Raw genomic sequence first — 57,471 nt, 5'->3', positions numbered from 1 at the left:
TCGAACAGCGGTGGATTCAGTTCGATGCCTTCTTCAATGCCCAGACGCTTCACCAGGGAGCCCGCCGCACGGTTACGAATAACGCACTCAACCGGAACCATATCCAGTTTTTTCACCAGACATTCCGTATCGGACAGCAACGCTTCCATCTGGGTCGGGATACCCGCTTCGGCCAGTTTGGTCATAATGAAGTGGTTGAACTTGTTGTTCACCATGCCTTTACGATCGAACTGCTCAATGCGTGCGCCATCCCCTGCTGACGTATCATTGCGGAACTCGAGCACCAACAGATCCGGGTTTTCCGTGCTGTATACGGTTTTCGCTTTGCCACGATACAACTCAGCTTGCTTCTGCATCTTCATTACTCCTGGTGTGATGATTTGTGTTCAAAACTGGGGATATTATGCCACGCACACGTTTGCGTAGCACGAAAATAAAAAGGGCTGGATTCACCAGCCCTCGTATTTATTTGCTGAATGCTGCCTGGAAGACAGCGACCAGCGCATCGTTCTGCGACTGGGTCAGCGTGTGACCTTTTGGATCGATAAACTGCAGACTGCTGCGGTTATCAAGGTCGCCTACCTGAATCTTGTAGTCACCGGAGGCAAGCTGAGGATCTTTCGCGCCCAGTTCCTGCCATGCGCTGTCGGAGAGCGGCTTATACGTTGCCGTCATGCTGCCGGTCGAACGCGTGCTGTCGGTCACTTTCATGCCCACTTTTTCAAGCGTCGCTGGCAGACGTTGCCAGGTCTGGTTAAACGGTGCACGCACCACCAGCATTGGCAGGCCGGTATCATCCGCGCCGCTCTGGACATCGAAGGTCACACCGTTGCGGCTCTGCGCAGCGTTAGCGGCATCGGTCGCGGTCTTATCCAGACCCGCGGCAATCACGTTCAGCATTTCGGTGCTGTAACGCTGCAGGGACGAGGCATCCGCAACGGGTTTACCCGCCTGCTCCAGGTTCAACAGCTTAACGTTAACCGCCTGCTGGTAACCCTGTGGTTTTACGGAGACTTGATAACGACCGCGGTACTGCTGATCTTCATCCAGACGGTTCCATTCGATCCAGTCGGTGGTTAACGTCTGGCTGGCGTCATCGCGTTTATCGATGGTGTAGTTCTTCGACTGAATGACGCTGACAACCTGCGGCCACAGATTGCTACCGCGCGCGCTCTCAACCATCAGAGACGCGGTATCACCGGTGAACTGGGTACGCGCCCCGTTGACCAGCGCCAGAGGCTGTGCTGGCGGACGAATATCAAGCGCTTTACCGACCAGGCCGCTGCCGTTGGTCACGGGAATATTATAATCGCCGTTCTGAATCGGCAGGATCATACCAGCCGGTGCGTGAAGTTCAGCAAGCGGGGTCGCATCCAGATAGGATTCATCACCGCTCACCTGGCGCTTGTAGCGCGAGTCTGAACTACAGGCAGCGAGCAGCATAACAAGCGAAACACTCGCAACCTTCGCCAGGCGCGACTTCTGTACTGAATAAGCCATCAAATCTCCCTAAACTCTACAGCAAACCGGCATGCTTCAGCGCCGCCCTGACGATGTCACGACCGTGGTCGGTAATCGGTGTCATTGGCAGACGCAGCGTGTCGGTTGCTACAAGCCCCAACTCCTTACATGCCCATTTCACTGGGATCGGATTGGGTTCGACAAATAATTTATTGTGCAGCGGCATCAGACGCTGATTTATGACACGCGCTTCATCAAAGTGACCGGCCGCGGCCAGTTTGCACATTTCAGCCATGTCGCGCGCCGCAACGTTTGCCGTTACGGAGATCACGCCATGACCACCGAGCTGCATAAAGTCCAGCGCGGTCGCATCATCACCGCTCAACAGGATAAAGTCGTCTGAAACCAGCTCTTTGATCTGATGAACGCGGCTTAAGTTCCCTGTCGCCTCTTTAATACCGATAATATTTTTTACTTCCGAGAGACGGCCAACGGTTTCCGGCAGCATATCGCAACCGGTACGGGACGGCACATTATACAGAATTTGTGGCAAGTCAGTATGTTCAGCGATGGCTTTGAAGTGCTGGAACAAACCTTCCTGAGTTGGACGGTTGTAATAAGGGGTCACCGTCAGACAGCCAACGATGCCGCTGTCGTTAAAACGTTTGGTCAGGCTGATCGCTTCTGCGGTGGCATTCGCGCCTGTGCCCGCGATGACCGGAATACGTCCGTCAGCCAGTTCCAGGGTCAGCATCACTACATCGCCGTGCTCGTCGTGGCTCAGCGTTGCGGATTCACCGGTAGTCCCTACCGAAACGATCGCCGAGGTTCCATTGGCGACATGGTAATCAATCAGCTTCTTCATGCTTGACCGGCAGACATTACCTTTTTCATCCATCGGTGTTACAAGCGCGACAATACTTCCCGTGAACATGAGCCATCCTCTGTGCGAACAAGAGTCTCAATGGTACGTTTGGAACTGTAATAAAAGCAAGCGACCTGAGGGCCTCAGGCGGTTGTATGCATGTTTTTTTTATGCTTTCCTTAGGAAGACTTAACCATGCAAAGGAAGAACAGGTTTGACAACCTCATCACAACATTACCTGGTTATCACTGCGCTGGGTGCCGACAGGCCGGGTATCGTGAACACCATCACCCGCCACGTAAGCAGCTGCGGATGTAATATCGAAGACAGCCGTCTGGCCATGCTCGGCGAAGAGTTCACATTTATTATGTTGCTTTCCGGGACATGGAACGCCATCACGTTGATTGAATCGACTCTGCCGCTGAAGGGCGCCGAGCTGGATTTGCTGATCGTCATGAAGCGCACTACTGCGCGTCCGCGTCCGGCATTGCCTTCTACCGTCTGGGTACAGGTTGAAGTGCCTGATTCTCCACATCTGATTGAGCGTTTCACGGCGCTTTTTGACAGTCATCAGATGAATATTGCCGAACTGGTTTCCCGTACGCAGCCGGGGGACGCAAGCACGGTTCCCACGCTTTTTATTCAAATTACCGCGCACAGTCCTGCGTCACAGGATGCGTCAAATATCGAGCAAGCGTTCAAAGCCCTCTGTACAGAATTAAACGCGCAGGGCAGTATAAGCGTCGTCAATTATTCGCAGCACGAACAGGATGGAGTTGAGTAATGAATCCACTGAAAGCCGGTGACATCGCACCGAAATTTAGCTTACCGGATCAAGACGGCGAGCAAGTAAATTTGACCGACTTCCAGGGACAGCGTGTTCTGGTCTATTTCTACCCGAAAGCCATGACCCCCGGCTGCACCGTACAGGCCTGCGGCTTACGCGACAACATGGACGAGTTGAAGAAAGTCGGCGTGGAAGTGCTGGGTATCAGCACTGATAAACCAGAAAAGCTGTCACGATTTGCTGAAAAAGAGCTGCTGAACTTCACGCTGCTTTCTGACGAAGATCATCAGGTATGCGAGCAGTTCGGCGTCTGGGGCGAGAAGACGTTTATGGGTAAAACCTACGACGGCATTCACCGCATCAGCTTCCTCATTGACGCTGACGGTAAAGTTGAACACGTGTTTGACGACTTCAAAACCAGCAACCACCACGACGTGGTGTTGAACTGGCTGAAAGAAAGTGCCTGAAAGTGAGTGTCGGGTGGCGGCTTCGCCTTACCCGACCTACAAGGCAAATGCAAAACGGCAACCCAGGTTGCCGTTTTTAGTGTTTTCCCCCTCTCCCCGTGGGAGAGGGTCGGGGTGAGGGCATCAGGCCGCTCAACATTACTTCTCTTCCACCGCCGGCACATCCGGCCACGCGTGGACGACCGCTTTAATCAGCGTTGCCAGCGGAATGGCGAAGAACACGCCCCAGAATCCCCAAAGCCCGCCGAAAATCACCACCGATAAGATAATCACCAGCGGATGCAGGTTCACCGCTTCGGAGAACAGCACCGGTACCAGCAGGTTACCGTCCAGCCCCTGAATAATCAGGTACACCGCGAAGCAGCTCCAGAACTCGGTACCCAGCCCAAACTGGAACAACGCCACGCCAACCACCGGAATAGTCACCACAAACGCGCCAATGTACGGGATCAGGACCGAAAGCCCTACCAGTACAGCCAGCAGCAGCGAGTAGTTCAGGCCGAAAATCAGGAAGCCAATCCAGGTGGCGACCCCCACGACAATCATCTCCAGCACCTTGCCGCGAATATAGTTGGTGATCTGCTGGTTCATCTCTTCCCAGACCTGCCCCGCCAGCCCGCGGTTGCGCGGCAGAATACGGCGCACGGCGTTGAGCATCTGGTCTTTATCTTTCACCAGGAAGAAGACCATCAGCGGCACCAGCACAAGGTAAACCGCCAGCGTCAGCAGTCCGACCAGAGACGCCAGGGAGTACTTCACCACCGAATCGCCCATCGTCATGATGCGGGCGCGCATGTTTTCGGCCATCGCGTCGATAATCCCGGCATCCATCAGCGCAGGATAACGACGCGGCAGCGTGGCGGCGAAATCAGACAGTTTGTTCAACATGCCGGGCATATCGCGAATCAGGTTGATTCCCTGCTGCCAGGCAACCGGCATCACTACAAAGGCCATCAGCAGCAGGATGCCGACAAACAGCACCAGCACGATGCTGGTCGCCCAGCGGCGGGAACAACCGATATGTTCCAGGCGCGCCGTAGGCCACTCCAGCAGGTACGCCAGCACAATCGCCACCAGCAGAGGGGCAAGCAGACCGCTGAAGAAGAACAGGATACCGAACCCGGCGACCAGAATAACCAACAAAGCAATGGCTTCCGGATCGCTGAAGCGACGCCGGTACCACTGCATTAACATTTCGAGCATACAACCCTTCCCTGAATCGAATGGCGGGAGTGAGACGGTGAATTGTATCTAACTGTCACAAAAAAGACTTTCGCTTTTTGTATCCCAATCGCAATCCGCAAAAGCCTGATGAATGGGATTTTCTTCATGCTATAACATGGCTACACTCGCAGGGCAGCAGAGATGAACGATATGCCGGTTCATCGGTCAAATTAGCACATCCAACATACAGGACAGTGGTTATGTTCAGGCAATTGAGAAAAACACTGGTTGCAACACTGATTGCCGCGGTGACGGTCGGTCAGGTGTTGCCCGCTTTTGCTGACTCGTCCGATACATTGCCGGACATGGGCACCACAGCAGGAAGTACGCTCTCTATTGGGCAAGAGATGCAAATGGGGGATTACTATGTTCGCCAGCTGCGCGGCAGCGCCCCGCTGATTAACGACCCTTTGCTGGTACAGTACATAAACGGGCTGGGGATGCGTCTGGTTTCGCACGCCGACTCGGTAAAAACCCCTTTCCATTTCTATTTAATCAATAATGACGAAATCAACGCCTTCGCCTTCTTTGGCGGCAACGTGGTGCTGCATTCGGCGTTATTCCGCTACTCAGACAACGAAAGCCAGCTGGCCTCGGTGATGGCGCACGAAATTTCGCACGTCACCCAGCGTCACCTGGCGCGAGCGATGGAAGACCAGAAACGTAACGCCCCCCTCACCTGGGTCGGCGCGTTGGGCTCTATTCTGCTGGCGATGGCCAGCCCGCAGGCCGGGATGGCGGCTCTGACCGGTACGCTGGCGGGAACGCGCCAGGGGATGATCAGCTTTACCCAGCAAAACGAACAGGAAGCGGACCGCATCGGGATTCAGGTGCTGCAGCGTTCGGGCTTTGACCCGCAGGCCATGCCGAGCTTCCTGGAAAAACTGCTCGATCAGGCGCGTTACTCTTCCCGTCCGCCGGAAATTTTGCTCACTCACCCGCTGCCGGAAAGCCGCCTGTCGGACGCGCGTAACCGTGCCAACCAGATGCGCCCGGTGGTGGTCCAGTCTTCGCAGGATTTCTACATGGCGAAAGTGAGAACGCTTGGGATGTACAATTCCGGGCGTAACCAGCTCACCAGCGACCTGCTGGATACCCTGGCAAAAGGCAACGTGCGCGAGAAGAACGCCGCGCAGTATGGTCAGGCGCTCCAGGCGATGGAAGCCAGTAAATACGACGAGGCGCGTAAAGCGCTGCAACCGCTCCTGGCTGCCGACCCGAACAACCCGTGGTACCTCGATCTGTCGACGGATATCGATCTGGGTCAGAAGAAAACGGCCGATGCGATTAACCGCCTGAAAGGGGCAAAAGATGTCCGTACCAACCCGGTGCTGCAGCTTAACCTGGCGAACGCTTATTTGCAGGGCGGCCAGCCGGGTGAAGCGGCGACCATTCTGAACCGTTACACCTTTAATAATAAAGACGATCAAAACGGCTGGGATCTGCTCGCTCAGGCGGAAGCCCAGCTCGGCAACCGCGATCAGGAGCTGGCGGCGCGCGCCGAAGGCTTTGCCCTGGTAGGCCGCCTCGATCAGGCCATTTCCGCGCTCAGCAGCGCCAGCTCGCAGGTCAAACTCGGCAGCCTCCAGCAGGCCCGTTACGACGCGCGTATCGATCAGCTGCGCGGCCTGCAGCTGCGCTTTAAGCCGTACGAGAAGATGTAATCAAGGAGAATTCACGTCATGACAGACGCCGTAAAAATTTATCACAACCCTCGCTGCTCCAAGAGCCGCGATACCCTGAGCCTGCTGAAGTCTAACGGCGTTGAGCCGGAAGTGGTGCTGTACCTCGACACCCCACCTGACGCGCAAACCCTTCGCCAGCTGCTGCACATGCTGGGAATGAGCAGTGCAAGAGAGCTGATGCGTCAGAAAGAAGATCTGTATAAGTCGCTTAACCTGGATAACAGCAGTCTCACCGAGGCTGAGCTGGTCCAGGCGATGGTTGAAAATCCAAAGCTGATTGAGCGCCCGATTGTGGTGGCGAACGGCCAGGCACGCATTGGACGCCCGCCGGAAGACGTGCTCGAGATCCTCTAGTCCTTATGCCGCAGCGCTTCCAGAAAGGCCTGCGGCGTACTCTCTCCCAGCTTTTTCTGCGCTTTTCCCCGGTTGTAAAATTCGCACAGCTGGATCAACAGCTCGCCTGCCGGCTCACTGTTCAGGCGCGGAATGATTTCACATAGCGGCAGAGCAACCTGAACGGCGCGGTATTGCCGTGGATGCACTGTCACGGTGGTATTACGCTCCTCTGGCTTCACCTCGAAACCAAAAGTCTCAACAGATTGAATATCTGCCGGACAGGCTTTCAGCGCGTCGTTCGCCCAGTGGGCCAGCAGCTGCGGAGAAATGCCCGCGTACAGCCGGGCGTAGCACCAGCCGCTCACCGGTTCACGCGCCCAGAGCAGATGCTGTTCCCCGCCATCGTCCATATGCAGCGACAAAGGCTGATGATGTAACAGGAGTTTTTGCGGCACGATTCCTGCCTTCAGCGCCTTTTTCCCCTGCAACATTGCGCCCTTCTGCTTTACCGAAGCCGGTTTGAGGTAGCGGTTCAGGGTCGCGCGGGATATGGCAATCCCGAGTCCGTTATTGACCATCTGCAGCAGTTCATCCAGCGGGGCGCCTGTGATATCCCGCAGGGCATTGACCAGCGCAACCTGCTCCTGTCTCAGCGCTTTGTGTATCACCTTTGGCGTCGTGTGGTTATCCGAAACCTGCTCGCGCTTGCGCCAGCGCCTGACGGTAGTGACCGAAATACCCAGCTCGTTTGCCAGCTCTCTGTCGCTTTTATCAGACTGCTGTAGATAGCGACGGATACGCGGCGTCGTGGTGGCATTAGCATGCAGTTTAATTTCCATCGCAGGACCCTCAGAACCAATCTTATGAGATTTATACTACACAAGCGATTGCTTTGTGACCGATTTCACCTTTCGCTCGCCACGCTTCACTGATAATTCCCAGACATAACACAAACAACACCTCTCAATCTTGTACGGAGTTCACAATGAACAATGTTCTGGGATTTCTTGAAGCAAAACTGATGCCGCTGGCGGCCAAAACGGCCCAGCAGCGTCATCTCGGGGCCATTCGCGGCGCCTACGTGTCATTCATGCCGTTTATCATCGTCGGCTCTATTCTGCTGGTGATCTCGTCGTTCCCGAATCAAGCCTATCAGCAGTTTATGTCTCAGGCCTTTGGTGAAAGCTGGAGCGCCATTATAGAAATCCCGTTCAACGCGGTGTTCTCCACCATGTCGCTGTTCATCAGCTTCCTGGTCGCCTTCCGCCTGGCGGAACACTATGGTGAGGATCGTATCTCCTGCGGCATCCTGGCGCTGGTCGCCTTTCTCATCCTGACGCCCTTTATCAAAGTGGCGGAAAACGGCGGTATTACCGTTATTCCGGTGGAGTGGATTGGCAGCAAAGGGCTGTTCGTGGCGATGATCGGTTCCCTGCTTTGGACGGAGCTGTTCTGCTGGCTCAAGCGCAAAAATCTGGTCATTAAAATGCCGGACGGCGTGCCTCCGGCGGTGCAGGAGTCGTTCGCCGCGCTGATCCCTGCCCTGCTGGTGATGATTCTGGTGCTGGGTATCCGCATCGTGTTTGAAAACACCCACTACCACACCATCCACCAGTTTATTTACGAAGTGGTTGCCACGCCGGTGCGCCACTACGGCACCTCTTACTTTGGCGCGCTGATGACGGTGTTCAGCATCACCATTCTGTGGTCAGTGGGCATTAACTCCGGCTCGATGATCAACGGCATCATTCGTCCGCTGTGGATGGAGAACCAGACCGACAACATCGCCGCGATTCAGGCAGGCACGACGCCGCCGCACATTATCACCGAACAGTTTTTTGACATGATCTGGATGGGTGGCGCGGGGGCTACGCTGTCGCTGGTGATTGCGATGCTGATTTTCGCCCGCAGCAAAAACATGCGTGAAGTGGCGCGCCTCGGTGCCGGAGCATCGGTGTTTAACATCAACGAACCGATCCTGTTTGGCCTGCCGGTGATCATGAACCCGATCATGCTCATCCCGTTCAACCTGGTGCCGCTGGTGCTGGTCACCGTGCAATATGCGGCGATGAAGATTGGCGCGGTTGCCGTCACCACCGGGGTGTTTATTCCCTGGACGCTGCCGCCGGTCATCAGCGGCTTTATCGTTACCGGGCACCTGAGCGGCAGCGTGATGCAGCTGATCAACCTGCTGATTGGCGCCATGCTGTATCTGCCTTTTATGCGTATCCTGGACAAACAGTACCGCGCGGCGGAAATGGCCACCGTTACGCAAACCGACACCACCCTTGCAAAACAGGAGTAAAGCATGTGGGGAATTATCGCGACCTGGCGAATGGCGCTTGAAGGCGTCACCGAGTCTGCATCTGCGCTGGCTGCGGGTAAACCGGTCTCCGCTGCGGTGGTGGATGCCGTCGCCGCCGTCGAAGACTTTCCGTTTTATAAATCCGTCGGCTACGGCGGGCTGCCCACCGAAAATGGCGAAGTGGAGCTGGATGCCGCCTACATGGACGGCGACACGCTGGCGTTTGGTGCCGTGGGCAACCTGGTGGATATCGCCAACCCGGTACGCGTGGCGCATGCGTTAAGCCGCCAGCGCTACAACAGCCTGCTGGTCGGCCAGGGCGCACGCGAATGGGCGCTGAGCCAGGGCTTTGCCGACAAAACCATGCTCACTGACCGCGCCATGCAGCACTACCGCAAACGCTGCCGCGAAACGCTGGATAAGGGCTTAAGCCCTTACGACGGACATGACACCGTCGGCATTATCGGCCTCGATAAACAGGGGTCAATGAGCGTCGCTACCTCCACCAGCGGCCTGTTCATGAAAAAGCGTGGACGACTCGGCGATTCGCCGATCATCGGTTCCGGCTTTTACTGCGACAGCGAAACCGGCGCAGCCACCGCCACCGGCGTCGGGGAAGATCTGATGAAAGGTTGCACCAGCTACGAAATTGTCCGCCGCATGGCGCAGGGCATGACGCCCCAGCAGGCGGCGGATTCTGTGGTGTTCGAACTTGAAGACAAGCTGATGTCGCGCTTTGGCCGCGCGGGCGATCTTTCCGTGGTGTGCATGAACAACAGGGGCGAATTCGGGGCCGCTACCAACATCAAAACCTTCTCGTTTGTGGTGGCGACGGCTCGCCAGCCCCTCACCGTTTTTCGTACCGAACGCCTGCGGGAGAGAACGCATTATCACGCGGTAGACGATGAGTGGATGCAGGCCTATGCCGCGCGGATCCGCGCGCCGATTGAGGAGTCATGATGATTACGTATCAGTTTATCACCGCGCTTTCCGACGCGAAGCCGCAGAGCCATTTGATTGCGTCCGCCTCCTGTACGCATTTGCCCGAAACGGCGCTTGTCGCGGAAATGCGCAAGTCTGCCAGCATCGCAGACACCCGCTTTGGCTGCGCCCCGTTTGCCCGGATCACCCTGCTGCCGGATGCCCTGTGGCAGGATAATCTTACCGAAGGATTACTGACGGCGCTTCGCCCGCTTCTGGCCTCGCCCGTCAGCCCCGAGCTGATACTGGACGTTACCGATATCGACGATGTGGTGCTGGCTCAGGTGCTGCGTTTTCTCTTTAATCAGGCGCACAGGCTTAGCGACCTGAAGCTGAAGAAAACGGATGAATCGGCTGTGCGCCTTACGCACATTGCCGCCCTTTGCCTGCCGGAACAGCAGGCAAAACTGGAGGGGATCTTCCGCCAGCAGCAGGCCATCGCCCACGGCATGGTTGCGGCGCGACGTCTGGCGGATATCCCGTCCGACCGATGCACGCCGCAGTTTGTAGTGGAAGAGGCGCAAAGGCTCTGTGCCGCCTTCCCCGCCCTGCGCTGCGAAGTGCTGAACGAAAAGGCTATTGCTGAGCAGGGTCTGGGGCTGCTGCACGCCGTTGGCAAAGGGGCGACCTGTCCTCCGCGCCTGCTGGCGATCCATTATGACGGCGTCAACGACGACCCGGTGCGCTGCTATGTGGGAAAAGGCATTACCTTTGATACCGGTGGCCTGTGGCTGAAGGAAGGCGCGGGCATGTACACCATGAAATACGACATGTGCGGTGCCGCTAACGTGCTGGGCCTGATGCTGACCGTCGCAGAGCTGGCGCTGCCCGTACGCATCATGGGCGTGCTGGCGCTGGCGGAAAACGCTATAGGTCCAAACGCCATGCAGCCCGGCACGGTAGCAACGGCCTGCAACGGCACCACCGTTGAAATCAACAACACCGATGCCGAAGGCCGACTGGTGCTGGCGGACGCCATCGCCTGGGCCAGCCAGCGGCATCCGCAGGCGCGCTATATTATTGATATAGCGACCTTAACCGGTGCGGTCGTGAAGGCGCTGGGGTATGAGTTGAGCGGGCTGATGACGCAGGATGAACCGCTGCGCGCGGCGCTGACGCTGGCGGGCAAGCAGAGCGGCGATGAAGCGTGGTCCCTGCCGCTCGATGCGCGGCTGAAAAAACAGACCGACAGCGCGATTGCCGATCTCTGCAACACCCCGACCAATAATGCTGCAATCAGTGCGTCGGCGGCGTGGCTGCTGCATCACTTTTGCCCGCCGACGATCCCGTGGGCGCATCTGGACATCAGCGGTACGGCGCTGTGGCGCGAAAACGGACGGAGCGTGGCGTCGGGAAGACCGATTCCACTGCTGGTTGAGCATCTAATGGGAGATATTTAGCCGGGTAAGGCGCAGCCGCCACCCGGCAAAAGCTCAAAGCTTGAGAATATCTTTCACAAACGGAATGGTCAGCTTGCGCTGGGCGGTAATGGAGGCGCGATCGAGCTGATCGAGCGTGTCAAACAGGGTGCGCATTTCGCGATCCAGACGCTTGAGCAGGAAGCGCCCCACGTCCTCCGGCAGCTCAAACCCGCGCTGCTTAGCGCGCAGCTGTAACGCCTGAAGCTTATCTTCATCCGATAGCGGCTGAAGCTTGTAGATTTGCCCCCAGTCCAGGCGAGACGCCAGGTCCGGCAGCCCCAGATTCAGCTGGCGAGGCGGACGATCGCCGGTGATCAGCAGCCGGGTTTTACCCGATTCCAGAATGCGGTTGTAGAGATTGAAGATCGCCATTTCCCACGGCTCATCCCCCGCCACGCATTCGATATTATCGATGCAAACCAGCGAGAGATGCTCCATTCCCTCCAGCACCTCAGGCACGAACCAGGTACGTTTATCCAGCGGCACGTAGCCTACCGCATCTCCGCGCGCCGAAAGCTCCGCGCAGGCGGCATGCAGCAGGTGGCTGCGCCCCGCGCCTTCGCGTGACCAGATATAGATGTATCCGCTGTGATCCTGGCGCAGCACGTTTTGCAGTGCAGCCAGTAAAGAGGGGTTATCACCCGGCCAGAAACTCGCAAAAGTTTCGTCGTCAGGGAGATAAAGTGGCAGAGAGAGCTGTGCCGGTCCGTTCAGAAATACCTCAACCAGAGATCCTACGTAAAATCGGAATGGAGTTTAACACGGAACCTGCAAGGAGAGAACCGGGCGATCCCTCGCCCGATTTTTCGATCAATGTGACGCTTTTTCGCTATCGTCCGCGTCCAGAATCTCTTCTTCCGGACGGATTACCGAGATCAGCTTGAAGATCAGGCTCAGACCCACGCCGACGATGGTCGCCAGCGCCATGCCCTTGAGCTCGGCCGCACCAATGTGTACCTTCGCGCCGCTCACGCCGATAATCAGGATCACCGAGGTCAGGATCAGGTTTTGCGCCTTGCTGTAATCCACTTTGGACTCAATCAGGACGCGAATACCGGAGGCACCGATCACGCCGTACAGCAGCAGAGAAACGCCGCCCATCACAGGCACTGGAATGATCTGAATCGCTGCTGCCAGCTTGCCGACGCAGGAGAGCAGAATGGCGATGATCGCCGCGCCGCCGATAACCCAGGTACTGTAGACGCGGGTAATCGCCATCACGCCGATGTTTTCACCGTAGGTGGTGTTTGGCGTGGAGCCAAAGAAACCGGAGATAATGGTGGAGAAACCGTTGGCAAACATGGAGCGGTGCAGGCCCGGGTCGCGGATTAAATCGCGCTTAACGATGTTCGCCGTCACCACCAGGTGACCGACGTGCTCCGCAATCACCACCAGCGCCGCAGGCAGAATGGTGAAAATAGCAAACCATTCAAAGCGAGGGGTGTAGAAGGTTGGCAGCGCGAACCAGTGGGCCTGAGCAATCGGGGTGGTGTCCACCACGCCCATCGCGAAGGAGAGCGCATAGCCCGCCAGCACGCCGATCAGGATCGGGATAATCGCCATGAAGCCGCGGAACAGCACGGAGCCAAACACCGTTACGCCCAGGGTCACCAGCGAGATGATAATGGTTTTGGAATCCGGTGACTGGCCGTCAGCAGGCAGCAGACCGGCCATATTCGCCGCCACGCCCGCCAGTTCAAGACCGATGACGGCCACGATGGCGCCCATCGCCGCAGGGGGGAACATCACGTCCAGCCAGCCGGTACCGGCTTTCTTCACGATGAAGGAGACCGCGCAGAACAGGACGCCACACATGATAAAGCCGCCCAGCGCGACCTCATAACCCAGCGGCAGCAGCAGTAATACTGGAGAGATAAAGGCGAAGCTCGACCCAAGATACGCCGGAATTTTTCCTTTACAGATAAAGAGGTAAAGCAGCGTACCGATGCCGTTGAACAGCAGCACGGTAGCCGGGTTAATGTGGAACAGGATTGGCACCAGCACGGTTGCGCCAAACATGGCGAACAGGTGCTGCAAACTAAGCGGGATAGTCTGTAAAAGCGGCGGTCTTTCACTCACCCCGATAGCACGGCGCGTCATAGTGTTTTCCTCTGAGTAGTATCGTTGTTGGTGTTTTATTCAAAAAAAAGCCGACTATCAAAGTCGGCTTATTTATCGTTATTCGATTATTTTGTACCAAAGATCTTATCGCCGGCATCGCCGAGCCCCGGGATGATGTACCCGTGCTCGTTCAGGCCCTGGTCGATAGAGGCGGTATACAGCTCAACGTCCGGGTGCGCTTTTTCCAGCGCCGCGATCCCTTCCGGAGCCGCAACCAGTACCAGCACCTTAATGCTGTTACAGCCCGCATTTTTCAGCAGGTCGATGGTAGCGATCATAGAACCGCCAGTTGCGAGCATTGGGTCAACTACCAGCGCCATACGCTCGTCGATGTTAGACACCAGCTTCTGGAAGTAAGGAACCGGCTCAAGGGTTTCTTCGTTACGGTAGATCCCGACCACGCTGATACGCGCGCTTGGCACGTGCTCCAGCACGCCTTCCATCATGCCGAGGCCGGCACGCAGGATAGGCACTACGGTAATTTTCTTACCTTTGATCTGCTCAACCTGCACCGGGCCGTTCCAGCCTTCGATGGTGACTTTTTCCGTTTCCAGATCGGAGGTCGCTTCGTAGGTCAGCAGGCTGCCGACTTCAGAGGCCAGTTCGCGAAAACGCTTCGTGCTGATGTCATGCTCACGCATCAGGCCCAACTTGTGTTTAACGAGTGGGTGTTTCACTTCCACAATCTTCATTCTCTTTCTCCTCTGAATGGCATCCGCAAAAAAATCGCGGGATTATACCGCTTTTTTCAGATTAGGCCATACCCATCTTGCTTGACAGGGATCAAGCAAAGACAAAAAAGCCGGAGGCTGAGTTCCGGCTTGGGTGCGGGTTCTGCCCGGTGGCGCTGCGCTTACGCGGGCCTACGTGTAGTGTAGGTCGGGTAAGCGCTAGCGCCACCCGACAATTACAGGTTATCGCCGTTGCTCGCAATCACCTGCTTATACCAGTCGAACGATTTCTTCTTGCTGCGGTTCAGCGTGCCGTTCCCTTCATTGTCTTTATCGACAAAGATAAAGCCGTAGCGTTTTTTCATTTCACCGGTACCGGCAGAAACGAGGTCGATACAGCCCCACGGGGTATAGCCCATCAGGTCTACGCCATCTTCCACCACCGCTTTTTTCATCTCGCTGATGTGGGCGGCCAGGTAGTCAATGCGGTACTGGTCGTTCACCGTGCCGTCGCTCTCCTGCACGTCGATTGCGCCAAAGCCGTTCTCAACGATAAACAGCGGCAGCTGGTAGTGATCCCAGAACCAGTTAAGGGAGTAGCGCAGCCCCACCGGGTCAATCTGCCAGCCCCAGTCGGATTTCTGCACGTACGGGTTAGAGACCAGGCTCTTGCTCTCGTCATAGTCCAGCTGCGGGTTGTCCGCCGTCGCCTTCGTAGCGAAGGACATATAATAGCTAAACCCGATGTAATCCACGCAGCCCTGCATCAGCGCTGCTTTATCTTCTTCGGTGATATCCAGCGCGAAGCCGCGACGTTCAAAGTAGTTGAGCAGATGCTGCGGATACCTGCCGCGCACGTGCACGTCGGTGAACCAGTAGCGGCGGTGCATGGCGTTCATCGCCATCATCATGTCGTCCGGCGCGCAGGTCAGCGGGTAGATTGGGCACATGGCAATCATGCAGCCGATCTGCAGCGACGGGTTAATCTCGCGCCCCGCCTTCACCGCCAGCGCGCTGGCCACCAGCTCATAGTGCGCCGCCTGGAACATCACCGGCTCACGGTCTTCGCCCGGCGCGTACTTCAGCCCGGAGTTGGTGAACGGCGCAAAGTCTTCGTGGAAGTTGGCCTGGTTGTTGATCTCATTAAACGTCATCCAGTACTTCACTTTATGCTGATAGCGCTGGAACACCACTTTTGCAAAACGAACGAAGAAGTCGATCAGCTTACGGTTGCGCCAGCCGCCGTATTCCGTTACCAGGTGGAAAGGCATCTCGAAGTGAGACAGGGTAATAACCGGTTCGATGCCGTATTTCAGGCACTCGTCGAACAGGTCGTCATAGAATTTCAGGCCAGCTTCGTTCGGCTCAAGCTCGTCCCCTTTCGGGAAAATGCGCGTCCAGGCGATAGAGGTGCGGAAGCACTTGAACCCCATCTCGGCAAAGAGTTTGATGTCCTCTTTATAGCGATGGTAGAAATCGATGGCGTCATGGTTAGGGTAATTTTTCCCCGGCAGTACGCCGTTGGTGATTTCACGCGGCACCCCGTGCGCGCCCGCGGTCATGACGTCGGCTACGCTAACGCCTTTACCACCTTCTTTCCAGCCGCCTTCCAGCTGATGCGCCGCAACCGCACCGCCCCACAGAAAATCTGCTTTAAATCCTGACATGCGCTTTCCCTCATTCTGCGTTATTTTCTGCAAAAACAATTACAGAAACCGGTTTCAGTTGAATGATGTGCAAAGCCGTTAATGGTTGCAAGGAGAATGCCGAAACCGGTTTCATTTTCGTGAACAGACGCAAGTTTGGGCGCACTGGCAGGCTGCGCGTAAAAAAAGATCCTCTCGCCGAGAATAGGCTCGCAAACGTTTGCCTGGACTGTTAGAATTGCGCCGATTTTTCTTACTAGCTATGCAATCGCGTGGGGATTTAAGCCGTGACCAACAAAACTTCTCTCAGCTACAAAGATGCCGGTGTTGATATTGACGCAGGTAATGCGCTGGTTGACCGAATCAAAGGTGTGGTGAAAAAAACCCGCCGCCCGGAAGTGATGGGTGGTCTGGGTGGATTCGGCGCACTGTGCGCGCTGCCGCAAAAATATCGTGAACCTGTTCTGGTCTCGGGAACTGACGGTGTAGGCACCAAGCTGCGCCTGGCGATGGATTTAAAACGTCACGACACGATCGGTATCGATCTGGTTGCGATGTGCGTGAATGACCTGGTGGTTCAGGGCGCAGAGCCGCTGTTCTTCCTCGATTACTACGCGACCGGCAAACTGGACGTGGATACCGCGGCAAGCGTGATCAACGGTATCGCTGAAGGGTGCCTGCAGTCTGGCTGTGCGCTGGTCGGCGGTGAAACCGCGGAAATGCCGGGCATGTATCACGGCGAAGATTATGACGTCGCGGGCTTCTGCGTCGGCGTAGTAGAAAAATCAGAAATTATTGACGGCAGCAAAGTGGCGGATGGCGATGTGCTGATCGCGCTGGCCTCCAGCGGCCCGCACTCCAACGGCTACTCCCTGGTGCGTAAAATCCTCGAAGTGAGCGGCTGTGACCCACTGACGACCGAGCTTGACGGTAAACCGCTGGCTGACCACCTGCTGGCCCCAACCCGCATCTACGTGAAGAACGTGCTGGAACTGATCGAGAACGTCGACGTGCACGCCATTGCCCACCTGACCGGCGGCGGCTTCTGGGAAAATATCCCGCGCGTCCTGCCGGACAACACCCAGGCGGTGATCGACGAATCCTCATGGCAGTGGCCGGCTGTCTTTAACTGGCTGCAGACCGCAGGCAACGTGAGCTCTCACGAAATGTACCGCACCTTTAACTGCGGCGTGGGCATGGTTATCGCCCTGCCGGCAAGCGAAGCGGATAAAGCAGTGAAGCTGCTGACGGAGAAAGGTGAAAACGCGTGGAAAATCGGTACGATTAAAGCCTCCGATTCCGAACAGCGTGTGGTCATTGAATGAAAAACATCGTGGTGCTCATTTCCGGCAACGGAAGCAATTTGCAGGCGATAATTGATGCCTGCAAACAGAAGAAAATCAATGGCACCATTCGGGCAGTTTTCAGCAACAAGGCCGACGCGTTCGGCCTTGAGCGCGCGCGGGAAGCGAACATCCCCGCGCACGCGCTGGAAGCCAGCCAGTTCGCCGGGCGTGAAGCCTTTGACCGCGAGCTGGTTCAGGAGATTGATGCCTACGCACCGGACGTGGTCGTACTGGCGGGCTATATGCGTATTCTGAGCCCGGCTTTTGTAGAACACTTCGCCGGACGTCTGCTGAATATCCACCCTTCCCTGCTGCCGAAATATCCCGGCCTGCACACCCATCGTCAGGTTCTGGAAAACGGCGATGAGGAGCACGGCACCTCCGTGCATTTCGTCACCGACGAGCTGGACGGCGGTCCGGTTATCCTGCAGGCCAAAGTCCCGGTCTTTGACGGCGACAGCGAAGAAGACGTGACCGAACGCGTTCAGACCCAGGAGCATGCCATTTACCCGCTGGTGGTAAGCTGGTTTGTCGACGGGCGTCTCGAAATGCGCGACGGCGCAGCCTGGCTGGAAGGCGTGAAGTTACCCCCGCAGGGTCATGCGGCGGAAGAGTAGTTTGTTATGTCGGGTAGCGCAGCTGCGCTTACCCGACCTGCTCATTGCATTACCCGATATCCCCTTCTCCAACCTTCTAAAATCCCCAACAAAAAAAATAACTGTCATACTTTTCTGGCACTGTTGGACATATCGTGGAAATGCTCGCCATAATAAGGACGAGACGGATTTACCACGTCCTGTGATTGAACTGGAGTGTGAGCTGTAATGGGTCAGGAAAAGTTATATATCGAGAAAGAGCTAAGCTGGTTAGCATTTAACGAACGTGTACTCCAGGAAGCGGCTGACAAAAGTAACCCGCTGATCGAACGCATGCGTTTTTTGGGCATCTATTCCAACAACCTGGATGAGTTCTATAAGGTTCGCTTTGCCGAGCTGAAGAGACGCATCATCATCAGCGAAGAACAGGGCCTAAACTCGCACTCGCGCCACCTGCTGGGCAAAATCCAGTCCCGCGTGTTGAAAGCCGATCAGGAATTTGACGGCCTGTATAACGAACTGCTGCTGGAGATGGCGCGTAATCAAATCTTCCTGATTAACGAACGTCAGCTTTCCGTTAACCAACAAAACTGGCTGCGCCACTACTTCAAACACTATCTGCGCCAGCACATTACCCCGATTCTGATCAACCGCGAAACCGATCTGGTGCAGTTCCTGAAAGATGACTACACCTATCTGGCCGTAGAAATTATTCGCGGTGAATCCATCCGCTACGCGCTGCTGGAGATCCCGTCCGACAAGGTGCCGCGCTTTGTGAACCTGCCGCCGGAAACCCCGCGCAGACGCAAGCCGATGATCCTGCTGGACAACATTCTGCGCTACTGTCTGGACGATATCTTTAAAGGCTTCTTCGATTACGATGCGTTAAACGCCTACTCGATGAAGATGACCCGTGACGCCGAATATGACCTGGTGCACGAGATGGAAGCCAGCCTGATGGAGCTGATGTCATCCAGCCTGAAACAGCGACTGACGGCCGAGCCGGTGCGCTTTGTCTATCAGCGAGATATGCCGGACGCCATGGTGGAAATGCTGCGCGAGAAGCTGACCATTTCGCGATATGACTCCATCGTACCGGGTGGCCGTTACCACAACTTTAAAGACTTTATTGGCTTCCCGAACGTCGGCAAAGCCAATCTGGTGAACAAGCCGCTGCCGCGCCTGCGCCATCTGTGGTTCGATAAATTCCGCAACGGATTCGATGCCATTCGCGAACGCGATGTCCTGCTCTACTATCCGTATCACACGTTCGAGCACGTGCTCGAACTGCTGCGTCAGGCCTCGTTCGACCCGAGCGTGCTGGCGATCAAAATCAACATCTACCGCGTGGCAAAAGATTCCCGCATCATCGACGCGATGATCCATGCGGCGCACAACGCCAAAAAAGTCACCGTGGTGGTTGAGCTGCAGGCGCGCTTCGACGAAGAGGCCAACATTCACTGGGCGCGCCGTCTGACGGAAGCCGGTGTACATGTCATCTTCTCCGCGCCGGGGCTGAAAATTCACGCCAAGCTGTTCCTCATCTCCCGTAAAGAAGGCGACGATGTGGTGCGCTATGCCCACATCGGTACCGGGAACTTTAACGAGAAAACGGCGCGAATCTATACCGACTACTCGCTGCTGACCGCCGATGCCCGCATCACTAACGAAGTGCGCCGGGTCTTTAACTTTATTGAGAACCCGTACCGTCCGGTGAACTTTGACTATCTGCTGGTCTCGCCGCAGAACTCGCGCCGTCTGCTGTACGATATGATCGATAAAGAGATTGCCAATGCACAGAAAGGGCTGTCGTCCGGCATCACGCTGAAGCTTAACAACCTGGTCGACAAAGGGCTGGTGGACAGGCTGTACGCCGCGTCCAGCTCCGGCGTGCCGGTTAATCTGCTGATCCGCGGCATGTGCTCGCTGATCCCGGAGCTGGAAGGCATCAGCGACAATATTCGCGTGATTAGCATTGTTGACCGTTACCTGGAACACGATCGGATCTATATTTTTGATAATGCGGGTGATAAACAGGTCTATCTCTCTTCAGCAGACTGGATGACGCGCAATATTGACTACCGTATTGAAGTCGCGGCACCGCTGCTGGATCCGCGCCTGAAGCAGCAGATCCTCGACATCATCGAGATTCTGTTCAGCGATACCGTGAAAGCACGCTATATCGACAAAGAACTCAGTAACCGCTATGTACCGCGCGGCAACCGCCGTAAAGTGCGGTCGCAACTGGCGATTTACGACTATATCAAATCACTCGAGCAACCCGATTAACCTATGCCGATAAATGATAAGACCCCACGCCCGCAGGAGTTCGCCGCGGTCGACCTTGGCTCTAACAGTTTCCACATGGTCATCGCCCGTGAGGTGGATGGCGCGCTGCAAATCATCGGTCGTCTGAAGCAGCGCGTACACCTGGCGGATGGTCTTGATGAACGCAGCATGCTCAGCGAAGAAGCGATGGAGCGCGGGTTAAACTGCCTGTCGCTGTTTGCTGAACGTTTGCAGGGCTTCTCGCCCTCAAGCGTGTGCATCGTGGGCACCCATACCCTGCGCCAGGCCCTGAACGCGCCAGAGTTCCTCAAGCGGGCCGAAAAAGTGATCCCCTATCCGATTGAGATCATCTCCGGCAACGAGGAAGCGCGTCTGATTTTCATGGGCGTTGAGCACACCCAGCCGGAAAAAGGGCGCAAGCTGGTTATCGATATCGGCGGTGGCTCAACGGAGCTGGTGATCGGCGAAGACTTTGAGCCGCGCCTGGTGGAAAGCCGCCGTATGGGCTGCGTCAGCTTCGCGCAGATGTATTTCCCGGGCGGCACCATCACCCGCGAGAACTTCCAGCGTGCGCGTATGGCGGCCGTCCAGAAGCTGGAAAACCTGGCCTGGCAGTACCGTATTCAGGGCTGGAACGTGGCGCTGGGCGCGTCAGGCACCATCAAAGCGGCGCATGAGGTGCTGCTGGCGATGGGTGAAAAGGACGGGTTTATCACGCCCGAACGCCTGACGTTGCTGACCGACGAAGTGCTGAAGCATAAAAGTTTTGACGCTTTAAGCCTGCCGGGTCTTTCCGACGAACGTAAAGCGGTCTTCGTACCGGGGCTGGCTATTCTCTGTGGCGTGTTTGATGCCCTCGCCATTAAAGAGCTGCGCCTTACCGACGGCGCGCTGCGCGAAGGCGTGCTGTATGAGATGGAAGGCCGCTTCCGCCATCAGGATATTCGCAGCCGCACCGCGCAAAGTCTGGCTAACCAGTACAACATCGATCGCGAGCAGGCGAAGCGCGTGCTGGACACTACGGTGCAGATGTACGACCAGTGGCAGGAGCAGAATCCGAAGCTCGCGCACCCGCAGCTTGCCGCGCTGTTGAAATGGGCAGCGATGCTCCATGAGGTGGGACTTAACATCAACCACAGCGGGATGCATCGCCATTCGGCCTACATTCTGCAAAACAGCGATTTGCCTGGCTTCAACCAGGAGCAGCAAACCATGATGGCGACCCTGGTGCGTTATCACCGCAAAGCCATCAAGCTCGACGACCTGCCGCGCTTTACGCTGTTCAAGAAAAAACAGTTCCTGCCGCTTATTCAGCTGCTGCGTCTGGGCGTACTGCTTAATAACCAGCGTCAGGCGACCACCACGCCGCCTACGCTGAAGCTTAAAACCGACGACCATCACTGGACGCTGAGCTTCCCGCACGACTGGTTCAGCCAGAACGCGCTGGTCCTGCTGGACCTGGAAAAAGAGCAACAGTACTGGGAAGCGGTCACCGGCTGGCTGCTTAAAATTGAAGAAGAGAGCGCCGACGTCGCCGCATAACGGCTCAGGCGTCCTCGGTGGACGCCTCTGCTTCCGGCAGTGACTCAAGCGGTGCCGGCCTGCCAATCAGATAACCCTGCACATAATCGATACCTAGCGCGTGAACCGCGCTACGTATCTCTTCGGTTTCGACGTACTCCGCCACCACCAGCATCTTTTTCATGCGCGCCAGATGGCAGATAGAGGCCACAATCTGATAATCCAGGCTGTTGTTGACGATATTGCGGATAAAGCTGCCGTCTATCTTGAGAATATCCGCATCCACACTTTTCAGCCGCGCATAGCTCGCATAGCCGGTGCCAAAATCATCAATCGCAATACGTACCCCCATTTTCTGCAGCTGCTGGAGAATATGTAGCGCCTGCTCCGCATTGCAAAAGGTGCTGCACTCCGTCACTTCAAAGATCAGCTGCCATGGCTCAATGGCGTATTTCGCCAGCAGGCGACTCACCTCATGCGGAAACTGCACCCGACACACGGTCGACGGAGCCAGGTTAATGGCAAAGCGCTGGCCGGGCAGCCTTTCGCGATGCGCGGCCAGGAAGCGCAGGGTATGCTCCAGCACCCACAAATCCACCCGCGAGGAGAGTCCAAACTCCTGCGCGACGGGCAGGAACTGGTCGGGGGAGATCAATACCCCGTTGACATCCGGCATCCGGAGCAGGACTTCGTGATAGCAATCGCCACGCAGGCCGCGAACGGGTTGAACCAGCAGGGTGAATTCGTCGTTATCAAGCGCCTTTTGCAGGCGGCTCATCATCGCGACTTTATCCTTTAGGTTGCGCTGCAAATGGACGGCGCCACGCTGCTGAAGATTTTCCGGATGATTGGAGGAGAGCGACATGTCGGCAACCACGCCGAGTTCACCCAGCACCAGATAAAGATGGTTAACCGGGGACCGGACATAGCAATAGCTCACGCCAACCTGCGGCTGCAGCGGCATGCCGTCCCAGACAAAGCGGAACTGCTTGATATGCTCGTCCAGGGTTTCAATCCGCTGCTGGTGCGATTCCGCGTTGAGCCGTACCGCCAGGTCATACCCGGTCAGGTGATACACCAGCTCATTGGGCTGGAGCGTGCCATTCACCCACTGCGCCAGCTGCTGCTTGTACTGAATACGCAGCAACACGCCGTAATTTCGGCCCAGAATTTCCAGCTCCGGAATGCGCAGCAGGCAGAGCGCCGACCACGGATTTTTCGCCAGATCGCGCGACAGCGCCCGCAGATTAGGCATATGAACAACCGGGTCGAGCAGCGCCAGCCGGCGGGAGCGTTTGTTCGCCGCGCGCTGCCGGGTCGCCAGCATCGACATATAAATCACCACGAACGAGAAAACCAGGTAACTGGAAGAGGTGATCGCCAGCTGAATGTCATACCCCGGGTTCACCGGGATATAGCGGTAAAAATAGTGAATAGACACCAGCAGTATCGGCGTCCAGATAAGCGAAATCAGCTTATAGCCAAAACGCATCGCGCCCCAGAGCATCACCGGCATCAGCAGCGAAAGGGTGTAGTTGGTGGTGAAAATGGAGCTGTTCTCATTCATCGGAAGCAGGAGCAGCGAAAGCAGCCCGCCAAGCGCGATAGCCCACATCAACATCTCAACGACCGTCACCTTTTTGTCTATCTCGGAACGGATCTGCGAGAGGAGGCTTTTGATATAGCGCGGATGACGAAGCAGGCGGATCAGCAGATAGCTCAGCGGCACGCCCGTCAGCCCGCTGACCAGCAGCGTCTGATAGTTGATGAGCGTGCGGATATTGAGCGGATTTAATCCTGCAAGGCTCTGACGGCTCTCATACACGCCTAAATACACCGCAAACTGAAACAGCACCAGAAACAGCGTCGCGGGGCAGAAGACCTGCCAGAAGATGCGCTGCGCCATAAGCCTCAAGTCGCCGTACGCGGTCATATTCCGTCTGGGCGCAAACACCCGATAGCCTCCCCAGCTGAGCACTAAAGGGACGATAAAATGGAGGATCCCAGCGACGGTTTCAAACATCCCGACCGACGGGTAATAGCGGATAAACAGCGACAATACGATCCCGGGCAGTGCTTCCAGGCCAAAAAACATCATCAGCGAAAGCAAAAATGAGAGGGGTAAATAATAGAGTGCCGCAATGCCGTCGCCCAGCTGCGTGAAGGTATTCGCGATGTTCAGCACGGGAAGTAAAACCACAGGAAAAATAAGCGGCAATGCCCACCAGCGGTTTTCATTTTTTTTCAGGAAAGCGAGAATATTCATAGATGCCCGGTTAAACCCCTTTCGCTCCAGAGGGAAAATAAAGACAGGCATCCAACCTGACGTACGCCGCCCGGCAACGTGCGGGGCGAACTGTGTGGAGGAAGGATTTTAAATATCAGGGCCAGAAAGCCGTTGACTTAAATCAAACTACTTTACGCAAATAACTTTTTGCAGCGATTTTTTGAAATTATTTTCTTCATATTATCAATATGGTAAATGCATTAATTAATTTCAATAACATTAATCAATGTAAACATTGACGGTTATTTACACACAGCAGAATTGACCCCGTCTTCCCGCTGTGCCTTAATATCCTTGTCGCCCAAAAGGGCTTATCCAGGAAAAACAGAGTGAGTCAGGTCACGCGTATGCGAAAACGACATCAATTTAATACCCGAATGACCCGCATCATACTGCTCATCAGCTTCCTGTTTTTCTTTGGCCGCTTCGTTTACTCTTCGATTGGCGCCTGGTATCACCATCAGGACAAAACCCAGTCGCAGCAGTCCAGCCTGACCGTCGACACCGCTGACCGCTAGGCCGCCGGATAGTTTTGCAGTAACCGAATAATGCCCGATATCCCTTTGCTGAGGATTTTGTCCTGCCGCATCACCACGGCCAACTGCCGCTGCAGCATCGGCGTCAGCGACATCACGCATAGCCCTTCGCGATCGGCCTCATGTTCGACCGCCATTCGCGGCACAATACTGTAGCCCAGCCCCGCACGAACCATGCGTTTGATCGCCTCGATGCTGCCAAGCTGCATCACCGGTGCTATCGCTAATCCGTTAGCCGCAAACCAGCCATCGATCAGCGCCCGGGTACCGCTGCCTGATTCAAACGCAATCAGCGGCTGAGCGTGCAGCGCCTCAGGGGTAAAGTCCCTGAATGCATCCCGCTGCTCCCGCGACGCGATAAAAATAAACTCTTCGTCCATTACCGGCATGACGTCCAGCGCTCTGCCACTCACCGGCAGCGTCACCAGCCCCATATCGAGACGGTTCTCTTCGATGGCCCTGACGATGTCGAGGGTGTTGCCCGTCGTCACTCCCACGCTCAGGAGCGGATAGTCGCGGCGTAGCTGCTCCAGCAGCGGCGGCAGAAGATGGATGCAGGCCGTAGCCCCCGTGCCTAGCGTAATGGTGCCGCTCACCTCGTGGCTAAACGCATTCACGGACCGGATGGCCTCGTCCACCGCCTGCTGAATACGCTCCCCGTGCGCCAGCAAAGCCTGCCCGGCAGCCGTAGCCTTAATCCCCCGCCCGGTACGCTCCACCAGCCGCGTTTGCAGAAACTGCTCCAGCTGGCGTATTTGCAGGCTGACGGCGGGCTGGGAGATGCCCAGCGCGTCCGCTGCCGCTGAAAAGCTGCCGCGCTGGTGAACCAGACGGAAGGTGGCGAGATAGCCCAGATTAAGCGTCGTCATTCAAAGTTTCTCTTATACCGCGCATAAGGTTGCGGCCCTGCCAGCACAATACCGCGCCCGTTATGCTCAGGACAACTGCATAGCGGAATGAAAAATAATGGAAACACCAGCCCTGCCACATCGCCTCGCCCTCACGGCCGGGTGTAATCAACTGATCAACTGGGGGATTTCGTTTTATATGCCCGGCACCTTTGCGCTGGCCATTTCAGCCGACCGGGGATGGTCGTCACCGCAGATTTACCTCGGCCTCACGCTGGCGATGCTGGTGATGGCGGCGGTATCTCCTTTTGTCGCCCGCCTGCTGGCACGCTTTGGCGGTCAGAAGGTGGTAATGGGCGGAACCCTGCTGATCGCCGCAAGCTGTGCAGGAATGGCGTATGCCCGAACGCTTTATGGCTGGTACGGCGCCTGGCTGGTCACCGGTATAGGGATGCGCCTGTCGCTGTACGATGCGCTGTTCGCCGCGCTGGTGAACCTCTACGGGCAGCAGGCGCGAAGAACGATCTCACGCGTCACGCTGGCGGGCGGGCTGGCCTCCGCCGTCTTCTGGCCGCTGGGCGATGCTCTGCTTCAGGTAATGAGCTGGCAGGAGGCGCTGCGCGTCTATGCTCTCTTCGGCCTGCTGAGTGCGGCGCTGATAAGAACGCTTCCCCGGCAGCGCCTGACGGTGACGACAAAGGTCGCCGCGCCGCCGCTGAACAACGAACGGCGTAACGGCTGGCTTTATGTCGCCTTCATTGCCCTCATCACCTTTGTCTCTAACGGCACCTCCACCCATCTGCCGGAGTTTATTGCCCACTACGGCCTGCCGGTCGCCATCGGCATGCTGTGGGGAATCGGCCAGACGGGCGCGCGTTCGCTGGAGGTGCTGGCGGGAGCCCGCTTAACGCCCTTCAAGCTGACGCTTTTTACCGCGCTCGCCATGCCGCTCTGTTTTCTTATGGGGTTGAGCAGCGCCCTGTTTGTCGGGTGTGTGGCCGGTTTTGTACTGGGCTATGGGGCCATCAACGGGCTGGTCACCATCGTTAAAGCCACCCTGCCGCTGGAACTCTTTAGCGCGGAAAGCTATGCCCGCCGCACGGGCATGCTGCTGATCCCCGGCCAGCTGATGGCGGCAGCCTCACCGTTTGCCTATGCGTGGCTGAATAAAACGCTGGGGATCGCTGGCGCAATGTGGGTTTCTGCGGGGCTGACGCTGGTAATTGCCGGGCTGGCGATAGCGATCGTGCGCTGTCCCGGGAAGCAAACTGTATCGCACTGTATCCCGCGCGAAGCGCTGACAAACGGGTACAAAACGCCGCCTCCGGCAAATATCTCCGATACATAAAAATGGTTTTCTTTCCCTGTCGTCATTCAGAACCGATGAGGAGAGAACCATGATTCGTCGCTATGTACTTTTCCCCCTGATTGTCCTGGCATCTGTAGCACGGGCCCAGGCCACACCGCTGGACAATCTGAGCGCCGCGGACGTTAACGGCCCCGCCGCCGTTGCCCCGCTGGCTCAGCCGCAGCCGCCCGCAAAACTTATCGTCGATCCGCCGCTTGCCGGGCCGCTGAGCAAAGGCGCGGTGTTTATCCAGTACCGGGCCGAAAACCTGCGCATCGAGCCGGTATTCGGCCCCGACGCGCTCAAGGTCACCCCGCGCATCGGGCACATTCACGTGGAGGTGGACGATGCGCCGTGGCACTGGGCTGACGCCAGCGGAGAGCCGGTGATCCTGGTAGGGCTGCCCGCCGGTAAACACAAGGTGACGATAATTCTGGCCGACCCGACGCATAAGCCGCTCGATCACAAAACCGTTGAATTCACCGTCCCGCCCCACGCGGCGGTCCACCATTTTTAAGGAGTCTGAAGATGAAAGCACTGTCTGTACTAACGGCAGGCCTGCTGGCGCTTTCCGCCAGCGCCTTTGCGCAGGGTAAAACCAGCGTCGTGCTGGTTCACGGCGCGTTTGCCGACGGCAGCAGCTGGAATAAGGTGATTACCCTGCTGCAGAAACAGCACGTAGAGGTTATTGCCGTCCAGCTGCCGCTCACGTCGCTAAAAGATGACGTTGCCGCCACGCGGCGAGCCATCGCGCGCGCCCAGGGAGATATCGTACTGGTGGGTCACTCCTGGGGCGGCACCGTGATTAGCGAGGCGGGCAACGATGCGCGGGTAAAATCACTGGTGTATGTGGCAGCGTTTGCGCCTGATTCCGGCCAGTCGACGGCGGATCTGGCAGGAAGCTACCCTGCACCGCCGGGCGGCTCTGACATTGCCAAAACGGCGGACGGCTATTTATACCTGCCGACAGAAGCCGTCAGGAAGAACTTCGCGCCTGACGTGAAGCCAGCCATTCAAGATACGATTGCAGTCACGCAGGGGCCAATTAACGCCGAGGCGTTTAGCGAAAAGGTCACTCACGCGGCGTGGCATGACAAACCGAGCTGGTTTGTGGTCAGCAAGAATGACCGAATGATCAACCCCGATCTTGAGCGTGCGATGGCAAAGACTATCCATGCGAAATCCGCAGAGGTGGCGGCAAGCCACGTGTCGATGGTGAGCCAGCCGGAGGCTATCGCCCGGACGATTGAGCAGGCGGTTGAAGCAAAGTAATTTTTTGCGAATTCCAGGCCGGGTAAGCGCAGCGCCACCCGGCAAATAAAACGGCTTCAGCCCTCGCCGACAGCGGGATAATCCCGATTAATCCACGCGTGGTCATCCTCCCAGGTGAACATCCATTTGCGCACCGGGCCGGCCATCACGTTGAGGTAGTAGCTGTCATACCCGGCCATCGTTGCCACCGGGTGGTAGCCCTTCGGCACCATAACCACGTCACGGTTATAGACCGCCATGCACTCATCCAGCGTTCTGTCGTCGGTGTAAACCCGCTGCATGCAAAACCCCTGCTCCGGATTGAGACGATGGTAGTAGGTCTCCTCCAGATACGTCTCCTGCGGCGGGTTATCCGTGTCGTGCTTGTGGCTCGGGTACGAGCTGGTACAGCCCTCGTTGGTCCAGACCTCCACCACCAGCAGGCTGTCGGCGGGCTTGTCTTCCGGCAGAATGTTGTGCACGTAGCGCTGGTTATGGCCCTTGCCGCGCGCTTCACCGTCGATATCCTGCGGCGCAATCAGCCGCGTCGGATACGTGCCTTTGCCCGGCGCGGCGCAGACCGCCAGCTCCATCGTCGTCAGCGCCTTCACCTGCACCGTCTCCTGCGGGGTGACGTACACCGCCCACGGCTTGATGCGTTCGAACGGGCTCATCCGCTCGCCAATATCGTTAAACTGCGCGGAGGGCGTGCGTATGGAGGCGCGTCCGGCCACCAGCACCAGACAGCGCTCTTCGCTGACGGCGGGCAGCGTCAGCGTCTGCCCCTCCTGCAGCTCATACGCCTCAAAGCCGACGTACCCCCACCCTGCGCTTTCCGGCGTGACGGACTGGGTGCGTCCCTCCGCGTTCGGCTGTTGCCAGCGTGATAACAGACGTGACATGTCACCTCCTCAAATCAGTCCGGCGTCGCGCGCCAGGCGGCTCAGATTGTTATACCCCAGACGGGCGTAGGTCAGCGGATGGGCAATCGCCGGATCCTGCTCGGCCTCCACCACCAGCCAGCCGTGATAATCCTGCGACTTCAGCAACCGCATAATCGGCGGGTAATCGACGCAGCCATCGCCCGGCACGGTAAACACGCCGCTCAGCACCGCGTCGAGGAAGCTGGTTTTGCGGTTTTTCACGTCCGCCAGCACGTCGGCACGCACGTCTTTGCAGTGAACGTGGTTGATGCGCGACGCCCAGCGCTGCGCCACCGCCAGCGGATCGGCCCCGGCAAAGGTCAAATGGCCGGTATCGAGCAGTAGCCCCACCGCGTCACCGGTGTGGGTCATCAGGTTGTCCACATCGTCGGCGGACTCAATCACCGTGCCCATATGGTGATGGTAGGCAATTTGTACCCCCTGCTGCTGCGTATAGCGGGCAAATTCGGTGAGCTTCTCGCCGTACTCTTTCCAGCGCGCCTGCGGGAAGCGCGGGCGCAGGTGCACCGGGGTCTGCTGCTCGCCGTGAATGCAGCCGCTCACTTCCGCAAAGACCAGCACCTTCGCCCCCAGCTCGCGCAGCAGCGTCAGGTGGGACTGCACGGCGGCGATCTCCTCCTCCACGCTGCGCTCCAGCAGGCGGCCGGAGTACCAGCCGGAGACCAGCTGCAGGTCGTGGCGCTGCAGGATGGGGCCGAGCAGCCGCGCTTCGCGCGGGAACTTATTGCCCAGCTCGAAGCCGGCGAAACCGGCCTCTTTACCTTCGCTCAGACAGATCTCAAGCGACGTCTCCGCGCCGAGAGAAGGCAGATCGTCGTTCGTCCACGTCAGCGGGTTAATGCCTAATTGCACACTCATTGTCGTCTCCATTATGCGTGTCCGCGCTCGCGCCACCAGGCGATAAGCTGCAGGTAGTTGTCCCGGATGCGCGCCACCAGCTGCGCATCGTCAATATCGTGTTTCAGCCACGCGCGTGAGGCATCGCCAAACAGCGTGCGCCCCACGGCGAAGCCTTTCACCAGCGTCTGACCCGCTGCGGCTTTAAAGTCGGCGCGCAGCTGTTCCGCCGGGGCGTCCAGGCCGAGGATCACCACCCCGCAGCAGTGCGGGTCCCGGCGTTCGATAATCTCGCTCAGCGCCGTCCAGCCGTCGGCGGAGAGCGGCGGCAGCTTCCACCAGTCCGGGTAAATGCCGAGGTTGTAGAAGCGGGAGATAGCGCGCAGGTAGAGCTCGTCGCTGCGCGGCATTGTCGCGGGCAGGATCACCTCCAGCAGGAGCTCGTGCCCGGACCGGCAGCAGGCGTGATACACCTCGGAGATTTTTTGCTCCTGCTCCAGGCGCAGGCCGTGAGCGTCTTCCGGGTGGAAGAAGACCAGGCACTTCACCACGTGCTCCTGCGGCCAGCTGATAAGCTGGGTGCCAATGTTGCCGTGCTCCATCTCCAGCGGCCGGGAGCCCGGCAGCTCGATGGGACGGCCAATCCACCACCCCTCGCCGGTGATCGCGTTCAGCGCGTCCTGACCAAAGGTGCCGTCGCACAGCAGACCCGCTTTGCCCTCCAGCCCGGCGCGGCTCGCCGCCTCGCGGCTGGCCTGCAGGATCAGCTGCTTCAGCGCCGGAATGCGCTTAAGCGACGCGCCGCACTGCATCGCCATATCCTCAAGCTGGCTGCGGTGATCGAAGGCCATCACGCACAGCTCCGGCCACTCGCGGCGACGGGTGGTCACCCGGTGGAGGTGGTTAAGCCGCGGATCAAGGTCCGGGCGCGGCACATTCGCGGCGCGGGAAAGATAATCATCTAGCTCGATTTTGCTCGGCATCGCCGGGGCGCAGCCGTGGCGCGAGACCACCAGCGCGCCGCAGGCGTTGGCGTAGCGGCACGCCTGCTCCCAGCCCTCGTCGTTCAGGTAGCCGCGCAGCAGGCCGGACATAAACGCGTCCCCCGCCCCGAGGACGTTCAGCACCTCCACGCGCACGCCGGTCACCGTCAGGCCGTCGTCCAGCCGGGGCGGAATGGCGTCGGTATAGACCGAGCAGCCGAGCGCGCCGCGTTTGCAGACCAGCGCAGCCTTGCTTACGGCACGCACCTGCCCCAGCGCCTGCAGGGTCTCCGTGCTGCCGCCCGCAATGTGAAACTCCTCCTCGGTGCCGACAATGACGTCGAAGAGGTGCAGCACCTCCTGCAGCTCGCGGGTGACCTTATCGGCAGCGATAAAGCGCGTTTCACCGTCGCCTAAGGAGGTCAGCCCCCACAGCACCGGACGGTAATCGATGTCGAGCACCGTGCGCACGCCGTGACGGCGGGCATAGCCCAGCGCCGTCAGCACCGCCTCACGGGTCTGAGGATGAGAAAGGTGAGTCCCGGTGATGGCAAGACAACGTGCGGAGGCAATGTAGCTTTCATCCACATCGCTGGCGGTAATCGCCATATCCGCGCAGTTATCGCGATAAAAAATAAGAGGAAAGGTGTCCCGGTCTTTAATGCCGAGTAGCACCAGAGCCGTGAGGCGGTCTTTATCGGTAATCAGATGGCTGGTATCGCAGCCCACCTGATTAAGCTCTTCCCGCAGGAAGCGGCCCATATGTTCATCGCCGACGCGCGCCAGCATCGACGAGCGCAGGCCCTGACGCGCGGTGCCGTACGCTACGTTGCCGGACGAGCCGCCGAGGTATTTGGCGAAGCTCGACGCGTCCTCCAGACGGGCACCAATCTGCTGACTGTAGAGGTCTACCGCCACGCGGCCCATGCATATCACATCAAACTGCTTTTCCACGTTGATACCTCATCAGACAATGTCGTTCACGTTCAGCCAGCGGCCTTCCCGGTGCGAAAGCGCGATCGCGTCGAGCACGCGCGACACCTTCCAGCCCTCTTCGAAGTCCGGCCACATCGGCGCGTCGGCGGCAATCCCGTCCACCAGGTCGCGCACCTCCACCGTTTTTTGATCGTTAAAGCCTATCCCGTGGCCTGCCCCCATGCAGAACGCGGCGTAGTCCGGGTGCGCCGGGCCGACGAGTAAGGTGCGGAATCCCTGACGGTTCACCGGATCGTCATGCAGATAGAGCTTCAGCTCCGCCATGCGCTCCTGGGTAAAGCTGATGGCGCCTTTCGTGCCGGTAATGACGTACGACAGCCCCATCTTGCGGCCGCAGGCGACGCGGGAGGTTTCAATCACGCCCTGCGCCCCGCCCGCGAAGCGCACCATCGCGTGGGCCTGGTCCTCGTTTTCGACGGCAACCATGTCCGACGAGCCGGCCTTCACCGGACGTTCCGGGACCACGATCTTCAGGTCACCGCAGACCTGCTCAATCTCCCCGACCAGGTACTGGGCCATGTTGACGATATGCGCCGCGAGGTCGCCCAGCGCCCCAAGCCCGGCAGTCTCTTTGAAGCAGTGCCAGTGAATGGGAGAAAGCGGGTCGGCCATATAGTCTTCGTTGTGGGTGCCGTAGAAGTGGATCACCTCGCCAATCTCGCCGCGGGCGATAATCTCCTTCGCCAGCTGCGCCGTCGGGTTTTTCATATAGTTGAACCCTACCAGCGTTTTCACCCCGGCCCGCTTCGCGGCGTCGACCATCTCGCGCGCATCGTGGGCGTTCAGCGCCAGCGGCTTCTCCGAGTAGACGTGCTTGCCGTGGCGGATCGCCTCCAGCGCCATCTCTTTATGCAGATGGTTGGGTGAGCAAATATCCACCACGTCAATAGCCGGGTCGGCCACCAGCGCCCGCCAGTCGCCGGTGGAGCGGTTGAAGCCAAACGCCTGCGCGCGCGCTGCCGCGAGCTCCGGCGTGACTTCCGCCACCATCTCGCGCACCAGCCTGCCGCGCAGGTTGAACACCGTCGGGGCCTGGGCATAGGCGATAGCGTGCGCCTTGCCGATATACCCGGTGCCAATTAATCCAATACGAACCTCTTTCATTGCGATCCTCACAGTGCGCCGCGACGGCTCTTGGCGTAGGTATCAAACGCCACCGCCAGAACGATAATTAATCCGGTGATAATCTGCTGGTAGTAGGCCGAGACGTTCATCAGCACCAGGCCGTTAATCAGAATCCCCATGATGATGGAGCCGATAATGGTGCCGCCGATGCGCCCGTAGCCGCCCATCAGCGAGGTGCCGCCGATCACCACCGAAGCGATGACGCGCAGCTCAAAGGAGATCCCGGCCACCGCCTCGGCGCTCCCCAGACGCGCGCTCAGAATGAAGCCCGCCAGCCCCGCCAGGCAGCCAATCAGCACGTAGACGCTGACCAGCACGCGCTTGACGTTCACCCCCGCCAGGCGCGCCGCCTCCGGGTTACCGCCGATGGCGTAGACGAAGCGGCCCCAGCGGGTTTTATGCAGCGCCAGATAGCCGCCGAGGGCGACGATGGCGAAGATCCAGATCGGAATGGAGATGCCGAGCAGCTCCCCGCGCCCCCACCAGCGGTAGCCCTGATCGAAACCGGCGATCGGCGCGCCGTCGTTGATCACCAGCGTCAGGCCGCGCCAGATGGTCATCCCGCCGAGGGTGACGATGAACGGCGGCAGGCGCAGGCGGGTCACGCCCAGACCGTGCAGAAAGCCAATCGCCGTGCCCATCGCCAGACAAATTCCCAACCCAATCAGCCAGCTCATGCCGCCCCAGGCGTTCGGGTCGACGGTGGTGAAGTTGTCGCCTTTGATCACGTACGCCGCGGTCATGGCGCACACCGCCAGAATGGAGCCCACGGAGAGGTCAATCCCGGCGGTCAGGATGACAAAGGTCATCCCCACGGCCATGATCCCGTAGATGGACACTTCAGTCAGGATGTTGAAAATATTGCGTTCAGAGAAAAAATTGCTGTTCTGCGACTGGAAGAAGATCAGCAGCAGGATCATGAAAATCAGGACCCCGAAGCGCTCGAAGAAGGCGATGGGATCGATGCGTCCGGCGCGTTTGACCGGGGCCTGCGTTTTAGAAATCATCTGCGTCATGAGAAACTCCGTTATGCCGCGTTCAGGGCGTTGTGGTTGATGGCCATCATCGTCATCAGCCGTTCTTCGTTAGCGTCGTCACCGTGGATCTCGCCGGTCACCCGGCCTTCGCTGAGGGTGATGATCCGGTCTGACACCGCCATCACTTCAGGCAGATCGGAGGAGATCACGATCACCGCCACGCCCTTTTTCGCCATGTCAAACAGCACCTGGTGCACTTCCGATTTGGTCCCCACGTCGATGCCGCGCGTCGGCTCATCGACGATCAGCACCCGCGGGTTGAGCGCCATGCAGCGCGCGAGGATCACCTTTTGCTGGTTACCGCCGGAGAGCTTGCGCACCTCCTGCGCGCTGTTGACCATTTTGATCTGCAGCGCCTTGCGGTAGGACTCGATCAGATCGTCCTCTTTGCGGGTGTTCACAAACCAGCGCCACTGCAGCAGCGAGGAGAGGCAGGAGAGCGACAGGTTGTCGCGAATCGACAGCCCCAGCACCGCCCCCTCTTTTTTGCGGTCTTCCGGCACCAGCGCCACGCCCTGATCGAGCGCATAAAGCGGGTCGCGCGGCTGGTAAGGCACGCCGTCCAGTTCAAAGCTCCCCGAGGTAAAGGCATCTGCGCCAAACAGGCAGCGGGCCACTTCGGTGCGCCCGGCGCCCACCAGTCCGGCAATGCCTAAGACCTCCCCGGCGTGGACGTGGAAGCTGATGTCGTGCAGGGCGATGCCGTGCGGATCCAGCGGCGGCTTTTCGCGGCTCAGCCCCTTCACCGCCAGGCGGACGGGTTTATCCTCATGATGCGTTTCGCTGGCGGGGCGACGGTTAAAGGCCACGTCGCGTCCGACCATCAGGCGGATGAGCTGTTCGACGTTGGTCTCCGCCACCGCGCCGGTGCCGGTGAAACGGCCGTCCTGGAAAACGGTGAAGCGATCGCAGAGCTGGAAAACTTCGTGCAGACGGTGGGTGACGTAAATAATGCTCACGCCACGGTTTTTAAGCTCGCGCACCACGCGGTGCAGGCTTTCCACCTCGCTGTCGCTCAGCGCGGCGGAAGGTTCGTCCATAATGATTAATCTGGCGTTGAGGGTCAGCGCCCGGGCGATCTCCACCATTTGCTGCTGGGCGACGCTCAGACGGGCGACAGGCGTGGTCGGCGCAACGTTCAGCTGCAGGTAATCAAGAATAACCTGCGCCTCCTGGTTAACCGCCCTTTCGTCGACGATCAGGTTACGTTTACGCGGCTCGCGCCCGAGAAACATGTTTTCCGCGACGGTCATGTTGGGCAGCAGGTTGAATTCCTGATAGATGGTGATAATGCCCTTGTTCTGCCGTTCCACCGGAGAGTCGTCCACCGGCAGCGTTTCGCCGCTGAACCAGATATCCCCGCGGGTTTGCGGCTGCGCCCCCGCTAGCGCCTTCAGCAGCGTGGATTTACCCGCCCCGTTTTCCCCCAGCAGAGCGTGGATCTCGCCCGCGCCGACGGTCAGCTGAGCGCTGGTTAACGCCCAGACGCCGGAAAAGCTTTTTGCCAGGTCGGTCACTTTCAGTAAGGGTTGCGACATCGGTCTGCTCCTCCTTTAGAGTGAGCCGCCGCGCCAGCGGCGGCTGCGGATAAATCAGTTACCGGCCTCACCGATACGCTCAGCCTGCTGCAGGTTTTCTTTGGTGATCAGGGTCGGCGGGTAGTCGGCCCCGGTGATGGCTTTTTTCTCGCGCACGTTGGCCACCAGCTGGCTCATCGCCGTCTGCACAGCAAAGCCCGGACGCTGATCCGCCGTTACCGCCAGCCAGCCGTCACGCACGCGAGCCAGCGCTTCCGGCACCGCATCAAAGCCGGTGACCAGAATTTCGCCCGGCTTCACGCCCTGGCTCTGCAGCGCTTCAATCGCCCCCAGCGCCATATCGTCATTGGCGGAGAGGATCACCTGCGGACGTTTCGGCAGCGAAGGCAGAACGCTTTCAACGATGCGCATCCCTTCCGAACGCATCCAGTTGCCGGTCTGATCGGCGACGATCTTGTACTTATCGCCACCCGCCTTCAGGCTGTCGCGGATCCCTTTAGTGCGTTCGATGTTGGAGGAGGAGCCCGGCTGGCCGGTCAGCAGAATGATCTCCGCCCCGTTGGGGAATTTGGTTTTGACGAAGTCGCCAATCGCCTGGCCGCCTTTGTAGTTGTTGGCGCCAAAGTGCGGCACTTTCTTCTGGCTGTCGACGGATCGGTCAAGGGTAACCACCGGCAGCTTCGCATCCTGAATTTCATCTACCGCGCTGGAGACCGCGTTGACGTCGTTCGGGGAGACGATAAAGCCCTGCGCCCCTCGGGTGATGGCGTTTTCCAGGTCAGCCACCTGCTTCGGCGAGCTGCCCTGCCCGTCCAGCACCTGAAGCTTCACGCCCATCTCTTTTGCGGCTTTCACCGCCGTGCGCTGCATGTGAACTTCAAACGGCATGGCCAGGTTTGGCGTACTGAAAACAATTTGCTCGTTTTCGGCGAGGGCGGCCCCGGACGTCATGGCGATGAGGGCGGCTACGATCAGTTTTTTCATTATTATGTCTCTCTGTGTAGGGTTGTTGTGTTTAGAGGACGATCTCGCGCTGGCTACGCAGCGACTCCAGCGCTTTATCCGCGAGGTACAGCGCACGTTCACCATCATCGCCGCTGCAGTCAGGCACCGCTTCGCCGCGCAGAACCGCAACAAAGTGTTCCCATTCCGCGGCGTAAGCGGATTTGTAGCGCTGCAGGAAGAAGTGTTCCGGCAGCGCGCTGGTGCAGCCCTGTTTGCCGTAGTGCTGCACCTGGTTTTCAAGAATATTGCCCGCGCACAGCAGCCCTTCGGAGCCGTGCAGCTCCAGGCGCTGGTCGTAGCCGTAAGATGAACGGCGGCTGTTGACGATGGTCGCCATCGCGCCGGAGGCATATTTCAGAACGATAAACGCGGTATCGATGTCCCCCGCCTCGCCAATCGCCGGATCCACCAGGTTACTGCCCTGGGCATAAACCGACACCGGCTCTTCGCCCATGATGAAGCGGGCCATGTCAAAGTCGTGAATGGTCATATCGCGGAACATGCCGCCGGAGACGCGCACGTATTCAGCGGGCGGCGGAGACGGGTCGCGGGAAACGATCAGCAGCGATTCCGGCTTGCCGATGCGCCCGGCCTGCGCGTCTGTTTTTACGCGGCGGAACTGCGGGTCAAAGCGGCGGTTAAAGCCGATGAACAGCGGCACGTCGTACTCTTTTACCACCTTCAGGCAGTCGCGCACGCGGGCGAGGTCGAGGTGTACCGGCTTTTCACAGAAGATGGCCTTGCCGTGGCGGGCGGCCATTTCAATCAGGTCCGCGTGGGTATCGGTGGCGGAGGCGATCAGCACGGCGTGAACGTTAGGGTCGGTCATCGCTTCATCCAGGCTCTGCTGGCGGGCCTGATACTGCGCGGCGAGGCGGGTGGCAAATTCCTGATTCGGGTCAACCACGGACCAGAGCGTGGTCGCGCCGTGGCTGGCGATGTTAGCTGCATGTACCTGGCCAATTCGGCCAGCGCCCAGTAAAGCAATGTTAAACATAACGGCTCCCGGTGTTGGTGAATGCTGTGAACTAACGACCCTATAAATAAAACATTTATTTCATTTTTATAAATAGTGAAAATTATGTTTTTGAGTGCGAGTTAACACTTTTGAGATGAATGAGATAAATTTTGTTATCAATCTCACAACATGGGAGGACATACAGCAGCTCCCCTCACCCCGGCCCTCTCCCCAAAGGGGCGAGGGAGAAAAGAGTGCACCACACCATCCCCTCTCCCCTTTGGGGAGAGGGTTAGGGTGAGGGGAAAATGAAATGAAAATTTCGTTACGGCGGAAAATCTTAATACTGACGGGCTTTTTTCACCTGCGCATGGGTTTGCTCAGCGGCTTCACGCACGGCAGACGATTCCGCCACCTGGGCATCACCGGTCCGCCACCAGGAGGCGTAGTCGTGGGTCATGGTCTTCGGCAGCACCTTGATGTCCAGCAGCGTCGGACCCGGATGGGCGCGTGACGCTTCCAGCGCCGCCAGCAGGGTTTGCTCGTCGTTCACCCGCCACGCGCGGCAGCCGTAGCTCTCCGCGTTTTGCGCAAAGTCGACCTTCACCAGCGGCCCGTCAAGCCGTCCGGTTTCCGGGTTGCGATGGCGGTTTTCGGTGCCAAAGCTGCCCATGCCGTGCCCCATCTGCAGGTTGTTAATGCAGCCGAAGCTGGCGTTATCAAACAGCAGAACGGTGACCTTAATCCCCTCCTGCACGGCGGTTTGCAGCTCGGAGTGCAGCATCATGTAGGAGCCATCCCCCACCATGGCATAAACCGGCTGCTCGGGTCGGGCAAGCTTCGCGCCGATGGCCGCCGCTATCTCGTAGCCCATGCAGGAGTAGCCGTACTCCAGGTGATAGCTGTCCGCCGTTTTGACCTGCCAGAGGCGCTGCAAATCTCCCGGCAGCGAACCGGCCGCGCCCACCACGATGGCGTTATCTTCAATATGCTGGTTGATCAGCCCCAGCACCCGCGTCTGGGTCAGGCGGGTGTTGAGCGTCTCGCCGTACTCCGCCAGCTGCGCGTCCAGGTGCCCCGCCACTTCGGGCGCGTCGTCCGGACGCCACTGGCGATCCCACAGGCGACGGCACTCGTCGCGCCAAGCGGATTTCGCCCCGGCGATCGCCTCTCCCCAGCCGCTGCGGTAATCACCGAGCGCGTGGGTCAATGCCTCGAGCCCGGTTTGAGCGTCGGCAATCAGCGCCGTGGCGTCCAGCTTCAGGGCGTCAAACTCGGCCACGTTCAGCAGCAGAAATTCGACCTTTGGATGGGAAAAGAGCGCCTTGGAGCCGGTGGTAAAGTCGGTCAGGCGCGTGCCGATGCCGATCACCAGATCGGCCTGCGGCGCGAGCTGGTTGGCGGCCATTCCCCCCGTCACCCCTACGCCACCGAGGTTAAGTGGGTGGTCACTTACCAGCGCCCCCTTTCCGGCCTGGGTTTCGGCAAACGGCAGCCGCAGCGTCTCGACAAATTCGCGAAACGCCTCATGCGCGCCTGAATAGCGCACTCCGCCGCCGCATACCACCAGCGGACGACGCTTGCGGGCGATCAGCGCGCGCGCCTGCGCCAGACGCTGCGGATCGGGCGGACGACGCTCGATGTGGTGCACGCGACGCGCGAAGAAGCTCAGCGGGTAATCCCACGCTTCCCCCTGCACGTCCTGCGGTAGGCAAATGGTCACCGCACCGGTATCTGCCGGGTCAGTAAGCGTTCGCATCGCGCTGAGCATCGCGCTCATGAGCTGCTCGGGACGGTTAATGCGGTCCCAGTAGCGGGAGACCGGACGGAAGCAGTCGTTGGTGCTGATGCTGAGGTCGTGATACTGCTCGATCTGCTGCAGCACAGGGTCCGGCTGGCGGCTGGCGTAGATATCGCCCGGCAGCAGCAGCAGCGGGATACGGTTTGCCGTGGCGGTGGCCGCCGCGGTCACCATATTGGCAGCGCCCGGCCCGACGGAAGAGGTGACGGCAAAGATGCGCTGACGACGGTGCTGTTTGGCGAATCCCGTCGCCATATGGGCAATGCCCTGCTCGTTGCAGCCCTGCATCACCTGCAGATGGCCGGGATCCTGCTCCAGCGCCTGGCCGATGCCCAGCACGTTGCCGTGCCCAAAGATGGTGGCGACGCCCTCCACGAAGGGCGTTTCGTTGCCGTCCACGCTAACGTACTGTTGATTCAGGAACCGGACCAGCGCCTGGGCCATGGTCATACGTTCGGTTTGCATAAAACCTCCTGTCAGCCCAGCGTCGGCATGGAGAACGCAGCGCCAGTCTCCTGCTGCATTTCCGGCCAGCGCGCGGTGATGGTTTTCATTCGGGTGTAGAAGCGCACGCCGTCGCTGCCGTGGACGTTGAGCGCGCCGAAGATGGAGCGCTTCCAGCCGCCGAAACTGTGGAACGCCATCGGCACCGGGATCGGCACGTTGACCCCCACCATGCCCGCCTGCACCTCTTCGCAGAAACGACGCGCGCAGCCGCCGTCGCGGGTGAAGATTGCCGAGCCATTACCATATTCATGGCGGTTAATCAGATCCACCGCGCTGGCGTAATCTGCTACGCGCAGCACAGAAAGCACCGGGCCAAAAATTTCTTCTTTATAGATGGTCATCTCCGGGGTGACGTTATCGAACAGCGTCGGCCCGACGAAGTAGCCCTGCTCGTGGCCCTTCACGCTGAAGCCGCGACCGTCCACGCGCAGTTTCGCTCCCTGCGCTTCCCCGCTGTCGATGTAGCCCAGCACCTTGCTGCGATGCGCGGAGGAGATGAGCGGCCCCATTTCGTTTTCCGGCTTCTGGTCGAGCCCCGGTCCGACGCGCAGCGCGGCAATCTGTCTCTCCAGCCGGGCGCAGAGGTCATCGGCGGTTTTATCTCCCACCGCCAGCACCACGGAGAGCGCCATGCAGCGTTCCCCCGCCGCGCCGTAGGCCGCGCCCATGATAGCGTTGGTCGCCATCTCCATGTCCGCATCCGGCATTAAAATGCAGTGGTTTTTCGCGCCGCCCAGCGCCTGGCAGCGCTTACCATGGGCGGAGGCGGTCTGGTAAATATATTCCGCAATCGGCGTGGAGCCGACAAAGCTCACCGCCTGCACGCGCGGGTCGGTCAGGAGCACGTCAACGGACTCTTTATCGCCATGTACCACGTTGAACACGCCGTCCGGGAGGCCGGCCTCTTTCAGCAGCTGCGCCAGCGCCAGCGCCAGAGAAGGATCTTTTTCCGACGGTTTCAGCACGAAGGTGTTGCCGGTCGCCAGCGCAATCGGGAACATCCACATCGGCACCATCGCCGGGAAGTTAAACGGCGTGATCCCGGCGCAGACCCCGAGCGGCTGCATCAGCGAGTGGCTGTCCACGCCGGTACCGACGTTCGCCGAGTGTTCGCCCTTTTGCAGATGCGGAATACCGCAGGCAAACTCCACCACTTCCAGGCCGCGCGTCAGTTCGCCCACCGCGTCGGAGAAGACTTTGCCGTGCTCTTCGCTGATGAGGCGGGCCAGGCGATCCATGTTCTCTTCCAGCAGCGCCTTGAAGCGGAACATCACGCGCGCGCGCTTAAGCGGAGCATGGCGCGCCCACGCCGGGAACGCCTGCTGCGCGGCGGCAATCGCCTGCTCCGTTTCCTGTGCCGTACTCATCACCACCTGGCGGATCTGCTCGCCGGTGGCCGGGTTGAAGATCGCCTGAACGCGCTGGCCTGAACCGGTGACACGTTCGCCGTGAATAAAATTCGCTACCGTCTCCATCCTTAACCTCTCGCTGTTGATACGTGACTGTGACCTGAACACTGTGTAATGAACACTATATATGAAACAAATATTCCATTTTAAGTTGAAATAAAATAAATGATGATTATTGTGATCAAGGATGGATTTTTATGTTAACAGCCAGTACCACTGACGCCGCGTGCGCTATTAAGGAATTTCGGGCGAGGAAATGACTGAAGCTTCTGTTTCATTTTTGCTGCCAGATGGATGGCCGACATTTAAAAGACGCGGTTTTGCGTTTAGAATCATATGACTGTATTTGGGGGATAACATGACGACAGCAACCAGCCTGAACGAACTGCAGCAGCAAATCCGCGATCGCTACGATAGCCTGAGCAAGAGGCTGCAGCAGGTCTCCCGCTACGTGCTGGACAACACTAACAGCGTGGCGTTTGATACGGTTGCCGTCATCGCCGAGCGCGCCGACGTGCCGCCCTCGACGCTAATCCGCTTTGCCAACGCCTTTGACTTCACCGGCTTCAACGAAATGAAACAGCTGTTTCGCATGAACCTGGTGGAGGAGACCGCCAGCTACAGCGACCGCGCCCGGCTGTTCCGCGAAATGGAGAGCGAGGCCGTGCCGGAAACGCCGCTCGATATCCTGCAGGAGTTCGCCCGCTCGAACGCCCAGGCGCTGCAGCAGCTGGCCGCCCGCGCCGAACCGGAAATGCTGGAGCGCGCGGTACAGCTATTGGCCGACGCCGACACCATCTACATCGCCGGACTGCGTCGCTCCTTTAGCGTCGCCGCGTACCTCACCTATGCCCTGAGCCATCTGGAGTGCCGCCCTATCCTGCTCGACGGGATGGGCGGCATGCTGCGCGAGCAGATCAGCCGCATTAAGGCGCGCGACATCGTGGTGTCGATCAGCTTCTCGCCGTACGCGGAAGAGACGGTGATGGTCAGCGAAACCGCCGCCAGCGTCGGCGCGCGGCAGATCGTGATTACGGACAGCCAGATAAGCCCCCTGGCGACGTTCAGCGATCTCTGCTTTGTGGTGAAAGAGGCGCAGGTGGACGCGTTTCGGTCTCAGTCGGCGACGCTGTGCCTGGTGCAGTCGCTGGTGGTGGCGCTGGCATATCGACTGGGGAGCGGGGAGAAATAGCCCCCAATACACTTTGGTGGGCCGGGTAAGGCATAGCCGATACCCGACCACCTGAAGAGCATCAGCCAGACATTAACGGCTCCTTATCTCGGGGCAATCAGAATAACTGACGGAAGAGAGGGAATTCAGACGTTGCCCCGTAATCTGTAACACCCGCAATAAAAGCATAATGCCGCGGCGGGTATCAGGATCGTTAAGCATGGTGAACACCTGCCGAAGCGAGATATCCCCTTCCCGGTTAATTTGCTCTCCCCACGCCATGCGTAGCGCGGTTCCCCCTTCCCAGCCGACTGTCACGACATCTTCAAAAACGCCAGCCAGTTTTTCGACCATCGCGCTATCGGCCATTTCCAGCAGGTCTGCGACGACGGCGAGCAGATCAACCAGATTATTCAGGCGATTGCCCGCCATAAGCGGGGCAAGGCTTTTTAGTAACTGTTCCTGGTCACTCATCAGAACATCCCCCTCACGACGCCCCAATACAGTCCACGGTTAAAACCGTTTCGCAGCATGCCGCCGAGTTTAGTCGCCGGCGTGGGGGTCACGTCATTGCGATAGTCATATACCAACGGCATGCCGGCCCAGAGCCCCATCTGCGCGACGGCCTGAACCCGTCCATCATAATGGTTACCGCTTCCGGGCGGTCTGCCGTACAGCTCCGCCACAATGTTGTCAGCAATGATGGGCGCCTGGTTGTGGCACGACCCTCCCGCTTTACTGATCGGGAGGTCAACGGTATCGCCGATCACATACACGCCTTCTAAGCCGTAGACGCCGAGCGTCTGGTGATCCGTCGGCAACCAGCCTTCACCGTTCTGAACCTCACTCAGTCCCGTATCACGCACCGCTTCGACCGCCCTGATGGGAGGCGTTGCCATCAGGATGTCGAAGTTCTGTGAATCGCCCTCGGCGGAATAGGCAATTTTGCTGTCAGGATCGACATGGCTTAGGGTAAAACCGCGCTGATGCTGTATTCCTTTGGCGGCAAAAATATCGCCCAGCGCCTCCCCCACCGGACGCTGCAGGAACAGACAGTTTCGCAGCAACTGCGCGACGGTCGGATAGGTATAAACAATCTCAACCTGATTACGCACCCCACGCTGGCGCAGATAGTCGTCAACCATCAGCGTGGTTTCAATAGGGGCAATGCCGCACTGGTGGGGAACATTCGGCGTTTCCGGGAAAGAGACGGTAATAAATATTCGCCCCTTTTTGATGGTGGCGAGCTTATGCGCTAGCTGTCTTGCCGCCGCATATTGATAAAAATGGTCGCCCGCGTCGGCAAGGCCAGGGATTTTTTGGGGGAAAGGCGTGCAGCCCGTTGCGATAACCAGCAGGTCCCAGTCGTAATATCGTTTACTGGCACCGTACAGTCGCCGCTGCTTAAAATCGAAAGATTCAATCCTGTCGGTAATAAATTGAATTTCAGGACTCAGTAACTGCCGTTCAGGCCGGGCCAGCTCATGATGATGGAAGAGGTTAAAAGCGACGTACATAAAGGCGGGTTTGTAGTAGTGCACCGGTGATTCGGAAATCAGTACCAGCTCTACCTGACCGGCAGCAATTTCACGTCGTAATTTCCTGGCCAGAAGGTTGGCGACAATTGTTCCTCCCGTGCCGCCGCCGACAATCATTATGCGGTTTTTCATTCCTTTATTCGCTCATGGTAGTGAATGGGAATTCACGTAACCAGACCGCTTCACTGTTACGCTCAGCTAAAGCGTAGTAACAGAGTAATATTCCGCAATGCAACCATTAATAAGAAATTTAATTTTGACAAACAGATCATCATTTATAATATACACTACAAAATATAATTTATATCTCTATAACGTCGCCTTTCACTGTGGTCTCTTTTCATCACCATTATTCGCCAAACAGCAGCGTTGTGTACTTTTTAGATACCGCCCCGGAGCGCTGTCCGTTCGCGCCATAATAGCGATCTTCACGGCACAGTCGCTCCTTCACATTGCAGAAAATACCGTTGGCAAAGGTGAATTCAGTCAGATCGACATTGCTCGACGTGAACACCTCGTTTGCAGCAGCCTTCTTACCGAGATAGGTCTCTGTCAACGCGCGGGATAATCCCTTGTCATTGGCGCATACATATCGGTCGCAGAGCACGCCCGATACTGGCGACTTGAGCCTGGCGGGGGTCCTGGCCTGGGCGGACATGGCGGACACGGCCAGCAGCGCGGCCACAGAGCATGCGAGTATTGACTTGTTCAAGATGATAATCTCCGTTGGTTAATGAGTGTCGGCTTTGCACCGGGCGCGGTGGAACCATGATGAGGGTGAAAAATCCTGGAGGGTTCTGAGTTTCAGCAGGAAATGCCCCGTATGGCTTTTTGTCGACCGAAACGTCGTCGAAAGTTCAGCTCGTAGGCAATTGTAAGGGCCCTATCCCGGTGAGTCATGCGATTTTAAAGAGCTGAACTAATATGCTGTATACGGAGTGGGTTTGTGGGGCGGGTTAGGTCCGCTCTGAGCGAGGAACGGAAGTTGCTAACAGCATTCTGTGTGAATCAACAGGGAGCAGGTCAGTCCGTTATGAGCAGGAGTGGAGCTAAGATAGATTCGATAAAGGGTACCGTTAACTGTATACATTTTTATTTACTTGATATAAAGCAATGATATCCTGTTTCAGGATGCGTTGCTGGGTATTTTATATTAGTAGAACTATTATCAATGCCAATGTTGGTGCAATTATGTACTCAAAGAGCAAAGGAGTGAATGATGCGCGGTACTAAAATAATTAATAGAGAAATTAACATAATCGCTAATGAACACTTCAAAAAACAAGGCAGTTCCCATGAGTTGCATCAGTTTGCCTCCCTTTTCAATTCTAATTACCTTTCAAATCTTGCAGATATTTTTCTAAAAATAGATAAAAAAAAGACTGACGGTCTACATTCGCTTTATTATGGAATTGAATTAGGATGGATTGATAAAAAACCGCTTGTTGAGTATTCTCAAGCATCATCCTTAAAGCAGGTAGAAGTAGGCGATGCTTTAGTAGTTTACAATAATTATCTTTTGGATAATACGGGTAGGTATATAAATACAATTGATGAACGCGCTGTGATTATTCAAGCTAAAGTGACGAAAAACAAGAAAAAACTTCCGAGTGTTACAGTAACGCATGATAATTCTTCAAGAAAAGAGTATGCGCTATATAGTAATTGGCCATCTTTTCGACTAAAAAAGAAGAATGGGTTCACCCCCCATTTTAACCTCCCACATCCACTTGTAAAAAATTCACCATCCCCCTATGCATTTTATCTTGCAGCAAGGAAATCATATTCTAACGACCGTAAATGGCAGAGTCACTGGATGGGTGCGCCTTCGCAACGTTCTAATACGTGTAACATTACAGTAGGAGAGATATTACTTGCTTTGAAAACAGGAAGGCCCGTTGGTCATTATCATGTTGGGGCAGACTTCAAGTCAAATCCCCAGTGGGGAAAACTGGTTAGAACAATTCTAATACAGGTCTCAATGAACCATACTAATAAAGGTTGGTGTGGGGTAATAATGCCAACCAGAATAAAAGGCAAAAATATTCTTAATGTTAAATCAAGATCTTTATCTCTTGCTTCCTTTATGAAATATACTTTACATAAGACCTTTCACTTGCAAGAAATATTATCTTTGCATCAGCAAGTTCAAGCTAATATATCCATTGATTGGAGCGGGGCTATCCATGCTCATAATGAACGACCTGAGAGAAATATTTTTGGAAAGTTTCCAATTTTAATTGTTTCACGATTTAGCTCGGAATTCCTAACGTCCTCAGATAATAAGTTGGGATAATATGGTCGTCTAACTATTAGACTTGTTGGTTTTTATATAAAGTTTCCAAGAGACAGTCACTCATTAAAATGACTGTTTCGTAATCAGCGGAGTTTTTGAAAGCCAAATATGAGCGAATGAAGCCTGATGGGAGGGTGTAGGGATGAAATGGTCCTTTATGAGCGAGGAGCGGACCTAACATTGTCATGTATTTATCAACAATGACAGGTCTGCTACATCCTCTTCTAAACTCATTCGATCCACACCAATATATTTTTAATGACCGACAATAGTTTGCATTTTAGCCTGTAAAGCTGCGGTTAATTCTGCTATTCCTTGAGCATTCCCATAATAACGAATAAATCGAAGATGCCGTAAATCAAACGGGATATCACTCTCAGTTTGTGCAATCAATATTACTTCCCTGCCCAAAGTATGTGCTATTCCAGCCTCATAGAAAACGTTAGGGTTTTTCCCTGTGCAATCACATATCACGATACGCGATCTATCTATTAAGGCGACTACATCTTGAATTATCGCTGGATTTTCCCAAATATCATCGGCACGACGACAGCGTAGACCAATTTGTTCTGCGGCAGAGTGAATGCTACTATAAATTGCATTGAAAGCCGCATCAAATGGCATCATCACAGAAACCAGTATTGACTCAATGTTCTCATGTTCTGAAAGATGAAAAACTGTTGGTCTTTGACGTCTTGGCCTGACCGTCCGGAGTAAAAATCGGTAAAGATCTACATCCTTAACAGCCCAGTGATTCCGTGAGAATTCAAAGTCTTTAGGCATATCTAACGCCATTCTATTCCCATAGATAAAACCATTTGTAATAGGAGGAACTTCATTATCTAATGAATATTCAAAAGATACTTCTCTACCAACTATTTTTGCTCTATTTATTTGACCAATATAAGCCAATTCATCTCCCACCCCTTCCTGCATAAATAGACATGGCAGGGAAATAAGTTTATCAAGATCAGGTGAGTTATTGTTTTTAAACTGCATTGATATATGGTCATCAGTAAACTCAAACACCCGAGAGACCTCCATCATTTCTCGCCCAACATCCCAATCAACTGACCTCATAATAAGATTAAACATATTGCCCTCGTTTGCTTTTCCCGATACAAAAAATTATTACACATCTTTCCTAGCAACCCATTGAGTGTGCTCTCTAGAGAAAGCATTTTCCGCATCGCCTACAAATACAGAAAATTCTTCGTCGGTATTAGGCTGTTTCGCTTCTTCTTTTACAAGCCCGATCTCATGCGAAGTTAAAGAGTACGAAGCTGCTAATTCAGAAAAACGCTTCGCTTGCATCCAAGTTAAAATACTTGCTGCCGATGCGACGAAAATATCAGTTGGCCAGAATGGTACGTCTACATTAGCAACCCGCACCACAGCACAACTCACAGCAAATGTGTTGATCGCTATTAAGGCCCCAAAAAAATATCTAGCTCTGCGACGGTTAAATTTTGCTTTATTGGCATACCATGTATGTTGATCTCCAACTCTACTTTCAATATATATTTTTTTGCGCTTATTTAATGGCTGAGATCGTATTTGCTCCATAACATGAGAAATCTGAGTACCATCTAAATAATCAGTCAAGGCCCGGCATACTTCCCTATTTTGCTCAATTATCGCCTTAAGCGTATGATGAAAATCTTTCCGAGCGACCTGATCGTCACCTTGGAATGGCTCAGCTCGGCATACGTACCGCCAAGTTATCGTCTTTATAGACTCTGCGACAGCTCTCCCTCCATACCAAAGCTTTTCTGGTCGAACACTAAAGAGATAGATAGAGCATGCCAAAGCAGCTAAAAGAGCAAAGACCTGCAAGGCGGCTACAATCCAATGTGTAACGCTTACGATTGAAAGAACAGCAGCAACAACCAACGCGATGAGATGGAATCTCAACGCTGTGAAAAATTGCGACTGCGAATTTAATGAAAGGTCATTAGCAGACTGGTATAAGGCAGGAAAATCTTTATCTTCCATATTGTCCTCTGATCACTCATACCCAAGGCTCTTATAAATCTCATCTTTATAGTGCCAATCATCGTCCGGTTGCTTGGCCCAGTTAGTGAGCGCGTAAGAAACTATCCTCGGTGAAAACGGCACAAAAATAGCTCCAACATTCCGAATAATTGGTGGACATTTTGCTTCTACCACGCTACGTGCCCCATCTAAGTTAATACCTATAATTCTGCATTTTTTTTCTAGAGCGATTTCCATTTCCCACCTGACATATTTATGCTTGCTACGAGTATCTGCACCAATAAGCACCGCAAATGTTCCAGCCATATCTATCCGCTCGCGACACTTGCGTTTTATGTAGACTTCATCGTTGGAATGTATTTCTTGAGAAAGTTGGCAATTAGTAAAATTAAAATCAATATGCTCATGCTCTTTCCATGCGAGCATCAAACGGTAGTAGTGAATATCCGTACTACTAAATCCTACAAATGTCCTAGGCAATCCCATACCCATCTCCTCTATCCTGAAATTTTAGCTCTTCTATGTATTGAAGAAGTTAAACTTGTTATAAATCTAATGCCACCTTTTTTGACTGTAAGACCTCAAAATTGTTATGTAAGTCTCTTAACATAAATAAATGTAATCCCCTCGGAAAACTGGTGTGCCTGTAAGTAGCATTTACTTGTAATCTGAACCTGAGGGGAATCATTATGAAAAACATTACGTTTTACCGATAGAAGCAAACCGAAACTGGGAATGCAAGCATCCTCGTTAACCGGACCAATCAATTTAAGGGTTCTGATCTGTCCGCAATCAATTAACGATCTATGCACTATGCATTTTCGACTTCCGCTTCTGGCACGGAGCGGACATACCCACTGAGTTGAAGGCCCACTCTGAGCGAAGTGCGGACTGGGTTTACCCTTTCGGTAAAACTTAACTGGAAGATTTCGATACGACACCAGACCCGCTAAACAACATGCGGATACCGAGGCCTATCATGACAACACCTGTAAATCGTTCCTGCCATTTGATAAAGCCCGGGTGTTTACTTAGCCAGTTTCCAAATGTCCCTGATGCCATCGCGACTGACCCCAGGGAAATAATTCCTGCCAGCTTCTGGATACTACCCAGAACAAGCAATTGCAGCCAGACAGGACCCGCGGCAGGATCGACAAACTGAGGAAGAAAAGCAAACATGAACAGCAGGGATTTTGGGTTAGTCAGGCTGTTCAGGGCGCCTTCCTTAACGGCACTCCAGTCAGAAATTTTGGCCGTTTTTCGCAGCCGCGTATCTGTGCCTGAAGTCGCAATCATTTTTATGCCCAGCCACATCAGATAAGCCGCACCAGCCCACCTTAACAGATCTAGTGCAACCGGCCAGGCATGAACAACGGCTACCAGCCCCAGGACAAGAAAAGAAACTTGCACAAAACCCGCTACAAATACATTACCCAGTACCGTAAACAGTGCAATACGTCTTCCCTGACCGACGCCTCTGGCGATAGTTAGCATCATGTCTGGCCCCGGAGAAATCTCCAGAAGCGTCAGCGCGAGAAGAAAAGTGATAAACGTTTCGATGGAAGGCATCTTGGTTGAGTCCGGATAAATATTTCTGCTACGTTACCTCAGTCCGATTCGAGCCGAAAGTGGAATATACTGCAGCGTCTGCTGCAGGCACAGAGCAGACAGAGCAGATACAGAAGCATGATGTCCGCTGTGAGCGAGGTGCGAACGCTGACCTTTCAGCTTTGTACGATTTACACTCTGGCCTGATCTGACATGTATCATAGATACAGGAACTCACTAGCATGATCGGAGATTGCATATGCTGATATATAACGTTTTTGGACGGCATATTGGCGTTCAACGTAAGCATGATCGGTGGCTGGTATTTCGTGCTGACCTGACGGAGAGAAAGTTTTCTCGACTCTATGACATCGCTATTCCAGACGATATGACTGAAGGCGAGATTGCCGACTGGCTGGGTGACATTTTCCATGAAGCCGCAACCGATCGTCATCCAAATGTGGTACGCATCGAATAAGGATTGAATGGATAGCATTACGTTGCGCCCGCTCCAGGCACTCACCTGAGATGGTGTTACCAGCCACCGCCCAAAAAAAAGCCCGCAATCCGCGGGCTTAGAGATAATTTAGAACCTGTTAGTACCAGACGTTTCCGGTTGGGAAATCATTCCCACTCGATCGTAGCCGGTGGCTTACCGCTGATGTCATACACCACGCGGGAAATACCGTTCACTTCGTTGATGATGCGGTTAGACACGCGGCCTAAGAAGTCATACGGCAGGTGCGCCCAGTGCGCGGTCATGAAGTCGATGGTTTCCACCGCACGCAGGGAAACAACCCAGTCGTACTTACGGCCATCGCCCATCACGCCGACGGAGCGAACCGGCAGGAACACGGTGAACGCCTGGCTTACCTTGTTGTACAGGTCAGCTTTGTGCAGCTCTTCGATGAAGATCGCGTCCGCGCGACGCAGCAGGTCGCAGTACTCTTTCTTCACTTCACCCAGCACGCGCACGCCCAGACCCGGGCCCGGGAACGGGTGACGGTAGAGCATGTCGTACGGCAGGCCCAGTTCCAGACCGATCTTACGCACTTCGTCTTTGAACAGCTCGCGCAGCGGTTCAACCAGACCCATCTTCATCTCTTTCGGCAGGCCGCCCACGTTGTGGTGAGATTTGATGACGTGTGCTTTACCGGTAGCGGATGCGGCAGATTCAATCACGTCAGGGTAGATGGTCCCCTGCGCCAGCCACTTCACGTCGTCCAGCTTCAGCGCTTCTTCGTCGAACACTTCCACGAACACGCGGCCGATGATCTTACGTTTCGCTTCCGGATCGTTCTCGCCTTTCAGCGCGTCCAGGAAGCGCTGCTCGCCTTCCACGTGAACGATGTTCAGACCAAAGTGGTCGCCGAACATGTCCATAACCTGCTGGGCTTCGTTCAGGCGCAGCAGGCCGTTGTCCACGAAGACGCAGGTCAGGTTTTTGCCGATGGCGCGGTGCAGCAGCATCGCGGTCACGGAGGAGTCCACGCCGCCGGAGAGACCGAGGATCACTTTGTCATCGCCAACCTGCTGGCGGATACGCTCAACGGCGTCGTCGATAATTTTTGCCGGGGTCCACAGGGCTTCACACTGGCAGATGTCGCGCACGAAGCGCTCCAGCATGCGCATACCCTGACGGGTGTGGGTTACTTCCGGGTGGAACTGCACGCCGTAGAAGCGTTTTTCTTCGTTCGCCATGATGGCAAACGGGCAGCTCTCGGTGCTGGCAACGGTGACGAAGTCAGACGGGATGGCGGTGACTTTATCGCCGTGGCTCATCCACACGTCCAGCAGCGGTTTGCCGTCTGCGGTCAGGGAGTCTTCGATACCGCGCACCAGCGCGCTGTCGTTAACCACTTCAACCTGCGCATAGCCGAACTCGCGCTCGCTGGAGCCTTCTACGTGGCCGCCCAGCTGCATGGCCATTGTCTGCATGCCGTAGCAGACGCCGAATACCGGCACGCCAGCTTCGAATACGTACTGCGGCGCGCGCGGGCTGTTCTCTTCGGTGGTGCTTTCCGGGCCGCCGGACAGGATGATGCCGCTTGGATTGAATTCGCGAATCTGTGCTTCCGTGACATCCCACGCCCACAGCTCACAGTAAACGCCAAGTTCACGTACGCGACGCGCCACCAGCTGAGTGTACTGAGAACCGAAGTCCAGGATGAGAATGCGATGTTTATGAATGTTTTCCGTCATTGACGCTAATTCCGAGGCAAGTGAAACAAAAACAGAGCGCCCGGCAGAAGCCGGGCGCGGAAACTTATCAGGAGCCCAGACGGTAGTTCGGGGACTCTTTGGTGATCGTCACGTCGTGAACGTGGCTCTCCTGGATACCCGCACCGCTGATGCGTACGAATTCCGCTTTAGTACGCAGCAGGTCAATGGTACCACAGCCGGTCAGACCCATACAGGAGCGCAGGCCGCCCATCTGCTGGTGAATGATCTCTTTCAGACGGCCTTTATAGGCAACGCGACCTTCGATACCTTCCGGTACCAGTTTGTCAGCGGCGTTATCGGTCTGGAAGTAACGGTCAGATGAACCTTTGGACATCGCGCCCAGGGAGCCCATGCCGCGGTAGGATTTGTAAGAACGGCCCTGGTAGAGTTCGATTTCACCCGGGGATTCTTCGGTACCGGCCAGCATGGAGCCTACCATCACGGCAGCGGCGCCAGCGGCGATGGCTTTAGCGATGTCGCCAGAGAAGCGGATACCGCCGTCAGCGATAACCGGAATACCTGTGCCTTCCAGCGCTTCAACCGCGTCAGACACGGCGGTGATCTGTGGAACGCCCACGCCGGTCACGATACGCGTGGTACAGATAGAGCCTGGGCCGATACCCACTTTCACCGCGCTGCAGCCAGCGTCAGCCAGCGCGCGAGCGCCTGCGCCAGTGGCCACGTTACCGCCGATGATCTGCAGGTCAGGGTATTTGGCACGGGTATCACGGATACGCTGCAGAACGCCTTCGGAGTGGCCGTGAGAGGAGTCAATCAGCAGGACGTCAACGCCCGCAGCAACCAGCGCGTCAACGCGCTCTTCGTTACCGGCACCTGCGCCAACCGCAGCACCGACGCGCAGACGGCCATGCTCGTCTTTACAGGCGTTCGGTTTACGTTCTGCTTTCTGGAAATCTTTAACGGTGATCATGCCGCGCAGGTGGAAGTTGCTGTCAACAACCAGCGCCTTTTCAACGCGTTTTTCGTGCATTTTTGCCAGCACCACGTCGCGGGTTTCACCTTCGCGAACGGTGACCAGACGCTCTTTTGGCGTCATGTACACGCTGACAGGCTGGTTCAGGTCAGTCACGAAACGCACGTCACGACCGGTGATGATACCGACCAGTTCGTTCTCCTCGGTCACCACCGGGTAACCGGCGAAGCCGTTACGCTCGGTCAGGGCCTTCACTTCGTGCAGGGTGGTGGTTGGCAGAACCGTCTGTGGATCGGACACGATGCCGGATTCATGTTTCTTCACGCGGCGAACTTCTTCCGCCTGACGTTCGATAGACATGTTTTTGTGAATAAAGCCAATGCCACCTTCCTGTGCCAGGGCAATAGCCAGGCGCGCTTCAGTCACGGTGTCCATTGCCGCAGAGAGCATAGGAATGTTCAGGCGAATGGTTTTCGTCAACTGCGTGCTGAGATCGGCAGTATTCGGCAGAACGGTGGAGTGAGCGGGAACGAGGAGGACGTCGTCAAACGTCAGTGCTTCTTTAGCGATACGTAGCATGGGCAATATCTCTGACCTGGGTGGTTAAATATTGCCGTGGCATTATACAGAGCGTAACCGATTGCATCCACACTTTTTTAAAAAAAATGCTTGCGCTCACCTCTCAGCAGGTTACTATCGACTGAATAACTTGCTGATTTAGAATTTGATCCCGCTCACATGTTATCCTCTCAATCCCCCTCAATTTATACCGTCAGCCGCCTGAATCAGACGGTGCGTTTGCTGCTTGAGCAGGAAATGGGGCAGGTCTGGATCAGCGGTGAGATCTCTAACTTCACGCAGCCGTCCTCCGGTCACTGGTACTTTACCTTAAAAGATGACACCGCCCAGGTACGCTGCGCGATGTTCCGCAACAGCAACCGCCGCGTGACGTTCCGTCCTCAGCACGGCCAGCAGGTTCTGGTGCGCGCCAATATCACCCTGTATGAGCCGCGCGGTGATTATCAAATTATCGTCGAGAGCATGCAGCCTGCGGGCGAAGGCCTGCTGCAGCAGAAGTATGAACAGTTAAAGGCTAAGCTCTCCGAAGAGGGATTGTTCGACCAGCAGTTCAAAAAGCCGCTGCCCTCGCCTGCCCACTGCGTGGGTGTCATCACCTCGAAAACAGGTGCGGCACTGCACGATATTTTGCACGTACTCAAGCGTCGCGACCCTTCCCTGCCCGTCATCATTTATCCGACAGCCGTACAGGGTGACGATGCGCCCGGCCAGATAGTTCGCGCCATTGAGCTGGCGAACGCCCGTCAGGAGTGCGACGTGCTCATAGTCGGACGCGGCGGCGGCTCGCTGGAAGATCTTTGGAGCTTTAACGACGAGCGCGTGGCGCGGGCAATCTTTGCCAGCCTTATCCCCGTGGTGAGCGCCGTCGGCCACGAAACGGACGTAACGATAGCCGATTTTGTCGCGGATCTGCGCGCGCCTACGCCATCGGCGGCGGCGGAAGTGGTCAGCCGCAACCAGCTGGAGCTGCTGCGTCAGATCCAGAACGGCCAGCAGCGCCTTGAGATGGCAATGGACTATTTCCTCGCCAATCGTACCCGCCGCTTTACCCAGCTTCATCATCGACTTCAGCAGCAGCATCCGCAGCTGCGCCTGGCGCGTCAGCAGACCGTACTGGAGCGCCTGCGTCAGCGCATGAACGTGGCGGTGGACGCGCAGCTTAAGCGGGCGGTATCGCGCCAGCAGCGCGTGACGCAGCGCCTGAACCAGCAAAACCCGCAGCCGAAAATTTATCGCGCGCAAACCCGGATCCAGCAGCTGGAGTATCGTCTGGCGGAGACTCTCCGCGCCCGACTGAGCACCACCCGCGAACGCTTTGGCAATGCGGTGACCCATCTTGAGGCGGTCAGCCCCCTCTCCACGCTGGCGCGCGGCTATAGCGTAACGACGGCGACGGACGGCAAGGTGCTGAAGCAGACCAAACAGGTGCATACCGGCGATGTGCTGACGACGCGTCTTTCAGACGGCTGGGTAGAAAGCGAAGTGAAATCAATTAAACCGGTGAAAAAGACGCGTCAGCGTAAAACCGGATAATTCTTCGCCGGTTACTTACTATACTGCTGCTATTCCCTTTTTTAATAAGGAGAGCAGCATGTCCCATCTTCATAGCGTTATTCCCCCGTATATTCTTCGTCGTATTATCGAAAGCGGTTCCGAACCGCAGCAGCGCTGTGCCCGCCAGACCTTAACCCATGTCCAGACGCTAATGGCCCATATGCCCGGCAAACCCGCCGCGCCGCACGTGAATAAAGCCGGGCAGCTGGAGCGCGATATTTACGACGCGAAGCAAACCCAGGAGCTGCCGGGTACGCAGGTGCGTTACGAAGGCCAGCCGTCGAATGGCGATGTGGCGGTCGATGAAGCCTACGATTATTTAGGGGTTACCCACGATTTCTTCTGGAAAGAATATCAGCGCGATTCCCTCGATAATAAAGGGCTTATTTTGACCGGCACCGTTCACTATGGCCGGGAATATCAGAACGCCTTCTGGAACGGTCAGCAGATGGTATTCGGCGACGGCGACGGGGAAATATTTAACCGTTTTACCATCGCTATCGACGTGGTGGCGCACGAGCTGAGCCACGGTGTTACCGAGACCGAAGCCGGGCTTATCTACTTTGAGCAGTCCGGCGCGCTGAACGAGTCGCTGTCGGACGTGTTTGGCTCACTGGTTAAACAGTATCATCTGAAGCAAACCGCCGATAAAGCGGACTGGCTGATTGGTGAGGGATTACTGGCAAAAGGGATCAACGGCAAAGGGCTGCGCTCGATGTCTGAACCGGGCACTGCCTACAACGATCCGCTGCTCGGTAAAGACCCGCAGCCTGCACACATGAAGGATTTCATTAAAACGCGCGAGGATAACGGCGGCGTGCATCTGAACTCCGGCATCCCCAACCGGGCATTTTATCTGGCCGCGACGGCGATCGGCGGCTACGCCTGGGAAAAAGCGGGTTATGCCTGGTACGACACGGTTTGCGATCGCAATCTGGCGCAGGATGCAGATTTTGAGGCCTTCGCAAAACTAACGGTAGCGCACGGTGAGAAACGCTTCGGCGGCGACGTTGGGGCGGCCATTAAACAAGCCTGGGAACAGGTGGGAGTACTGTAAATGCAGGTTCCGGAACTGACGGATGACGCCGTGGTTGAGCTGGCCCGGGAAGGCGGCGTCGCTTTTATTCCTAAGCTGAGCGGCCAGCGCACCATCGCGCTCTCCTCGCTCAATGAGGCCCAGCGCCAGCGCCTGGTTAGCATCCTTGAGCAGGCCTTTCCGCGCGGTCAGCCGCCGGGACAGGCCTCGTCACCCGGCAGCGGCGACCAGCGCTATTTCCGCATCCAGATTATCTGGACCGGGCAAAATCAGGCGCACTATGCCGATATCATCGTGCTGGTACCGGAGCAGGAAGCGCCCGAGTCGCTGATCGAGCTGTGGAAGAAAGGCGAAGGCTGCGTGTGCGATTAACCTTCGGCCCGAACAAACTCCACGCGTTTTTTAGAGATAAGCCCGTGGCCGTTCTGGCAGAAGTAGTCCACCGCCCCGCAGGCTTTTAAGACCTGGAGTGGCTGATGACACTCCGGGCAGCGGGCTTCAAGCGCAATATCCTTATTACAGCTGTCGCAGTGCGCCACTCCGTTCAGGGGCTCCAGCGGTGCCTGGCAATCCGGGCAGGTAATCGTCATGTTGACTCCTTAAAAGCATTCTGGTCTGCGATAATTTTACCACGTCGCGGTCAGTGCGGGCCACGCAGCTGTTGCTGCAAGCTCAGCAGCAGCGTCACTTCCTCGATTCGGCGGCGCGTCGTGCGGCTTACCTCGTGCGGATCCCGTTCAAACAGGCTGTTGGCGCCCAGAATATGCTCTGCAAGACAGTGCTCGTAGATCGAGCCGGGAATTGTCCAGCATTGGCGCGTGTCGCCATTTATCAGCTCCAACACATCCTCCGCACCGCGCCGGTCGTAGCTAATGATGCGCCCGTCGCGCAACCAGAGCCGTAAGCCTTTTTGCCCGCCAGCGGGTCCCGCATATTTATTAAGCCAGATATCCACCGGCACGCCGCTGATTTTCCCCTGAAGATGCGCCTCACCTTCCGCGGTGGTCAGGTCGCCTTTTGCGATATCGCGGCCCAGGCGGTCTTTAGCCGTCACCACCTGCAGCGTCATCTCATCACTCCCGCCCAGATAGCGCACCGTTTCGCGCAGCATCGCCAGCACGTGCGTACCGATATCAAGAATCACGCCGTCCGGGTGGCGAAGCGTACGGGTGTCCGTTTCGCCGGTAGCAAAGTTAAGCGCAATGGGTTCCCCTGCGGCGTTAAATCCGCTTGGCTCCTGCAAAAAGCCGTCGATTTTGACGATGTCAGAGACAGTGCCAACCAGCGACCGCTTCACCGTTTCGATGCGCGCCATCCAGTGATCGAGCGCCAGCACTCGGGATGCAACGTCGGGGTTTGCCAGCAGCGCGTTGAGCTTTTTCATTTGGGCAAGCGTGGCGACGATCGGTTTTTCAACCACGATGCGGGAAACCGATGAGGCGAGAGCGTGTTCAAGCACCTCAAG

Annotated in this window: 53 protein-coding genes (2 of these 53 running past the window's edge); 21 read left to right on the top strand and 32 right to left on the bottom strand. The window is 56.7% G+C overall.

What is annotated here, in order from left to right:
• The 3 genes from purC to dapA all read right to left on the bottom strand — a co-directional run.
• Positions 1 to 356, bottom strand: partial view of a phosphoribosylaminoimidazolesuccinocarboxamide synthase gene (purC, locus tag RVY89_RS02775; RefSeq protein WP_484826827.1) — the 5' end (the start) only. 358 nt of this gene lie to the left of the window's left edge; the window shows 356 of its 714 coding nt (coding positions 1–356); the start codon lies at positions 354 to 356; its stop codon lies beyond the left edge, outside the window.
• Positions 357 to 465: 109 nt separating this feature from the next.
• Positions 466 to 1,500, bottom strand: coding sequence for an outer membrane protein assembly factor BamC (gene bamC, locus RVY89_RS02770; protein WP_395314449.1), 1,035 nt, complete (start codon positions 1,498 to 1,500; stop codon positions 466 to 468).
• Positions 1,501 to 1,516: 16 nt separating this feature from the next.
• Positions 1,517 to 2,395, bottom strand: a complete 879-nt coding sequence (gene dapA / locus RVY89_RS02765; RefSeq protein ID WP_008501633.1) for a 4-hydroxy-tetrahydrodipicolinate synthase — start codon at positions 2,393 to 2,395, stop codon at positions 1,517 to 1,519.
• Positions 2,396 to 2,540: 145 nt separating this feature from the next.
• On the opposite strand from dapA, the gene RVY89_RS02760 reads away from it, so the two are divergent.
• Together RVY89_RS02760 and bcp are read left to right on the top strand one after the other, a co-directional pair.
• Positions 2,541 to 3,110, top strand: a complete 570-nt coding sequence (locus tag RVY89_RS02760; protein WP_104950379.1) for a glycine cleavage system transcriptional repressor — start codon at positions 2,541 to 2,543, stop codon at positions 3,108 to 3,110.
• Complete coding sequence (gene bcp, locus RVY89_RS02755) at positions 3,110 to 3,580, top strand: thioredoxin-dependent thiol peroxidase (protein ID WP_008501635.1); 471 nt, start codon at positions 3,110 to 3,112, stop codon at positions 3,578 to 3,580. Before RVY89_RS02760 ends, bcp begins: the two co-directional genes overlap by 1 nt.
• Before the next feature lie 138 nt (positions 3,581 to 3,718).
• Here bcp and RVY89_RS02750 read toward each other — a convergent pair whose 3' ends face one another.
• Entirely contained in the window at positions 3,719 to 4,783 is a 1,065-nt protein-coding gene (locus tag RVY89_RS02750) for an AI-2E family transporter (protein WP_033146172.1), read from the bottom strand.
• 221 nt (positions 4,784 to 5,004) lie between these two features.
• On the opposite strand from RVY89_RS02750, the gene bepA reads away from it, so the two are divergent.
• Together bepA and arsC are read left to right on the top strand one after the other, a co-directional pair.
• Positions 5,005 to 6,468, top strand: a complete 1,464-nt coding sequence (bepA, locus tag RVY89_RS02745) for a beta-barrel assembly-enhancing protease (protein ID WP_484826826.1) — start codon at positions 5,005 to 5,007, stop codon at positions 6,466 to 6,468.
• 18 nt (positions 6,469 to 6,486) lie between these two features.
• Positions 6,487 to 6,843, top strand: coding sequence for an arsenate reductase (glutaredoxin) (gene arsC, locus RVY89_RS02740; RefSeq protein ID WP_484826825.1), 357 nt, complete (start codon positions 6,487 to 6,489; stop codon positions 6,841 to 6,843).
• Here the strand turns inward: arsC and RVY89_RS02735 are convergent.
• Complete coding sequence (locus tag RVY89_RS02735; protein WP_484826824.1) at positions 6,840 to 7,664, bottom strand: transposase family protein; 825 nt, start codon at positions 7,662 to 7,664, stop codon at positions 6,840 to 6,842. The genes arsC and RVY89_RS02735 overlap by 4 nt on opposite strands.
• A 146-nt stretch (positions 7,665 to 7,810) precedes the next feature.
• Between RVY89_RS02735 and celB the strand changes: the two genes are divergently transcribed.
• From celB to RVY89_RS02720, 3 genes are read left to right on the top strand one after another with little or no spacing between them, the layout of a single operon-like run.
• Positions 7,811 to 9,130, top strand: a complete 1,320-nt coding sequence (gene celB / locus RVY89_RS02730; RefSeq protein WP_484826823.1) for a PTS cellobiose transporter subunit IIC — start codon at positions 7,811 to 7,813, stop codon at positions 9,128 to 9,130.
• Between the two features lie 3 nt (positions 9,131 to 9,133).
• Positions 9,134 to 10,090, top strand: coding sequence for a glycosylasparaginase (locus RVY89_RS02725; protein WP_484826822.1), 957 nt, complete (start codon positions 9,134 to 9,136; stop codon positions 10,088 to 10,090).
• On the top strand, positions 10,090 to 11,511 hold the full coding sequence (locus RVY89_RS02720; RefSeq protein WP_484827893.1) for a leucyl aminopeptidase family protein: 1,422 nt from the start codon (positions 10,090 to 10,092) through the stop codon (positions 11,509 to 11,511). The genes RVY89_RS02725 and RVY89_RS02720 overlap by 1 nt, the downstream gene beginning before the upstream one ends.
• A gap of 33 nt (positions 11,512 to 11,544) precedes the next feature.
• Here RVY89_RS02720 and RVY89_RS02715 read toward each other — a convergent pair whose 3' ends face one another.
• The 4 genes from RVY89_RS02715 to RVY89_RS02700 all read right to left on the bottom strand — a co-directional run bounded on the left by RVY89_RS02715 (position 11,545) and on the right by RVY89_RS02700 (position 15,991).
• On the bottom strand, positions 11,545 to 12,246 hold the full coding sequence (locus tag RVY89_RS02715; RefSeq protein WP_211438414.1) for a DnaA inactivator Hda: 702 nt from the start codon (positions 12,244 to 12,246) through the stop codon (positions 11,545 to 11,547).
• Between the two features lie 96 nt (positions 12,247 to 12,342).
• Positions 12,343 to 13,632: a uracil permease gene (gene uraA, locus RVY89_RS02710; RefSeq protein ID WP_484826821.1), complete on the bottom strand. Its 1,290-nt coding sequence runs from the start codon at positions 13,630 to 13,632 to the stop codon at positions 12,343 to 12,345.
• A gap of 86 nt (positions 13,633 to 13,718) precedes the next feature.
• Positions 13,719 to 14,345 (bottom strand): uracil phosphoribosyltransferase, encoded by a 627-nt coding sequence (gene upp, locus RVY89_RS02705; RefSeq protein WP_023308769.1) that lies wholly within the window; start codon positions 14,343 to 14,345, stop codon positions 13,719 to 13,721.
• A gap of 215 nt (positions 14,346 to 14,560) precedes the next feature.
• A complete protein-coding gene (locus RVY89_RS02700) occupies positions 14,561 to 15,991 on the bottom strand; it encodes a 6-phospho-beta-glucosidase (RefSeq protein WP_484826820.1) in 1,431 nt (476 codons plus the stop codon).
• Between the two features lie 266 nt (positions 15,992 to 16,257).
• Here RVY89_RS02700 and purM point away from each other — a divergent pair, with 266 nt between their 5' ends.
• The 4 genes from purM (at position 16,258) to ppx (ending at position 21,743) form a co-directional block, all read left to right on the top strand.
• Complete coding sequence (purM, locus tag RVY89_RS02695; RefSeq protein ID WP_008501643.1) at positions 16,258 to 17,295, top strand: phosphoribosylformylglycinamidine cyclo-ligase; 1,038 nt, start codon at positions 16,258 to 16,260, stop codon at positions 17,293 to 17,295.
• Positions 17,292 to 17,933: a phosphoribosylglycinamide formyltransferase gene (gene purN / locus RVY89_RS02690; protein ID WP_484826819.1), complete on the top strand. Its 642-nt coding sequence runs from the start codon at positions 17,292 to 17,294 to the stop codon at positions 17,931 to 17,933. The genes purM and purN overlap by 4 nt, the downstream gene beginning before the upstream one ends.
• A gap of 207 nt (positions 17,934 to 18,140) precedes the next feature.
• Complete coding sequence (gene ppk1 / locus RVY89_RS02685) at positions 18,141 to 20,201, top strand: polyphosphate kinase 1 (protein ID WP_213328082.1); 2,061 nt, start codon at positions 18,141 to 18,143, stop codon at positions 20,199 to 20,201.
• Positions 20,202 to 20,204: 3 nt separating this feature from the next.
• A complete protein-coding gene (gene ppx / locus RVY89_RS02680) occupies positions 20,205 to 21,743 on the top strand; it encodes an exopolyphosphatase (protein WP_484826818.1) in 1,539 nt (512 codons plus the stop codon).
• A gap of 4 nt (positions 21,744 to 21,747) precedes the next feature.
• Here ppx and RVY89_RS02675 read toward each other — a convergent pair whose 3' ends face one another.
• A complete protein-coding gene (locus RVY89_RS02675) occupies positions 21,748 to 23,988 on the bottom strand; it encodes a sensor domain-containing phosphodiesterase (RefSeq protein WP_484826817.1) in 2,241 nt (746 codons plus the stop codon).
• Positions 23,989 to 24,356: 368 nt separating this feature from the next.
• Here RVY89_RS02675 and RVY89_RS02670 point away from each other — a divergent pair, with 368 nt between their 5' ends.
• Entirely contained in the window at positions 24,357 to 24,527 is a 171-nt protein-coding gene (locus RVY89_RS02670) for a YfgG family protein (protein ID WP_023333002.1), read from the top strand.
• Here RVY89_RS02670 and RVY89_RS02665 read toward each other — a convergent pair.
• On the bottom strand, positions 24,524 to 25,414 hold the full coding sequence (locus tag RVY89_RS02665; protein ID WP_484826816.1) for a LysR family transcriptional regulator: 891 nt from the start codon (positions 25,412 to 25,414) through the stop codon (positions 24,524 to 24,526). The two genes, RVY89_RS02670 and RVY89_RS02665, sit on opposite strands and share 4 nt — an antisense overlap.
• Before the next feature lie 97 nt (positions 25,415 to 25,511).
• Between RVY89_RS02665 and RVY89_RS02660 the strand changes: the two genes are divergently transcribed.
• The 3 genes from RVY89_RS02660 to RVY89_RS02650 are packed head-to-tail and all read left to right on the top strand — an operon-like array spanning position 25,512 to position 28,013.
• Entirely contained in the window at positions 25,512 to 26,741 is a 1,230-nt protein-coding gene (locus RVY89_RS02660; RefSeq protein ID WP_484826815.1) for an MFS transporter, read from the top strand.
• Between the two features lie 49 nt (positions 26,742 to 26,790).
• Entirely contained in the window at positions 26,791 to 27,258 is a 468-nt protein-coding gene (locus RVY89_RS02655) for a DUF6130 family protein (protein ID WP_484826814.1), read from the top strand.
• Between the two features lie 11 nt (positions 27,259 to 27,269).
• Positions 27,270 to 28,013, top strand: coding sequence for an alpha/beta fold hydrolase (locus RVY89_RS02650; protein WP_484826813.1), 744 nt, complete (start codon positions 27,270 to 27,272; stop codon positions 28,011 to 28,013).
• 56 nt (positions 28,014 to 28,069) lie between these two features.
• Here the strand turns inward: RVY89_RS02650 and iolB are convergent, their stop codons facing one another.
• The 10 genes from iolB to RVY89_RS02600 form a co-directional block, all read right to left on the bottom strand.
• Entirely contained in the window at positions 28,070 to 28,894 is an 825-nt protein-coding gene (gene iolB / locus RVY89_RS02645) for a 5-deoxy-glucuronate isomerase (RefSeq protein WP_484826812.1), read from the bottom strand.
• 9 nt (positions 28,895 to 28,903) lie between these two features.
• Positions 28,904 to 29,794: a myo-inosose-2 dehydratase gene (gene iolE / locus RVY89_RS02640; protein ID WP_484826811.1), complete on the bottom strand. Its 891-nt coding sequence runs from the start codon at positions 29,792 to 29,794 to the stop codon at positions 28,904 to 28,906.
• A gap of 11 nt (positions 29,795 to 29,805) precedes the next feature.
• Positions 29,806 to 31,710, bottom strand: coding sequence for a bifunctional 5-dehydro-2-deoxygluconokinase/5-dehydro-2-deoxyphosphogluconate aldolase (locus RVY89_RS02635; protein WP_484826810.1), 1,905 nt, complete (start codon positions 31,708 to 31,710; stop codon positions 29,806 to 29,808).
• 12 nt (positions 31,711 to 31,722) lie between these two features.
• Positions 31,723 to 32,856: a Gfo/Idh/MocA family protein gene (locus RVY89_RS02630; protein ID WP_484826809.1), complete on the bottom strand. Its 1,134-nt coding sequence runs from the start codon at positions 32,854 to 32,856 to the stop codon at positions 31,723 to 31,725.
• Between the two features lie 8 nt (positions 32,857 to 32,864).
• On the bottom strand, positions 32,865 to 33,893 hold the full coding sequence (locus tag RVY89_RS02625; protein WP_008502116.1) for an ABC transporter permease: 1,029 nt from the start codon (positions 33,891 to 33,893) through the stop codon (positions 32,865 to 32,867).
• A gap of 11 nt (positions 33,894 to 33,904) precedes the next feature.
• Complete coding sequence (locus tag RVY89_RS02620; RefSeq protein WP_484826808.1) at positions 33,905 to 35,452, bottom strand: sugar ABC transporter ATP-binding protein; 1,548 nt, start codon at positions 35,450 to 35,452, stop codon at positions 33,905 to 33,907.
• A gap of 54 nt (positions 35,453 to 35,506) precedes the next feature.
• Complete coding sequence (locus RVY89_RS02615; protein WP_021241824.1) at positions 35,507 to 36,436, bottom strand: sugar ABC transporter substrate-binding protein; 930 nt, start codon at positions 36,434 to 36,436, stop codon at positions 35,507 to 35,509.
• A 31-nt stretch (positions 36,437 to 36,467) separates the two neighbouring features.
• Positions 36,468 to 37,454 (bottom strand): inositol 2-dehydrogenase, encoded by a 987-nt coding sequence (gene iolG, locus RVY89_RS02610; protein WP_059446285.1) that lies wholly within the window; start codon positions 37,452 to 37,454, stop codon positions 36,468 to 36,470.
• A 301-nt stretch (positions 37,455 to 37,755) separates the two neighbouring features.
• On the bottom strand, positions 37,756 to 39,681 hold the full coding sequence (iolD, locus tag RVY89_RS02605; RefSeq protein WP_484826807.1) for a 3D-(3,5/4)-trihydroxycyclohexane-1,2-dione acylhydrolase (decyclizing): 1,926 nt from the start codon (positions 39,679 to 39,681) through the stop codon (positions 37,756 to 37,758).
• An 11-nt stretch (positions 39,682 to 39,692) separates the two neighbouring features.
• The gene (locus RVY89_RS02600; protein ID WP_484826806.1) at positions 39,693 to 41,198 is read right to left on the bottom strand and encodes a CoA-acylating methylmalonate-semialdehyde dehydrogenase; all 1,506 of its coding nucleotides are present in this window, start codon (positions 41,196 to 41,198) and stop codon (positions 39,693 to 39,695) included.
• A 292-nt stretch (positions 41,199 to 41,490) separates the two neighbouring features.
• Here RVY89_RS02600 and RVY89_RS02595 point away from each other — a divergent pair, with 292 nt between their 5' ends.
• The gene (locus RVY89_RS02595; RefSeq protein ID WP_024908667.1) at positions 41,491 to 42,324 is read left to right on the top strand and encodes a MurR/RpiR family transcriptional regulator; all 834 of its coding nucleotides are present in this window, start codon (positions 41,491 to 41,493) and stop codon (positions 42,322 to 42,324) included.
• A gap of 72 nt (positions 42,325 to 42,396) precedes the next feature.
• On the opposite strand, the gene RVY89_RS02590 is transcribed toward RVY89_RS02595, so the two are convergent.
• The 3 genes from RVY89_RS02590 to RVY89_RS02580 all read right to left on the bottom strand — a co-directional run bounded on the left by RVY89_RS02590 (position 42,397) and on the right by RVY89_RS02580 (position 44,553).
• Entirely contained in the window at positions 42,397 to 42,777 is a 381-nt protein-coding gene (locus tag RVY89_RS02590) for a DUF1641 domain-containing protein (protein WP_061714647.1), read from the bottom strand.
• Positions 42,777 to 43,973 (bottom strand): NAD(P)/FAD-dependent oxidoreductase, encoded by a 1,197-nt coding sequence (locus RVY89_RS02585; protein WP_420278577.1) that lies wholly within the window; start codon positions 43,971 to 43,973, stop codon positions 42,777 to 42,779. The genes RVY89_RS02590 and RVY89_RS02585 overlap by 1 nt, the downstream gene beginning before the upstream one ends.
• A 217-nt stretch (positions 43,974 to 44,190) precedes the next feature.
• Positions 44,191 to 44,553, bottom strand: a complete 363-nt coding sequence (locus RVY89_RS02580; protein WP_420278578.1) for a YcgJ family protein — start codon at positions 44,551 to 44,553, stop codon at positions 44,191 to 44,193.
• 504 nt (positions 44,554 to 45,057) lie between these two features.
• Here RVY89_RS02580 and RVY89_RS02575 point away from each other — a divergent pair.
• Positions 45,058 to 46,137, top strand: coding sequence for a hypothetical protein (locus RVY89_RS02575; protein WP_484826805.1), 1,080 nt, complete (start codon positions 45,058 to 45,060; stop codon positions 46,135 to 46,137).
• 255 nt (positions 46,138 to 46,392) lie between these two features.
• Here RVY89_RS02575 and RVY89_RS02570 read toward each other — a convergent pair whose 3' ends face one another.
• From RVY89_RS02570 to RVY89_RS02555, 4 genes are all read right to left on the bottom strand, one after another.
• A complete protein-coding gene (locus RVY89_RS02570) occupies positions 46,393 to 47,232 on the bottom strand; it encodes a hypothetical protein (protein ID WP_007949333.1) in 840 nt (279 codons plus the stop codon).
• Positions 47,233 to 47,268: 36 nt separating this feature from the next.
• Positions 47,269 to 48,132, bottom strand: a complete 864-nt coding sequence (locus RVY89_RS02565) for a DUF4231 domain-containing protein (protein WP_484826804.1) — start codon at positions 48,130 to 48,132, stop codon at positions 47,269 to 47,271.
• Positions 48,133 to 48,144: 12 nt separating this feature from the next.
• Positions 48,145 to 48,624, bottom strand: coding sequence for a TIR domain-containing protein (locus tag RVY89_RS02560; RefSeq protein WP_230075068.1), 480 nt, complete (start codon positions 48,622 to 48,624; stop codon positions 48,145 to 48,147).
• 423 nt (positions 48,625 to 49,047) lie between these two features.
• On the bottom strand, positions 49,048 to 49,701 hold the full coding sequence (locus RVY89_RS02555; protein WP_032675326.1) for a LysE family translocator: 654 nt from the start codon (positions 49,699 to 49,701) through the stop codon (positions 49,048 to 49,050).
• A 238-nt stretch (positions 49,702 to 49,939) separates the two neighbouring features.
• On the opposite strand from RVY89_RS02555, the gene RVY89_RS02550 reads away from it, so the two are divergent.
• Positions 49,940 to 50,158, top strand: coding sequence for a DUF7661 family protein (locus tag RVY89_RS02550; protein ID WP_024908662.1), 219 nt, complete (start codon positions 49,940 to 49,942; stop codon positions 50,156 to 50,158).
• A 146-nt stretch (positions 50,159 to 50,304) separates the two neighbouring features.
• Here the strand turns inward: RVY89_RS02550 and guaA are convergent, their stop codons facing one another.
• Both guaA and guaB read right to left on the bottom strand, forming a co-directional pair.
• A complete protein-coding gene (gene guaA, locus RVY89_RS02545) occupies positions 50,305 to 51,882 on the bottom strand; it encodes a glutamine-hydrolyzing GMP synthase (protein WP_008502126.1) in 1,578 nt (525 codons plus the stop codon).
• Positions 51,883 to 51,949: 67 nt separating this feature from the next.
• Positions 51,950 to 53,416 (bottom strand): IMP dehydrogenase, encoded by a 1,467-nt coding sequence (gene guaB / locus RVY89_RS02540; RefSeq protein ID WP_008502128.1) that lies wholly within the window; start codon positions 53,414 to 53,416, stop codon positions 51,950 to 51,952.
• A gap of 159 nt (positions 53,417 to 53,575) precedes the next feature.
• Here guaB and xseA point away from each other — a divergent pair, with 159 nt between their 5' ends.
• The 3 genes from xseA to RVY89_RS02525 are packed head-to-tail and all read left to right on the top strand — an operon-like array spanning position 53,576 to position 56,378.
• Positions 53,576 to 54,949, top strand: a complete 1,374-nt coding sequence (gene xseA / locus RVY89_RS02535; RefSeq protein WP_484826803.1) for an exodeoxyribonuclease VII large subunit — start codon at positions 53,576 to 53,578, stop codon at positions 54,947 to 54,949.
• A gap of 58 nt (positions 54,950 to 55,007) precedes the next feature.
• On the top strand, positions 55,008 to 56,027 hold the full coding sequence (locus RVY89_RS02530; RefSeq protein WP_484826802.1) for a M4 family metallopeptidase: 1,020 nt from the start codon (positions 55,008 to 55,010) through the stop codon (positions 56,025 to 56,027).
• Positions 56,028 to 56,378, top strand: a complete 351-nt coding sequence (locus tag RVY89_RS02525; RefSeq protein ID WP_484826801.1) for a protealysin inhibitor emfourin — start codon at positions 56,028 to 56,030, stop codon at positions 56,376 to 56,378.
• Here the strand turns inward: RVY89_RS02525 and RVY89_RS02520 are convergent.
• Both RVY89_RS02520 and RVY89_RS02515 read right to left on the bottom strand, forming a co-directional pair.
• Positions 56,375 to 56,596 (bottom strand): zinc ribbon domain-containing protein, encoded by a 222-nt coding sequence (locus RVY89_RS02520; protein WP_202781856.1) that lies wholly within the window; start codon positions 56,594 to 56,596, stop codon positions 56,375 to 56,377. The two genes, RVY89_RS02525 and RVY89_RS02520, sit on opposite strands and share 4 nt — an antisense overlap.
• Before the next feature lie 50 nt (positions 56,597 to 56,646).
• Positions 56,647 to 57,471, bottom strand: partial view of a Gfo/Idh/MocA family oxidoreductase gene (locus tag RVY89_RS02515; RefSeq protein WP_484826800.1) — the 3' portion only. It continues 210 nt past the right edge of the window; 825 of the gene's 1,035 nt are visible here — the last part of the coding sequence; the start codon falls outside the window, past its right edge; its stop codon occupies positions 56,647 to 56,649.

The organism is Enterobacter sp. 3U4 (assembly GCF_057224565.1).
This window is presented reverse-complemented; position numbering and strand designations above follow the sequence as displayed.

Bases quoted from the DNA above. Each gene is read 5' to 3' on its own strand.
- bamC (WP_395314449.1), bottom strand. From the start codon at position 1,500: ATGGCTTATTCAGTACAGAAGTCGCGCCTGGCGAAGGTTGCGAGTGTT.
- dapA (WP_008501633.1), bottom strand. From the start codon at position 2,395: ATGTTCACGGGAAGTATTGTCGCGCTTGTAACACCGATGGATGAAAAA.
- bcp (WP_008501635.1), top strand. From the start codon at position 3,110: ATGAATCCACTGAAAGCCGGTGACATCGCACCGAAATTTAGCTTACCG.
- RVY89_RS02750 (WP_033146172.1), bottom strand. From the start codon at position 4,783: ATGCTCGAAATGTTAATGCAGTGGTACCGGCGTCGCTTCAGCGATCCG.
- bepA (WP_484826826.1), top strand. From the start codon at position 5,005: ATGTTCAGGCAATTGAGAAAAACACTGGTTGCAACACTGATTGCCGCG.
- arsC (WP_484826825.1), top strand. From the start codon at position 6,487: ATGACAGACGCCGTAAAAATTTATCACAACCCTCGCTGCTCCAAGAGC.
- RVY89_RS02735 (WP_484826824.1), bottom strand. From the start codon at position 7,664: ATGGAAATTAAACTGCATGCTAATGCCACCACGACGCCGCGTATCCGT.
- celB (WP_484826823.1), top strand. From the start codon at position 7,811: ATGAACAATGTTCTGGGATTTCTTGAAGCAAAACTGATGCCGCTGGCG.
- RVY89_RS02725 (WP_484826822.1), top strand. From the start codon at position 9,134: ATGTGGGGAATTATCGCGACCTGGCGAATGGCGCTTGAAGGCGTCACC.
- RVY89_RS02720 (WP_484827893.1), top strand. From the start codon at position 10,090: ATGATTACGTATCAGTTTATCACCGCGCTTTCCGACGCGAAGCCGCAG.
- uraA (WP_484826821.1), bottom strand. From the start codon at position 13,632: ATGACGCGCCGTGCTATCGGGGTGAGTGAAAGACCGCCGCTTTTACAG.
- upp (WP_023308769.1), bottom strand. From the start codon at position 14,345: ATGAAGATTGTGGAAGTGAAACACCCACTCGTTAAACACAAGTTGGGC.
- RVY89_RS02700 (WP_484826820.1), bottom strand. From the start codon at position 15,991: ATGTCAGGATTTAAAGCAGATTTTCTGTGGGGCGGTGCGGTTGCGGCG.
- purN (WP_484826819.1), top strand. From the start codon at position 17,292: ATGAAAAACATCGTGGTGCTCATTTCCGGCAACGGAAGCAATTTGCAG.
- ppk1 (WP_213328082.1), top strand. From the start codon at position 18,141: ATGGGTCAGGAAAAGTTATATATCGAGAAAGAGCTAAGCTGGTTAGCA.
- ppx (WP_484826818.1), top strand. From the start codon at position 20,205: ATGCCGATAAATGATAAGACCCCACGCCCGCAGGAGTTCGCCGCGGTC.
- RVY89_RS02675 (WP_484826817.1), bottom strand. From the start codon at position 23,988: ATGAATATTCTCGCTTTCCTGAAAAAAAATGAAAACCGCTGGTGGGCA.
- RVY89_RS02670 (WP_023333002.1), top strand. From the start codon at position 24,357: ATGCGAAAACGACATCAATTTAATACCCGAATGACCCGCATCATACTG.
- RVY89_RS02665 (WP_484826816.1), bottom strand. From the start codon at position 25,414: ATGACGACGCTTAATCTGGGCTATCTCGCCACCTTCCGTCTGGTTCAC.
- RVY89_RS02660 (WP_484826815.1), top strand. From the start codon at position 25,512: ATGGAAACACCAGCCCTGCCACATCGCCTCGCCCTCACGGCCGGGTGT.
- RVY89_RS02655 (WP_484826814.1), top strand. From the start codon at position 26,791: ATGATTCGTCGCTATGTACTTTTCCCCCTGATTGTCCTGGCATCTGTA.
- RVY89_RS02650 (WP_484826813.1), top strand. From the start codon at position 27,270: ATGAAAGCACTGTCTGTACTAACGGCAGGCCTGCTGGCGCTTTCCGCC.
- iolB (WP_484826812.1), bottom strand. From the start codon at position 28,894: ATGTCACGTCTGTTATCACGCTGGCAACAGCCGAACGCGGAGGGACGC.
- iolE (WP_484826811.1), bottom strand. From the start codon at position 29,794: ATGAGTGTGCAATTAGGCATTAACCCGCTGACGTGGACGAACGACGAT.
- RVY89_RS02630 (WP_484826809.1), bottom strand. From the start codon at position 32,856: ATGAAAGAGGTTCGTATTGGATTAATTGGCACCGGGTATATCGGCAAG.
- RVY89_RS02625 (WP_008502116.1), bottom strand. From the start codon at position 33,893: ATGACGCAGATGATTTCTAAAACGCAGGCCCCGGTCAAACGCGCCGGA.
- RVY89_RS02620 (WP_484826808.1), bottom strand. From the start codon at position 35,452: ATGTCGCAACCCTTACTGAAAGTGACCGACCTGGCAAAAAGCTTTTCC.
- RVY89_RS02615 (WP_021241824.1), bottom strand. From the start codon at position 36,436: ATGAAAAAACTGATCGTAGCCGCCCTCATCGCCATGACGTCCGGGGCC.
- iolG (WP_059446285.1), bottom strand. From the start codon at position 37,454: ATGTTTAACATTGCTTTACTGGGCGCTGGCCGAATTGGCCAGGTACAT.
- iolD (WP_484826807.1), bottom strand. From the start codon at position 39,681: ATGCAAACCGAACGTATGACCATGGCCCAGGCGCTGGTCCGGTTCCTG.
- RVY89_RS02600 (WP_484826806.1), bottom strand. From the start codon at position 41,198: ATGGAGACGGTAGCGAATTTTATTCACGGCGAACGTGTCACCGGTTCA.
- RVY89_RS02595 (WP_024908667.1), top strand. From the start codon at position 41,491: ATGACGACAGCAACCAGCCTGAACGAACTGCAGCAGCAAATCCGCGAT.
- RVY89_RS02590 (WP_061714647.1), bottom strand. From the start codon at position 42,777: ATGAGTGACCAGGAACAGTTACTAAAAAGCCTTGCCCCGCTTATGGCG.
- RVY89_RS02585 (WP_420278577.1), bottom strand. From the start codon at position 43,973: ATGAAAAACCGCATAATGATTGTCGGCGGCGGCACGGGAGGAACAATT.
- RVY89_RS02575 (WP_484826805.1), top strand. From the start codon at position 45,058: ATGATGCGCGGTACTAAAATAATTAATAGAGAAATTAACATAATCGCT.
- RVY89_RS02570 (WP_007949333.1), bottom strand. From the start codon at position 47,232: ATGTTTAATCTTATTATGAGGTCAGTTGATTGGGATGTTGGGCGAGAA.
- RVY89_RS02565 (WP_484826804.1), bottom strand. From the start codon at position 48,132: ATGGAAGATAAAGATTTTCCTGCCTTATACCAGTCTGCTAATGACCTT.
- RVY89_RS02560 (WP_230075068.1), bottom strand. From the start codon at position 48,624: ATGGGTATGGGATTGCCTAGGACATTTGTAGGATTTAGTAGTACGGAT.
- RVY89_RS02555 (WP_032675326.1), bottom strand. From the start codon at position 49,701: ATGCCTTCCATCGAAACGTTTATCACTTTTCTTCTCGCGCTGACGCTT.
- RVY89_RS02550 (WP_024908662.1), top strand. From the start codon at position 49,940: ATGCTGATATATAACGTTTTTGGACGGCATATTGGCGTTCAACGTAAG.
- guaA (WP_008502126.1), bottom strand. From the start codon at position 51,882: ATGACGGAAAACATTCATAAACATCGCATTCTCATCCTGGACTTCGGT.
- guaB (WP_008502128.1), bottom strand. From the start codon at position 53,416: ATGCTACGTATCGCTAAAGAAGCACTGACGTTTGACGACGTCCTCCTC.
- xseA (WP_484826803.1), top strand. From the start codon at position 53,576: ATGTTATCCTCTCAATCCCCCTCAATTTATACCGTCAGCCGCCTGAAT.
- RVY89_RS02530 (WP_484826802.1), top strand. From the start codon at position 55,008: ATGTCCCATCTTCATAGCGTTATTCCCCCGTATATTCTTCGTCGTATT.
- RVY89_RS02525 (WP_484826801.1), top strand. From the start codon at position 56,028: ATGCAGGTTCCGGAACTGACGGATGACGCCGTGGTTGAGCTGGCCCGG.
- RVY89_RS02520 (WP_202781856.1), bottom strand. From the start codon at position 56,596: ATGACGATTACCTGCCCGGATTGCCAGGCACCGCTGGAGCCCCTGAAC.